This is a genomic window from Cupriavidus sp. 2TAF22 (assembly GCF_052115045.1).
GTDB lineage: Bacteria > Pseudomonadota > Gammaproteobacteria > Burkholderiales > Burkholderiaceae > Cupriavidus.
Map to the genome: position 1 here is coordinate 173015 of NZ_JBFRFX010000009.1, position 55545 is coordinate 228559.

The 55545-nt window shown below is 67.2% G+C and carries 55 protein-coding genes (2 of these 55 only partly in view); 26 read left to right on the top strand and 29 right to left on the bottom strand.

Annotated elements, in window-relative coordinates; genetic code table 11:
- The 3 genes from AB4Z48_RS13475 to AB4Z48_RS13485 all read left to right on the top strand — a co-directional run.
- On the top strand, nucleotides 1-72 hold the final stretch of the coding sequence (locus AB4Z48_RS13475) for a 4Fe-4S binding protein (protein WP_441614616.1). 297 nt of this gene lie to the left of the window's left edge; the window shows 72 of its 369 coding nt (coding positions 298-369); its start codon lies off the left edge, out of view; its stop codon occupies nucleotides 70-72.
- On the top strand, nucleotides 69-203 hold the full coding sequence (locus AB4Z48_RS13480; protein ID WP_441614618.1) for a hypothetical protein: 135 nt from the start codon (nucleotides 69-71) through the stop codon (nucleotides 201-203). The genes AB4Z48_RS13475 and AB4Z48_RS13480 overlap by 4 nt, the downstream gene beginning before the upstream one ends.
- Nucleotides 204-440: 237 nt before the next feature.
- The gene (locus tag AB4Z48_RS13485; protein WP_441614620.1) at nucleotides 441-758 is read left to right on the top strand and encodes a hypothetical protein; all 318 of its coding nucleotides are present in this window, start codon (nucleotides 441-443) and stop codon (nucleotides 756-758) included.
- Nucleotides 759-836: 78 nt separating this feature from the next.
- Here AB4Z48_RS13485 and AB4Z48_RS13490 read toward each other — a convergent pair whose 3' ends face one another.
- On the bottom strand, nucleotides 837-1787 hold the full coding sequence (locus AB4Z48_RS13490) for a LysR family transcriptional regulator (protein WP_441614622.1): 951 nt from the start codon (nucleotides 1785-1787) through the stop codon (nucleotides 837-839).
- 122 nt (nucleotides 1788-1909) lie between these two features.
- Between AB4Z48_RS13490 and AB4Z48_RS13495 the strand changes: the two genes are divergently transcribed.
- The 3 genes from AB4Z48_RS13495 (at nucleotide 1910) to AB4Z48_RS13505 (ending at nucleotide 5464) form a co-directional block, all read left to right on the top strand.
- The gene (locus AB4Z48_RS13495; protein ID WP_441614624.1) at nucleotides 1910-3739 is read left to right on the top strand and encodes a gamma-glutamyltransferase family protein; all 1830 of its coding nucleotides are present in this window, start codon (nucleotides 1910-1912) and stop codon (nucleotides 3737-3739) included.
- 212 nt (nucleotides 3740-3951) lie between these two features.
- Entirely contained in the window at nucleotides 3952-4932 is a 981-nt protein-coding gene (locus AB4Z48_RS13500; protein ID WP_441614626.1) for a Bug family tripartite tricarboxylate transporter substrate binding protein, read from the top strand.
- A gap of 4 nt (nucleotides 4933-4936) precedes the next feature.
- Nucleotides 4937-5464, top strand: coding sequence for a GAF domain-containing protein (locus AB4Z48_RS13505; protein ID WP_441614628.1), 528 nt, complete (start codon nucleotides 4937-4939; stop codon nucleotides 5462-5464).
- A gap of 208 nt (nucleotides 5465-5672) precedes the next feature.
- Here the strand turns inward: AB4Z48_RS13505 and AB4Z48_RS13510 are convergent, their stop codons facing one another.
- The gene (locus tag AB4Z48_RS13510) at nucleotides 5673-6626 is read right to left on the bottom strand and encodes a LysR family transcriptional regulator (RefSeq protein WP_441614630.1); all 954 of its coding nucleotides are present in this window, start codon (nucleotides 6624-6626) and stop codon (nucleotides 5673-5675) included.
- A 135-nt stretch (nucleotides 6627-6761) separates the two neighbouring features.
- On the opposite strand from AB4Z48_RS13510, the gene AB4Z48_RS13515 reads away from it, so the two are divergent.
- The 5 genes from AB4Z48_RS13515 to AB4Z48_RS13535 all read left to right on the top strand — a co-directional run bounded on the left by AB4Z48_RS13515 (nucleotide 6762) and on the right by AB4Z48_RS13535 (nucleotide 11066).
- Entirely contained in the window at nucleotides 6762-7655 is an 894-nt protein-coding gene (locus AB4Z48_RS13515) for a TauD/TfdA dioxygenase family protein (RefSeq protein WP_441614632.1), read from the top strand.
- 2 nt (nucleotides 7656-7657) lie between these two features.
- Nucleotides 7658-8779: a mandelate racemase/muconate lactonizing enzyme family protein gene (locus AB4Z48_RS13520; RefSeq protein ID WP_441614634.1), complete on the top strand. Its 1122-nt coding sequence runs from the start codon at nucleotides 7658-7660 to the stop codon at nucleotides 8777-8779.
- A gap of 131 nt (nucleotides 8780-8910) precedes the next feature.
- Nucleotides 8911-9888: a Bug family tripartite tricarboxylate transporter substrate binding protein gene (locus AB4Z48_RS13525; protein WP_441614636.1), complete on the top strand. Its 978-nt coding sequence runs from the start codon at nucleotides 8911-8913 to the stop codon at nucleotides 9886-9888.
- 3 nt (nucleotides 9889-9891) lie between these two features.
- Nucleotides 9892-10485, top strand: coding sequence for a chromate transporter (locus AB4Z48_RS13530; protein WP_441614638.1), 594 nt, complete (start codon nucleotides 9892-9894; stop codon nucleotides 10483-10485).
- Nucleotides 10482-11066: a chromate transporter gene (locus AB4Z48_RS13535; protein ID WP_441614640.1), complete on the top strand. Its 585-nt coding sequence runs from the start codon at nucleotides 10482-10484 to the stop codon at nucleotides 11064-11066. The genes AB4Z48_RS13530 and AB4Z48_RS13535 overlap by 4 nt, the downstream gene beginning before the upstream one ends.
- 135 nt (nucleotides 11067-11201) lie before the next feature.
- Here the strand turns inward: AB4Z48_RS13535 and AB4Z48_RS13540 are convergent, their stop codons facing one another.
- The 3 genes from AB4Z48_RS13540 to phnN form a co-directional block, all read right to left on the bottom strand.
- Nucleotides 11202-12347 (bottom strand): porin, encoded by a 1146-nt coding sequence (locus tag AB4Z48_RS13540; RefSeq protein ID WP_441614642.1) that lies wholly within the window; start codon nucleotides 12345-12347, stop codon nucleotides 11202-11204.
- A 195-nt stretch (nucleotides 12348-12542) separates the two neighbouring features.
- Nucleotides 12543-13535 carry a tripartite tricarboxylate transporter substrate binding protein gene (locus AB4Z48_RS13545; RefSeq protein WP_441614644.1) on the bottom strand — a complete coding sequence of 331 codons (993 nt, stop codon included), beginning with the start codon at nucleotides 13533-13535 and terminating at the stop codon, nucleotides 12543-12545.
- A 53-nt stretch (nucleotides 13536-13588) separates the two neighbouring features.
- On the bottom strand, nucleotides 13589-15697 hold the full coding sequence (gene phnN / locus AB4Z48_RS13550) for a phosphonate metabolism protein/1,5-bisphosphokinase (PRPP-forming) PhnN (protein ID WP_441614646.1): 2109 nt from the start codon (nucleotides 15695-15697) through the stop codon (nucleotides 13589-13591).
- 373 nt (nucleotides 15698-16070) lie between these two features.
- Here phnN and AB4Z48_RS13555 point away from each other — a divergent pair, with 373 nt between their 5' ends.
- Entirely contained in the window at nucleotides 16071-16616 is a 546-nt protein-coding gene (locus AB4Z48_RS13555; RefSeq protein WP_441614648.1) for a MarR family winged helix-turn-helix transcriptional regulator, read from the top strand.
- Between the two features lie 154 nt (nucleotides 16617-16770).
- Here AB4Z48_RS13555 and nadC read toward each other — a convergent pair whose 3' ends face one another.
- Nucleotides 16771-17607, bottom strand: coding sequence for a carboxylating nicotinate-nucleotide diphosphorylase (nadC, locus tag AB4Z48_RS13560; RefSeq protein WP_441614650.1), 837 nt, complete (start codon nucleotides 17605-17607; stop codon nucleotides 16771-16773).
- A 375-nt stretch (nucleotides 17608-17982) separates the two neighbouring features.
- On the opposite strand from nadC, the gene AB4Z48_RS13565 reads away from it, so the two are divergent.
- On the top strand, nucleotides 17983-18498 hold the full coding sequence (locus AB4Z48_RS13565; protein ID WP_441614652.1) for a (2Fe-2S)-binding protein: 516 nt from the start codon (nucleotides 17983-17985) through the stop codon (nucleotides 18496-18498).
- Entirely contained in the window at nucleotides 18495-20810 is a 2316-nt protein-coding gene (locus AB4Z48_RS13570) for a molybdopterin cofactor-binding domain-containing protein (RefSeq protein ID WP_441614654.1), read from the top strand. Before AB4Z48_RS13565 ends, AB4Z48_RS13570 begins: the two co-directional genes overlap by 4 nt.
- A gap of 55 nt (nucleotides 20811-20865) precedes the next feature.
- Here the strand turns inward: AB4Z48_RS13570 and AB4Z48_RS13575 are convergent, their stop codons facing one another.
- The gene (locus AB4Z48_RS13575) at nucleotides 20866-21774 is read right to left on the bottom strand and encodes a LysR family transcriptional regulator (protein ID WP_441614656.1); all 909 of its coding nucleotides are present in this window, start codon (nucleotides 21772-21774) and stop codon (nucleotides 20866-20868) included.
- A gap of 163 nt (nucleotides 21775-21937) precedes the next feature.
- Here AB4Z48_RS13575 and AB4Z48_RS13580 point away from each other — a divergent pair, with 163 nt between their 5' ends.
- Both AB4Z48_RS13580 and AB4Z48_RS13585 read left to right on the top strand, forming a co-directional pair.
- Nucleotides 21938-22627, top strand: a complete 690-nt coding sequence (locus AB4Z48_RS13580; RefSeq protein WP_441614753.1) for a 3-oxoacid CoA-transferase subunit A — start codon at nucleotides 21938-21940, stop codon at nucleotides 22625-22627.
- Nucleotides 22624-23259, top strand: a complete 636-nt coding sequence (locus AB4Z48_RS13585; RefSeq protein ID WP_441614658.1) for a 3-oxoacid CoA-transferase subunit B — start codon at nucleotides 22624-22626, stop codon at nucleotides 23257-23259. Before AB4Z48_RS13580 ends, AB4Z48_RS13585 begins: the two co-directional genes overlap by 4 nt.
- 38 nt (nucleotides 23260-23297) lie before the next feature.
- On the opposite strand, the gene AB4Z48_RS13590 is transcribed toward AB4Z48_RS13585, so the two are convergent.
- Entirely contained in the window at nucleotides 23298-24329 is a 1032-nt protein-coding gene (locus AB4Z48_RS13590; protein ID WP_441614660.1) for an isocitrate/isopropylmalate dehydrogenase family protein, read from the bottom strand.
- Nucleotides 24330-24731: 402 nt separating this feature from the next.
- Between AB4Z48_RS13590 and AB4Z48_RS13595 the strand changes: the two genes are divergently transcribed.
- The 3 genes from AB4Z48_RS13595 to AB4Z48_RS13605 all read left to right on the top strand — a co-directional run bounded on the left by AB4Z48_RS13595 (nucleotide 24732) and on the right by AB4Z48_RS13605 (nucleotide 28049).
- The gene (locus tag AB4Z48_RS13595) at nucleotides 24732-25112 is read left to right on the top strand and encodes a DUF1484 family protein (protein WP_441614662.1); all 381 of its coding nucleotides are present in this window, start codon (nucleotides 24732-24734) and stop codon (nucleotides 25110-25112) included.
- A 110-nt stretch (nucleotides 25113-25222) separates the two neighbouring features.
- Nucleotides 25223-26191, top strand: coding sequence for a LysR family transcriptional regulator (locus tag AB4Z48_RS13600; protein WP_441614755.1), 969 nt, complete (start codon nucleotides 25223-25225; stop codon nucleotides 26189-26191).
- A 184-nt stretch (nucleotides 26192-26375) separates the two neighbouring features.
- Nucleotides 26376-28049: an FAD-dependent oxidoreductase gene (locus AB4Z48_RS13605; protein WP_441614757.1), complete on the top strand. Its 1674-nt coding sequence runs from the start codon at nucleotides 26376-26378 to the stop codon at nucleotides 28047-28049.
- Nucleotides 28050-28141: 92 nt separating this feature from the next.
- Here AB4Z48_RS13605 and AB4Z48_RS13610 read toward each other — a convergent pair whose 3' ends face one another.
- Together AB4Z48_RS13610 and AB4Z48_RS13615 are read right to left on the bottom strand one after the other, a co-directional pair.
- Nucleotides 28142-28618, bottom strand: coding sequence for a hypothetical protein (locus AB4Z48_RS13610; RefSeq protein ID WP_441614664.1), 477 nt, complete (start codon nucleotides 28616-28618; stop codon nucleotides 28142-28144).
- A gap of 81 nt (nucleotides 28619-28699) precedes the next feature.
- Entirely contained in the window at nucleotides 28700-29143 is a 444-nt protein-coding gene (locus AB4Z48_RS13615) for a MarR family winged helix-turn-helix transcriptional regulator (protein ID WP_441614666.1), read from the bottom strand.
- 123 nt (nucleotides 29144-29266) lie between these two features.
- Here AB4Z48_RS13615 and AB4Z48_RS13620 point away from each other — a divergent pair, with 123 nt between their 5' ends.
- Nucleotides 29267-30805: a DHA2 family efflux MFS transporter permease subunit gene (locus AB4Z48_RS13620; protein WP_441614668.1), complete on the top strand. Its 1539-nt coding sequence runs from the start codon at nucleotides 29267-29269 to the stop codon at nucleotides 30803-30805.
- Nucleotides 30806-30823: 18 nt separating this feature from the next.
- Here AB4Z48_RS13620 and AB4Z48_RS13625 read toward each other — a convergent pair whose 3' ends face one another.
- Nucleotides 30824-31498, bottom strand: coding sequence for an alpha/beta hydrolase (locus AB4Z48_RS13625; protein ID WP_441614670.1), 675 nt, complete (start codon nucleotides 31496-31498; stop codon nucleotides 30824-30826).
- Nucleotides 31499-31659: 161 nt separating this feature from the next.
- Here AB4Z48_RS13625 and AB4Z48_RS13630 point away from each other — a divergent pair, with 161 nt between their 5' ends.
- Together AB4Z48_RS13630 and AB4Z48_RS13635 are read left to right on the top strand one after the other, a co-directional pair.
- A complete protein-coding gene (locus AB4Z48_RS13630) occupies nucleotides 31660-32019 on the top strand; it encodes a hypothetical protein (RefSeq protein WP_441614672.1) in 360 nt (119 codons plus the stop codon).
- Nucleotides 32020-32114: 95 nt separating this feature from the next.
- Nucleotides 32115-32555, top strand: coding sequence for a GFA family protein (locus AB4Z48_RS13635; protein ID WP_441614674.1), 441 nt, complete (start codon nucleotides 32115-32117; stop codon nucleotides 32553-32555).
- Nucleotides 32556-32596: 41 nt separating this feature from the next.
- Here AB4Z48_RS13635 and AB4Z48_RS13640 read toward each other — a convergent pair whose 3' ends face one another.
- The 12 genes from AB4Z48_RS13640 to AB4Z48_RS13695 form a co-directional block, all read right to left on the bottom strand.
- Nucleotides 32597-33553, bottom strand: a complete 957-nt coding sequence (locus AB4Z48_RS13640) for a DMT family transporter (protein ID WP_441614676.1) — start codon at nucleotides 33551-33553, stop codon at nucleotides 32597-32599.
- Between the two features lie 118 nt (nucleotides 33554-33671).
- A complete protein-coding gene (locus AB4Z48_RS13645) occupies nucleotides 33672-34199 on the bottom strand; it encodes a hypothetical protein (protein ID WP_441614678.1) in 528 nt (175 codons plus the stop codon).
- Between the two features lie 206 nt (nucleotides 34200-34405).
- The gene (locus tag AB4Z48_RS13650; RefSeq protein WP_441614680.1) at nucleotides 34406-35416 is read right to left on the bottom strand and encodes a branched-chain amino acid ABC transporter permease; all 1011 of its coding nucleotides are present in this window, start codon (nucleotides 35414-35416) and stop codon (nucleotides 34406-34408) included.
- Nucleotides 35416-36300 carry a branched-chain amino acid ABC transporter permease gene (locus tag AB4Z48_RS13655; protein WP_441614682.1) on the bottom strand — a complete coding sequence of 295 codons (885 nt, stop codon included), beginning with the start codon at nucleotides 36298-36300 and terminating at the stop codon, nucleotides 35416-35418. The genes AB4Z48_RS13650 and AB4Z48_RS13655 overlap by 1 nt, the downstream gene beginning before the upstream one ends.
- Before the next feature lie 10 nt (nucleotides 36301-36310).
- Entirely contained in the window at nucleotides 36311-37030 is a 720-nt protein-coding gene (locus AB4Z48_RS13660; protein ID WP_441614684.1) for an ABC transporter ATP-binding protein, read from the bottom strand.
- 8 nt (nucleotides 37031-37038) lie between these two features.
- Nucleotides 37039-37815: an ABC transporter ATP-binding protein gene (locus tag AB4Z48_RS13665; protein WP_441614686.1), complete on the bottom strand. Its 777-nt coding sequence runs from the start codon at nucleotides 37813-37815 to the stop codon at nucleotides 37039-37041.
- Nucleotides 37816-37865: 50 nt separating this feature from the next.
- Nucleotides 37866-38555, bottom strand: a complete 690-nt coding sequence (locus tag AB4Z48_RS13670) for a DUF2848 domain-containing protein (protein WP_441614688.1) — start codon at nucleotides 38553-38555, stop codon at nucleotides 37866-37868.
- Nucleotides 38556-38613: 58 nt separating this feature from the next.
- A complete protein-coding gene (locus AB4Z48_RS13675; protein WP_441614690.1) occupies nucleotides 38614-39840 on the bottom strand; it encodes an ABC transporter substrate-binding protein in 1227 nt (408 codons plus the stop codon).
- Between the two features lie 52 nt (nucleotides 39841-39892).
- A complete protein-coding gene (locus AB4Z48_RS13680; RefSeq protein WP_441614692.1) occupies nucleotides 39893-41239 on the bottom strand; it encodes an amidase in 1347 nt (448 codons plus the stop codon).
- 2 nt (nucleotides 41240-41241) lie between these two features.
- On the bottom strand, nucleotides 41242-41622 hold the full coding sequence (locus AB4Z48_RS13685; RefSeq protein WP_441614694.1) for a cupin domain-containing protein: 381 nt from the start codon (nucleotides 41620-41622) through the stop codon (nucleotides 41242-41244).
- A 58-nt stretch (nucleotides 41623-41680) separates the two neighbouring features.
- A complete protein-coding gene (locus tag AB4Z48_RS13690) occupies nucleotides 41681-43165 on the bottom strand; it encodes a 4-hydroxyphenylacetate 3-hydroxylase family protein (protein WP_441614696.1) in 1485 nt (494 codons plus the stop codon).
- A 33-nt stretch (nucleotides 43166-43198) separates the two neighbouring features.
- The gene (locus tag AB4Z48_RS13695) at nucleotides 43199-43723 is read right to left on the bottom strand and encodes a flavin reductase family protein (protein ID WP_441614698.1); all 525 of its coding nucleotides are present in this window, start codon (nucleotides 43721-43723) and stop codon (nucleotides 43199-43201) included.
- A gap of 362 nt (nucleotides 43724-44085) precedes the next feature.
- Between AB4Z48_RS13695 and AB4Z48_RS13700 the strand changes: the two genes are divergently transcribed.
- Nucleotides 44086-45309 carry an IscS subfamily cysteine desulfurase gene (locus AB4Z48_RS13700; RefSeq protein ID WP_441614759.1) on the top strand — a complete coding sequence of 408 codons (1224 nt, stop codon included), beginning with the start codon at nucleotides 44086-44088 and terminating at the stop codon, nucleotides 45307-45309.
- A 5-nt stretch (nucleotides 45310-45314) separates the two neighbouring features.
- Here the strand turns inward: AB4Z48_RS13700 and AB4Z48_RS13705 are convergent, their stop codons facing one another.
- Nucleotides 45315-45887, bottom strand: coding sequence for a MarR family winged helix-turn-helix transcriptional regulator (locus tag AB4Z48_RS13705; RefSeq protein ID WP_441614761.1), 573 nt, complete (start codon nucleotides 45885-45887; stop codon nucleotides 45315-45317).
- A 143-nt stretch (nucleotides 45888-46030) separates the two neighbouring features.
- Here AB4Z48_RS13705 and AB4Z48_RS13710 point away from each other — a divergent pair, with 143 nt between their 5' ends.
- Entirely contained in the window at nucleotides 46031-46606 is a 576-nt protein-coding gene (locus tag AB4Z48_RS13710) for a hypothetical protein (RefSeq protein WP_441614700.1), read from the top strand.
- Nucleotides 46607-46660: 54 nt separating this feature from the next.
- Here the strand turns inward: AB4Z48_RS13710 and AB4Z48_RS13715 are convergent, their stop codons facing one another.
- Nucleotides 46661-47500, bottom strand: a complete 840-nt coding sequence (locus AB4Z48_RS13715) for an enoyl-CoA hydratase/isomerase family protein (RefSeq protein WP_441614702.1) — start codon at nucleotides 47498-47500, stop codon at nucleotides 46661-46663.
- Nucleotides 47501-47988: 488 nt separating this feature from the next.
- Between AB4Z48_RS13715 and AB4Z48_RS13720 the strand changes: the two genes are divergently transcribed.
- Nucleotides 47989-48663 (top strand): type 1 glutamine amidotransferase domain-containing protein, encoded by a 675-nt coding sequence (locus AB4Z48_RS13720; RefSeq protein ID WP_441614763.1) that lies wholly within the window; start codon nucleotides 47989-47991, stop codon nucleotides 48661-48663.
- A 170-nt stretch (nucleotides 48664-48833) separates the two neighbouring features.
- Nucleotides 48834-49256: an organic hydroperoxide resistance protein gene (locus AB4Z48_RS13725; RefSeq protein ID WP_441614704.1), complete on the top strand. Its 423-nt coding sequence runs from the start codon at nucleotides 48834-48836 to the stop codon at nucleotides 49254-49256.
- Here the strand turns inward: AB4Z48_RS13725 and AB4Z48_RS13730 are convergent.
- The 4 genes from AB4Z48_RS13730 to AB4Z48_RS13745 all read right to left on the bottom strand — a co-directional run.
- Nucleotides 49253-50911: a methyl-accepting chemotaxis protein gene (locus tag AB4Z48_RS13730; protein ID WP_441614706.1), complete on the bottom strand. Its 1659-nt coding sequence runs from the start codon at nucleotides 50909-50911 to the stop codon at nucleotides 49253-49255. The two genes, AB4Z48_RS13725 and AB4Z48_RS13730, sit on opposite strands and share 4 nt — an antisense overlap.
- Before the next feature lie 368 nt (nucleotides 50912-51279).
- Nucleotides 51280-52872, bottom strand: coding sequence for a hypothetical protein (locus AB4Z48_RS13735; protein WP_441614708.1), 1593 nt, complete (start codon nucleotides 52870-52872; stop codon nucleotides 51280-51282).
- Entirely contained in the window at nucleotides 52826-54112 is a 1287-nt protein-coding gene (locus AB4Z48_RS13740; RefSeq protein ID WP_441614710.1) for an ATP-grasp domain-containing protein, read from the bottom strand. Before AB4Z48_RS13740 ends, AB4Z48_RS13735 begins: the two co-directional genes overlap by 47 nt.
- Nucleotides 54109-55545, bottom strand: the 3' portion of a protein-coding gene (locus tag AB4Z48_RS13745) for a pyridoxal phosphate-dependent decarboxylase family protein (protein WP_441614712.1). It continues 84 nt past the right edge of the window; 1437 of the gene's 1521 nt are visible here — the last part of the coding sequence; its start codon lies off the right edge, out of view — the gene reads right to left on this strand; the stop codon is at nucleotides 54109-54111. The genes AB4Z48_RS13740 and AB4Z48_RS13745 overlap by 4 nt, the downstream gene beginning before the upstream one ends.

Sequence of the window (55545 nt, forward strand, 5' to 3'; positions counted from 1 at the left end):
GGCAGCCACGCGCTGCTCGGCCTGGCCCGTCCAGCCCCGCGCGCAGCCGGCGCCCGCCGGGGAACGCCATGATGGACCTGATCGACTGGATCACCGCCATTGCCACCGCCGTGCTGGTCTACGCGGCGCTGCGGCACCCGCTCTATCCGCCGCGCCTTGGCAAGGAAAAGGACGCGGCGGGCCGTGACGATGCCGGCCGTTGATGCCAGTCGTTGATGCCAGTCGTTGATGCCGCTCGTTGATGCCGTATCCCCTGAAAACCCATATTCAAAAATTCTGAACAATAAATCCTGATAAGTGCGCTCTTAGGCCTGGATGACTCCCCTATAGTTCGTGACATGGACAGCACGCAAACAAGCAAAAACACTGCGGCAGCGTCCTGGCAGATGCAAACGAACAATCAACGAAATTCAACGAATTTTCAGATACTGGAGCCCATCATGACCAAGACCTTCGCCCTCAAGCTCGCTTCCACCCTCGTGCTGTCGTTCGCCGCCTTCGCCGCCACCGGCAACGCCCACGCCGCTTCCGCCCGCGATCTCCAAGCCGGCGACAAGTACGGCTACGATTTCCGCACGCACGACGCCTTCACCGATGGCGCCCGCAGCGGCAAGCTCGATCCGTTCACCGAAGGCGCCCGCATCGCCGGCCTGGACCGCAGCGGCGTCTCGGCCGCGCCGGCACGCAGCTTCGACCCGTACACCGAAGGCGCCCGCAGCGGCAAGGTCGATGTCTTCACCGAAGGCGCCAAGGCCTGAAGCGCGCCGCAGGCTTCTCCCGCTGCGCACGCGGCGCCGGTTGATCCCGGCGCCGTTTTTCCGTCCGCGGCCCGCGGCCTATCCCCTTGCCGGGACGGCCAGTTGGAGCGCACGCACCAGCGCCAGCAGCGGCTCGCTCTGCCCGCTGCGGCGCAGCCACATCGCGCCCACCGCGGGCAGGTCCCAGGTCAGGTTGTGCGGCAGCACCGCAGCGCTGCCGGTGGCCGCCAGTTCGGCCGCGACGGCACGCGGCACGATGGTGATGGCACGCGGCTGGGTGCGCAGCAGCGTGGCAATAGTCTTGATCGAATAGGTCTCCACCATCGGCGTGGGCGGCACCGCGCCGGCGGTCGCGAACAGCGTATTGATGGTTCGCCGGATCGGCGTGTGCCCGGGCGGCAGGATCCAGTCCAGCGCAGCCAGGCGCTGCCAGTCCAGCTTGCCGCGCGCCAGGCGCGCCGCGGCCGCCACCGGCACCACCAGCGCCGGCTCCTCCCGGTACAGCGGCGCCTGCACGATATCGTCGCCGGGCGCGTAGAAGGAGCGCGCGATCACGCAGTCCAGCTCGTGCGCGCGCAGCGCCGCCACCAGTTCGTCCGTGGTGCCTTCGCGTACCAGCACTGCCGCGCGCGGCTGCTGCTGCAGGCCATGCGAGCAGGCCGCGTCGAGCACCACCGGCGCCACATAGGGAATCACGCCAATGCGCAGCCGCCCGTGCAGGCCGGCGCCGATCACGGCCAGCTCGCGCCCCAGCGCCTCGGTGTCCGCCATCGCCAGCCGCGCGTGCGCCAGCACCGCCGCGCCGGTATCGGTGGGCTCCAGGCCGCGCCGCGAACGCACGAACAGCGGCACCATGAAGATCTCCTCGATCTCGCGCAGCGCCTTGGTCACGGCGGGCTGGGACAGATCCATCTCCGCCGCCACGCGCGAAACCGAGCGCTGCCGGTCCAGCGCCAGCAGCAGCGCGAGATGCTTGAGGCGCAGGCGCGAGATCAGGTTGTGCTGGAGCTGGTCGGCGGCGGTCGGCATGGCGGGTCCTCCATATATAACCAATCTTTCATACAACAATAATTAATCGGCTGCAATTGGTTATCCGGGACTTCTATACTTGCCGGGTATCACCCCCTTCGCCACCTCGTCTCGGAGCCCCCATGTTCACCACCCGCCCGGAAATCGTCGGTACCTTCGGCGTCGCCTCGTCCACCCACTGGCTGGCGTCGCAGACCGCCATGAGTGTGCTCGAGCGCGGCGGCAACGCCTTCGATGCGGCCGTGGCGGGCGGCTTCGTGCTGCAGGTGGTGGAGCCTCATCTCAACGGACCCGGCGGCGAGGTGCCCATCCTGCTGTGGAGCGAACGCGAACGCGCGGTGCGCTCGATCTGCGGGCAGGGCCCCGCCCCGGCACTGGCCGATCCCGCCGCGCTGCGCGCCATGGGACTGGACCTGGTGCCCGGCATCGGCCTGCTGCCCGCCACCGTGCCCGGCGCCTTCGGTGCCTGGCTCACCATGCTGCGCGACTACGGCACCTGGCCGCTGGCCGACGTACTGGCGCCGGCCATCGCCTATGCACGCGACGGCTTTCCGCTGGTGCCGCGCATCTCGCAAGCCATCCTCGCGGTGCGCGAGCTGTTCCAGCAGGAATGGCACAGCTCGGCCGAGGTATGGCTGCCGGACGGCCGCGTGCCGCGCCCGGGCAGCCTGCATGCCACGCCCGGCGTGGCGCGCACCTATACGCGCATCCTGGAGACGGCGGCGGCCGCCGGCGGCACGCGCGAGCAGCAGATCGACGCCGCCATGGCATGCTGGTACCGGGGCTTCGTGGCCAGGGAAATCGACGCGTTCTGCCGCACGCAGGCCGTGCGCGACACCACCGGCGAGCGTCACAAGGGCCTGCTGCGCCTTGACGACATGGCGGACTGGACGCCGGAGGTGGAAGCGCCGGCCACGCTGGATTTCGGCCGCTACACGGTGGCCAAGTGCGGCATCTGGAGCCAGGGCCCGGCCTTCCTGCAGCAACTTGGCATGCTGCGCCACGCGGACCTGGCGGCGCATGCCCCCACCTCGCCGGAATTCGTGCACCGCATTGCCGAGGCCGCCAAGCTGGCCATGGCCGACCGCCTGGCGTGGTATGGCGATCCGCGCTTCGGCGCTGCGCCCCTGCCCGGCCTGCTGGACGCCGGCTATCTCGCGGCGCGCGCGCGGCTGATCGGCCAGCAGGCCTCGCCCGACATCCGCCCCGGCACGGTCGACGGCACCGCGCCGCGCCTGCCCGATCTCGGCGCGGCCGAGCGCACGCTGCGCGACGCCGACGTGCGCTTTGGCGTTGGCGAGCCCACCTTCGCGGCAATGCCACCCGTGACGGAATGGGCCGAGCGCGAGATCTTCGTCGGCGATACCTGCCATATCGACGTGATCGACCGCCACGGCAATATGGTCGCGGCCACGCCGTCGGGCGGCTGGCTGTCGTCGAGCCCGGTGATTCCGGCGCTCGGCTTCGCGCTCAACACGCGCCTGCAGATGACCTGGCTCGAGCCGGGCCTGCCCAACACGCTGGCGCCCGGCAAGCGCCCCTGCACCACGCTGTCGCCCTCGCTGGCGCTGCGCGACGGCGAGCCCTACATGGTGTTCGGCACGCCGGGCGGCGACCAGCAGGACCAGTGGTCGGTCGCCTTCTTCCTGCGCCACGCCGTGCACGGCATGAACCTGCAGGAAGCCATCGACTCGCCGGCCTGGCATATCGATCATTTCCCCGGGTCCTTCTGGCCGCGCTCGGTGGTGCTCAACCGCCTGAGCGTGGAGTCGCGCCTGCCCGACGACACCATTGCCGAGCTGCGCGCGCGCGGCCACGAAGTGAAGGTGGGCGAGCCCTGGTCGGAAGGCCGCATGTCGGCCTGCACGCGCGAGCGCGATGCGCAGGGACGGCTGGTCCTGCGCGCCGGCGCCAATGCGCGCGGGATGCAGGGGTATGCGGTGGGACGGTGAGCGGGGTTGTTCCCGGTCGCACGGCATCACCGGAACACAGCCACAACTACTGCACCAGCGACACCAGATGCATCGGCTGCATCAACTGCATCAGCTGCATCAGTTGCATCCGTTGCACCAGCCACACCAGCCACATCGAATCAGTTCGAACCAGATCGAATCAAAGGCGGACCGCCCCGCGCGGCCCGCATCGCCATCGGAGAGAGAAAGACATGAAAGCCGTCCTCAAGCGCTGCCTGCTGGGCCTTGCCACCTTCTCGCTGTTCTGCGCCGCAACCGGCGCCGCGGCGGCGGATGCCTATCCCGCCAAGCCCATCACGCTGATCGTGCCGTGGGCCGCGGGCGGCTCCACCGATATCCTGGCGCGCGTGCTGTCCGAGCACCTGACGCGCTCGCTGGGCCAGCCGGTGATCGTGGACAACAAGCCGGGCGCCTCGGGCAATATCGGCTCGGCCATGGTGGCGCGCGCCAAACCCGACGGCTACACGCTGCTGGTCGGCTCCATGAGCACGCATGCGATGAACCCCGCGCTGATGCCCAATATGCCCTTCCGCGGCGTGGAGGACTTCACGCCGCTGGGCCTGCTGGCCTACGTCACCAACACCATGGTGATCCATCCCTCGGTGCCGGCGCACAACGTCAAGGAACTGATCGCGTATGCGCGCGCCAATCCCGGCAAGCTGGCCTATGCCAGCGCCGGCCCCGGCTCCACCAACCACCTGAGCGCGGTGCTGTTCGAGAAGATGGCCGGTGTGCAGATGCTGCATGTCCCGTACAAGGGCGGCGCGCCGGCGGTGGTCGACACGGTGGCCGGGCAGACCCAGCTGCTGTTCTCCGCCGGCACGCAGACGCTGCCGCACGTGAAGGCCGGCAAGCTGCGCCTGATCGCCGTCACCGAGAGCAAGCGCTCGCCGCTGCTGCCCAATGTGCCGACCGTGGCGGAAACCGTGCCCGGCTATGAGCTGTCGGTCTGGTACGGCGCCTTCGGTCCCGCCGGCATGCCGCCTGCGCTGGTGGCGCGCCTGAACCAGGAAATCAACCGGATCATGTCGATGCCCGAGGTGAAGGAGAAGATGAACGCCATCGGCGTGGAAACCGCCACCTCCACGCCGCAGCAGTTCGGCACCATCCTGCATCGCGATGCGGACCGCTACGGCAAACTGATCCGCGAACTGGGCATCAAGGGAGAGTGATACCGTGAACGGATACAACCCCGATGCAGCAGCCTGCGTGACGCTGCCTGCCGACCTGCTCGCTACGCTATGCGATGCGCTGGCTCGCGCCCCCGCGCCCGCGGCCGCCTTCGACGCGCTCGGCAGCGCCACCGCCGCGCTGCTCGGCCCCGGCCTGCTCACCATCAACGCCTGGCGGCGCGCGAGCGCGGAGATCGAGCGGCTCTGGTCTTCTGACACCGGCGCCTATCCGGTCGGCGGCCGCAAATACAAGGCCGATACGCCATGGACCATCCGGGTGCTGCACCAGGGCCAGGTCTTCGTGGGCGAAGGCGACACCGCGCTGGCCGCCGTGTTCGACGACATCGCGGTCATCCGCGGGCTGGGCCTCTCCGCCGTGGTGAATGTCCCGGTCTGCGAGCACGGGCAGTGTGTCGGCACCTTCAATTTCCTCGCCGCGCGCAATGCATGGACCGGCAGCGAGATCGCCACCTTGCGCATGCTGGCGCAGATGGCGGTGCCGGCGGTGCTGGCGGCGAGCCGCACGGCATAGCTGATGGCCGGGGCGCCGCCTGGCGCCCCGGCAAGTCCGCGGAGACGGTTTTCTCCACCGCCACGCCGCCACGGCGGCCGACTTGACCGCGCACGCCGGCGCGATCCTGCGCAAGCCGGCGCCCGACCGCCCCCCGCGCGAACCGGTGATCCTGCGTGTCGGCGCCCCTTCGGTTGGTGACGTCTCGCCGGGCCGCAGCCAGCCGGCATCATTCGCGCGAGCGCGCGGTCTGGTGAATCATCTGGCGAAAGCCGCTGAGCAAGGGATCGTCGTTGGCCATGCGGTTGAAGGCGAGCATCACCGGGTTCGCCGGAAGGGGCCGCCGCAGCTTGACGATGCGCAGCAGCCCGAACGCCACATGGCTGCGCGCAACGGATTCCGGCGCGATCGAAACCAGGCTGGTGCCTGCGACCAGGGCCAGGTTTGACTCGAAGGAACGCGTTTCGATGACCGGCCTGATCTTGGCCAGGCCGTGCTCGTTCCAGAACGCATCGAAGGTCGCCCGCGAGCTGGTCTCGGCTTCGGGCAAAGCCCAGCCCTGGCCAGCCAGGCGAGACAGGGCAATCGGGCCCGCCGGAATGGTGGGATGGCCGGCCGCGCAGATGATCACCGTGCGCTCCTGGTACAGGCGCTCCACCACCAGGTCATCGCCCTCCTCGCCGTCGCGCGCGATGCTGCGCAGGATGGCGAAATCCAGGCTGCCCGCCGCTATCTGGTCGAACAACATCTTCGAGCTGCCCTCGACCACGCGGAATTGGTAAGGCGTGCCGGCGGCCTGCGCCGACGCATCGGCCGGCACCGCCGGATAGAGCCGGGCGAGCAGTCCGGGCATCAGGGTATGCATTGCGCGCGGAATGCAGCCGAGCTGAATCGGCCGCCGCAGCGACTCGGCGGTGGCGTCGTTCAGGCGCTCGATCGCGCGCAGCACGAATCTCGCCTGGGACAGCACCGCCTTGCCCTGCTCGGTCGGCAGGCTGCCATGACTGGAGCGCTCGAACAGGCGGGCGCCCAGCAGGCTTTCCGCTTCGGCAAGCAGGCGCGACAGCACGGGCTGCGGCATGCCGAGCTCACGCGCGGCGCGATGCACGGAATGGCTGTCGCCGACAGCGACGAGGGCTTCGATATGGCGGCGCTGCAACGGCTTGCTGGCTGGTGAAGTCATGGCGCGGGCAGGAATCGGCATCGGCGTGGGGGATACTAGATCCGTATAACTTGATGCGCAATCTATATCATTTACGCTATCGGGTACCAGGTCTATATTGGGGGCACTCCAATTCACCACGGAAGGGCAGCCACCATGACACGCATCTCCGTTACGCCGCTCGGGCCAAGCCTCGGCGCTGATGTCAGCGGCATCGACCTCGGCCGGCCGGTCGGCGACGATATCCTGGCCGAGCTTCGCCAGGCCTGGGCCACGCACCTCGTGCTGCGCTTTCGCGGCCAGGCGCTGTCGGATCCGGAGTTGCTGGGCTTCAGCCGGCTGTTCGGCGAACTCGATCCGCCGGGCCCCAATCCCTACGGCAAGCCTTTCCTCAGCGAATTCCCCGAGATCAATGTGATCTCCAATGTGAAGGTCGATGGCATGCCCATCGGCAACCTGGGCGACGGCGAAGCGGTGTGGCATTGCGACATGACCTATGTCGAGCGGCCGCCGCGCGCCGCGCTGCTGCATGCGCTCGAGATTCCGCCCGGCGGTGGCGACACCTACTGGTCCAATATGTACCTCGCCTACGAGACCCTGCCTGGCGACATGAAGGCGCTGGTCAAGGGCCGCCGCGCCATTCACGATGCCACGTACAATAGCGCCGGCATGATGCGCAAGGGCATGAAGGAGGTGACCGATCCGCGCGAAGCGCCCGGGGCGCACCATCCCCTTGTGATCGTGCATCCCGACACCGGGCGCCCGGCGCTTTTCCTCGGCCGCCGCCGCAATAGCTATGTGACGGGCATGGACCTCGCCGAAAGCAATGCCCTGCTCGATGCGCTATGGGAGCACGCCACCCGGCCCGAATTCACCTTCCGCCAGGAATGGCAACTGCACGACCTGATCCTCTGGGACAACCGCTGCACGCTGCATCGCCGCGACGCATTTGACCCGAATGCCTCCCGCATCATGCACCGCACCCAGATCAAGGGCCCTGCCATCGAAGCCTTCGAGCCGGCCGCGGCCGGCATGGCGCTGGAGTCGTGAACATGGATGGCTTGCACCTTCCCATTCGCCGCGTCGAGGTGTTCGGCGTGGCCGTGCCGCTGGTCGGCCCGGGCTTTCGCAATGCCTATGTGACCAAGACCGTGCAGAAAAGCGCACTGGTACGCCTCACCGCGGAAGACGGCTCGATCGGACTGGGCAATATCGATCCCTCGCCCGGCTATTCGGTGGAGACCATCGAACAGTCGCTGCTGGCGATCCGCGACCAGCTCGCGCCGCTGGTACAGGGCGCCGACGCCGGCAATCCGCACCAGGTAATGCAGCGCATGAACGCCGGACGCGCCGGCTACCTCGACGCCAAGGCGGCGATCGAGATGGCCTGCGTCGACATGCTGGCGCGCCGGCTCGATATCCCGGTGCACCAGTATCTGGGCGGCGCCGTGGTGGACACGGTGCGCTTCAATGCGTGGATTGGCATTGTCCCGCCCGACGAGGCGGCCGCGGAGGCCCGCAAATGGTTCGACCGCGGGTTCCGCTCGGCCAAGATCAAGGTCGGCGGAGGCATCGAGGCCGACCGCGACCGCCTGACGGCGGTGCGCGAAGCGGTTGGACCCTCCATGGCCTTGCGTGCCGATGCGAATGCCGGATACAGCGTCGAGGAGGCGATTGCGCTGGGGCGCCTGCTGGAGCCGATCGGCCTGCAACTGCTGGAACAGCCGGTGGCAGAAGACGATCTCGCCGGCATGGCAAAGGTGAGGCAGGCCATCGGCATCCCCGTGATGGCCGACGAATCGATCACCGACCACGCCAGCCTGATCGCGGTGATCCGCGCCAATTGCGCCGATATCGTCAAGCTCAAGGTGATGAAGCAAGGCGGCTTCCTTACCTGCAGGCGCATGCTGGAAACCGCCAGCGCGGCCGGCATGAAGGTGGTCATCGGGCACGGCTTCGGGCTGGGCGTCAACACCGCGGCGGAAATCATGCTGGCATGCACCAGCGCCGACGTGCTCGAGGGGCTGGAATGCGTCGGCCCGCTCAAGACTTCCGACGATATCGTGACCCACAAGCTCGACATCAGCAGTGGCGCGGCCGCCGTTCCGGCCGGCCGCGGGCTCGGCGTCGAACTCGACGAGGAGAAGGTGGCACGCTATCGATTCGCCTTCTAGGTTCGAGGTTCGAGGTTCGCGGTTCGCGGTTCGCGTCCCGGTGCGGTCGACAGGCTCCGGGACCGGGCGCGCGCGTAGTTGCGGCACAGAGCAGAAAAAAACCACGGCAAACGTGGTACCAGGAGACAAGCATGTCGATTCGGAAGTTTTCTGTTCTTTGCGCGGGCATGTCGCTGGTTGCCGCCACCGCGGCCGTGCCGGCCCGCGCGGCCGACTGGCCGGCCAAGCCGGTCACCATCCTGGCGCCCTTCGCCGCGGGCGGTACCGTCGACCTGGTGGCGCGCGTGCTGGCGGTGAAACTGGGCCGCGAACTCGGCCAGCCCTTTGTCGTCGACAACCGCGGAGGCGCGGGCGGCACCATCGCCACGGCGATGCTGGCGCGCGCGGCACCCGACGGCTATACCGTGATGATCCACCACATGGGACTGGTATTCAGCGATTCGCTCTATAGCCATCTCCCCTATGACACCAGGCGCGACATCCTGCCGGTGGCCTATATCGGCGCCACGCCGAACGTCCTGGTGGTGACCAAGACCCTGCCGGTCAAGACCATGGACGATTTCCTGGCGCTGGCCAAAGCCAGGCCGGGCTCGATCAACTATGGCTCCGGCGGCATCGGCAGCGCCGGCCACCTGCCCATGGCGGTGCTCGGCATGATGACCGGCGTGAAGCTCCAGCACGTACCCTACAAGGGTTCCGGCCCCGCGCTGACCGAACTCGTCTCGGGCCAGATCCAGTCCATGCTGCTGACGATTCCGGCCGTGATGCCCTTCATCGCGTCCGACATGGTCCGCCCGATCGCCACCTCGGGCAAGAAGCGTTCGCCGGCATTGCCCAACCTGCCGACCATGGAGGAAGCGGGCATCAAGGGTTTCGAGTACGCGCCCTGGTATGGCTTCTTCGCGCCCGCCGGCACGCCGCCGGCGGTGGTGCAGAAGCTGCACGAGGCGGTCGGCAAGGTCCTGCGCGACCCTGAGGTGGTGGCGAAACTCAGCCGCGAAGGGATCGAGGTGGAAGCCATGTCGCGCGAGCGGTTCGCCGGCATCGTCGAGGCCGACACGCAGCGCTGGGGCAAGACCATCAGGCAGCTTGGCATCAAGGCCCAATAAGGTATGCCGGCGATGCGTGCGAATCATCCGGAAAGCGGCAACGACCGCCGCGAGCCCCGCTCTCCCACCGACCTGTTCGTGACGTTCACGCTGCTGGGCCTGCAAGGGTTCGGCGGCGTGCTGGCGGTGGTGCAGCAGGAACTGGTGGAGCGCAAGCGCTGGCTCACGCGCGAGGAGTTCGTCGAAGACTGGGCGGTGGCGCAGATCATGCCCGGCCCCAACGTGGTCAATATGGCGCTGATGATCGGCGGCCGCTCGTTCGGCCTGGCCGGCGCGCTGGCCGCATCCACAGGCCTGCTGGCGCTGCCGCTGGTGCTGGTGGTCCTGCTCGAGTTGCTGCATGCCCGCTTTGCCGACCACGCCGGCGTGGCCGGCGCATTGCGCGGAACCGGGGCCGTGGCCGCAGGGCTGTTCGCGGCCACCGGGCTCAGGCTGCTGAGCGCATTGCGCGCCAATCCGCTGGGCCGCCCGCTCGCCATCGCGCTGGGCGCCGCCTGCTTCGGCGCCGTGGCGCTGCTACGCTGGCCGCTCTTCTACGTGCTTGCCGGCCTGGGCACCGCCGCCTGCCTGCTCTGCTACCGGAAGCTCAAGCCGTGAGCGGCGTACCGGTGCTGGCGCTGGGATGGGGCGACTGGCTCAACCTGTTTTACCACTACCTCTCGCTATCCTTGCTGTCGATCGGCGGCGCCATCACCACGGCGCCCGACATGCACCGTTACCTGGTAGATCAGCAGCACTGGCTCAGCGAATCCCAGTTCAATGCATCGGTGACGATCGCCCAGGCGGCACCGGGACCCAATGTGCTGTTCATCGCCCTGCTCGGATGGAATATCGGCATGAACGCTGGCGGCGTCCCCACCGCCCTGCTGGGCGTGGCACTGACCATGTCCGGCATCCTGCTGCCCAGTTCTGCCCTGGCCTACCTCGCCGCCCAATGGGGTCACCGCAACCGCGGCTTGCGCTGCGTGCAGGCGTTCCGGCAGGGCATGGCGCCGATCGTGGTGGCGCTGCTGATCGCGACGGCGTGGACACTGGCCAGCGTCCACGCCGACGCGCCCGGCGACTGGCGCCTGTGGCTCGTGACAGTGCTCACCGCCCTGATCATCTGGCGCTTCCGGCTGCACCTGCTGTGGCTGCTCGCCGCCGGCGCCGCGCTTGGCTGGTTCGGGCTGGTTTGACTCATCGCCGCACCTGGGCGGGAACGCCACCCGGCCATCGCGGGAGCCAGAAGCCGCGCGAATTGCTCGACGGCCCGGATGAATCGCTACCGGGCATCCGTGGCGTGGCAACCCGCGAGGGGGGAGAGTTCGCGGCTAGAACTTGTGGCGAATGCCCGCTACCGCGCCGAACTGGCTCATGCCTGGCCCGATGCTGGTCTGCGGCCCGTTGAGCCCCACCCGCGAGCCGTCCTTGTTTTTCACGTAACCCACCGTCAGGTAGGCATCGGTGCGCCGGGAGAACGCGTAGTCGAGGTTGCCCACCAGGCTCCAGGGGTCCTGGCCGGAGCGACGGTCGTCCGTCACATAGGCGGAGGTGCTCAGCGTGAGCGCCGGCGTGAGGGCATAGCTTGCGCCAAGCCAGAACAGGTTGTTGCGCCGCGCGGGCACCGTCGCGGTCGCGCCGATGTCGCCGCTCAACCAGCGGTAGCCGGCGAACAGCTTCGCCTTGGCCAGCGTGAGGTTCGCGGCGAGAGCGATGCGCCGGTCCCGCTGGGCGGGGCTCTGGCCGGCGATCCCGGCCGTGCCCTGCTGCTGGTCGTAGATCAGCGCGGCCGCCGCGTTGCCGGCGTCGTATTCCAGCGCGCCGCTGAAAGCGCGGTCGCTCCTGGCATCGCCCGGGGTCTCGCCGGCGATGGTGCCCGTCGCGCCGCTTCCCACCGTTGTGCCGCGCGCGAAGGAATACATCGCGCTGGCGCTGAGTCCGCCGAACTTCGCCACATACTTGGCCGCATTGTCGTAGCGGCCGGCAAGCGAGGTATCCATCAGGAACGCGGAGTAGCGCGGCGCGATGGCCATGGCGTCGTAGTTGATCAGGATGTCGTAAAGCAGGTTGTTCTGGTGGCCCGCGGTGAGTCGTCCGTACGGCGTGGCAAGGCCGGTGAATGCCTGCCGCCCGAACAGCCGGCCAGCCTGGCCCAAGGTGCCTGCGTCGATGTCGAAGCCACTCTCGAGCACGAACAACGCACTGACTCCGCTGCCCAGATCCTCCGTTCCGCGCATGCCCCAGCGCGACCCGGATAGGTTGCCCGAAGCCATGCGCGTCAATGCGTGCCCGCTGGCGTCGGCATGGCTGAGGTACTCCACGCCGACATCGGCCACGCCATAGAGCACAAGGCTCGATTGCGCCCAGGCAGGCGCACAGGCGGCCGCAAGCAGGCCGATGGCAGCACGTGCTAGCCGGGCATGCATGGCGCGCTCCGTGGCGGATTCGAAGCGGGTCGTTGCCGTTTTCGCTGACATTGCTCTCATGGATTGTTCTGTTCGTGTTGCTTGCCTCCCTCATGCCGCGCCTGCCCCCGGCCCGGCGCGTGCGAACACGTGCCAGGCCTGGGCGCAAGCGGGCACACGGGGCCGGCGGCGTCCGTGACTGGAGGGGAATGACTACGGAATGGAACTGGGGCTGGCTCCCGGCGCGGACCGGTTGCCTGCGCCGGGTCAGTCGACCCGGAGGCCGATCTGCGCGGCGAGCTTCTTCCAGCGTTCGATGTCGCTGGCGACGACCTTCTGGAACTCGGCGGGGGTGCTGTTTGCGGTGGCAAAGCCGAGTTGGGCGAGATTGGCCTTGATCTCCGGCTTGGCGACGGCGCGGGCGATGGCCTGGTTCAGCTTCTGCACGATCTCCGGCGGCGTATTCGCCGGGGCGAGGATGCCGAACCACTGATCGACATCGTAGCCGGCGACGCCCAGTTCGCTGACCGATGGCACTTCGGGCAAGAGCGGCGAGCGGCTGCGGGAAGTCACGGCCAGCGCGCGCAGCTTATGGCTCTTCAGGTACGGCACGGTATTGGCCAGCGTATTGATACTGATGTCGGCCTGCCCTCCCAGCACATCGGCAAGCGCCGGCGCGCAACCCTTGTACGGGATGTGCAGCATATCGACCTTGGCGGAGATCTTCAGCAACTCACCCGCCAGGTGCTGCGGCGTGCCGTTGCCGCAGGACGCATAGCTGGGAGGCCGGGCCGAGCGCGCGGCGCTCAGCAGGTCGCCGAACGTCTGGATCTTCGAGCCGACCGGCACGGCGATCACGGACGGCACCGAGGCCATGGAAATCACCGCGCTGAAGTCCTTGCCCGGATCGAACGGAAGATTGCGAAAAACGGCGGGATTGATCGCGAAACTACTGTTGACCGCGAGCAAGGTATAGCCATCGGACGCGCTCTTGGCAACGAACTCCGCGCCGATATTGCCGCTCGCGCCGGGTCGGTTGTCCACCACCACCGGCTGGCCGAGGCTGTGCGCGACCTCGGCCCCGATCACGCGGGCCAGGATGTCGGTTCCCCCGCCAGCCGGGAAGGTCACAACCAGCCGGATCGGCTTCTGGGGAAAATCCTTGGCGATGCTGGCGCTGGCCAGCGCGGGCATGCCGAGCAACGCCGCGCCCAGCAGGGATAGAGAGACGATACTGCGAACCACAGATACAGGGGTCATTGTGAAGCCTCGACAGTTGAAGGAAATGATAGTGCAATGCGCCGGCGCGCCGGCTAACCGGGAACGACGCTGATGGCAGGCGGCATGGCGCGGGCACCGCCTGCGCGAAGCAGCGCACATGCCTCGCGCGCCGCTTCCAGGTCTGCGGCATTGCCGGCGTGGATGCGCAACAGCGCCTGCCCCGGCACAACGCGCTCGCCCACCGCGCACAGCAGGTCCACGCCGGCGCCGGGGCAGCGCGGCGCGCCGGCGCTGCGGGCAATGCCGGAAATGGCGAATCCGTCGATCTGCGTGACCACGCCGGCGCTCTGCGCGACCACCTCGTGCACGTGCGCGGCTGGTTTGTCCGCCACCGGCTTCGCGCCCTGGGCCGCCACGATGGCATCGAGCGCGGCGCGGGCGGCACCCGAGGCCAGCAGTTGTGCGGCACGCTGGCGGCCCGCCGCGGCTGTGCCGATGGCGGGGTCGAAGGCCAGGATCTCGCCAGCGAAGAAAAGTGCCTTGTCGCGCAGGTCGGCGGGCGCACGCGCATCGCCGTCCAGGACGAGGCGCACGTCGCGCACCTCGAGCGCCGGCCCCACGCCACGGCCAATGGGCTTGCTGCCGTCTGTGGCAAAGGCACGCACATGCATGCCCAGGCCTTGGCCCACCACCTCGAACAGGGCCGCCAGCTCGCGCGCCTCGGCCTCGCTCGCCAGCTTGGCCTGCGGGCCGTAGGGCAGGTCGACGATCACGTGCGTCGAGCCGGCCGTGTACTTCTTGGAAAGGATCGAGGCGACGGACCACCGGTTGGTATCGAGGCCGAGCGGGCGCGTGATGGCATTCATCACATCGTCGACCGGTGAGTGGTTGAGCCGGCCATTCCAGGCGATGCAGGCACGCGCCTGCGCCACGCAGCGGCGTACGCCCTCGAAGTCCAGGTCCACCTGCGCCAGCGTCTCCATCGCATCGGCCGTGCCGGACGCCGAAGTGATGGCCCGCGAGGATGTCTTTGGCATCGCCAGCCCGTGCGCGGCCACGATCGGCACGACGATCAGCGTGATGCGGCTGCCGGGCACGCCCCCCATCGAATGCTTGTCCACCACAATGGGCTCGCTCCAGTCGATGCGGCGCGAAAAGCGCGTGCGCGCCCGCGCCACCGCCACCACTTCCGCATCGGAGAGCTGGCGCGAGGCGGCCACCAGGAACGCCGTCAGTTCCAGCTCGGTATAGCGCCCTTCCACCGCGTCGCGCAGCACCGCCTCGAAGCCCGCTTCGTCGAGCGGCTCGCCCCGCAGCTTGGCACGCAGCGATGCGCGGCTGGCCGGCTCCGGCAGGCGACGCACGCGCACGGTGGCGCCCGCCACCGCGCCCAGCCGCTCGCGCAGCGGGCCTGACAGTCCCACTTCGTGGTCGCCCAGCAGCGCCGCGCTGTCCAGTACATGCAAGGCGGCGGGCAACTCCAGGCCGCCGGCGCGCACGGCCACGCGCGCGTGGCGAACGGCGTCGGCAACAGCGGGGGAAACGTAGGCGATATGCGCGCCTTCGGCCGAGACCGGCACCGGCCGCAGGGCCAGCGCAATGGCCGTCGAGCGCAATGCGTGCACGAAATGCATGACGCCGGCTTCGAGCGTGCCGTCATTGCACACCGAAACGCATGGCACGCCGGCCGGCATGGGATCGGGCGCGCGCTCCAGCCGGCGCCGCACCGCGTCGCCGGATTCGCGGCCCCGCGCAGCGATGCGTTGCGCCAGCACGGCAGCCGGCGCCGTCACGTGGATCACCATGAAATTCCGCATGCGCTGCGCCAGCGCCGCCACCACGCTGCGCGAACCGTTGGCTACCACGTGGCGTCCGCACTCCAGCTCGCGCAAGGTCGCTGCCGGCAAGCCGTATCGCAGGCCATGCGCCTGCCAGGTCATCAGGAACTCGCCGGCTGCCTCGCGGGCGGCGAACTCGCACTCATCGACGCCCTCGTGGTCCTCGCCTGGCGCACCTGCAGCGCGCGTGATCACCCGGCGCGCGAAGACATAGCGCGCATCGCCCGCCAGTGCCGCACGCGCGCCGTCCATCAAGGAGTCCTTGCCCGCCCCGCTGGGTCCCACCACGAGAAAGAACGTGCCGGCGGCCACGGGCTTGCCTAGCGGCGCCGTCGAGATGGTGCTGAAGTCCTCGCTTCTCATTTGTCGTCCTTTGCGGCATCGCGCAATTTTGCTTAGATATCGAAGTACTAGCTATGCTAGCAGCTGTCATCGCGTTGTCAAGATAAGTTCGACATCTAAGAATATGCAAGAGCCGGGCCAATGCCGGAAAGCCTTTGTGCACAAGGAACCGGAGGAATTTCCGTCTCCGGCGCCAGGCGAAATCCCTGTGCGGGTGCATGCCGGCGCCGGCCCTGCGCACGCCGCACTGATGTAGTGAGCACTACATTAGTGAAAGCGGACGGTCCGCAGCGCCACGCCCGCGTCGCGGCACTTCGGGGGCCGACGCGATATCATTCGGAGATACAGGCGCGGCGCTTCGCAGGCGCCGCAATCGGAATCGAAGACCGTCAACATGGCAACCACGAAAGCGAAAGCACCCCAGGCAGCCCCGAAGGAAGAGGAGCTTGCCAGCGAGCGCCTGGCTCACCTTGTCAAGGATGGGGCGCGCGCATTCATCCGTGCCCTGCAAATGCGGCTGGCCGAACACCAGGTGTCGTATGGGCACTGGGTGATCTTGCGCATCCTGTGGACCAACGACGGGCTGTCGCAACGCGAGCTGAGCGATCTCGCCGGCGTCACCGAGCCGACCACGTTCACCGCCGTCAAGGCACTCGAGGCCCTGGGCTATGTCGAACGCACGCACCTCCCCGGCAACAAGAAAAACATCCACGTTTTCCTGACGCGGTCGGGCAAGGCGCTCGAGCGCAAGCTGGTGCCGCTGGCGGAGGAAGTCAACGACATCGCCATCCAGGGCGTGTCGGCCGCGGAAGTGGCCGCGGCGCGCAAGGTGCTGATGGCCGTCATCCGCAACCTGGCGCAGGACGAGACCGAAGCGGAAGGCACTGGCCGCCGCGTGCCATCCACGCAAGAACTGGGCCGCCTGCTGGCAAGCCTCTGAGGCCCGCCGGAGACAAGCGCCCGCCGTCTGCGCGGGGTACGCGCCGGGAGCGCGCGAAAAAAAGCGCGAGGACTTGCCTCGCGCAACCAACATGACCGGTCGGCAGACTTCTGGCCGGCGATGCAGGAGTGACCTGACGTGTTGCCCTGCCCGCTTACACCGCGTCGTCCAGACCGATGTCCACCGCAGGTGCCGATTGGGTGATCTTGCTGGTGGAGATGTAGTCGACGCCGGTCTCGGCGATCGGGCGGATCGTTTCGAGGCGAATGCCACCTGACGCTTCGACCTTGATCCGCCCGTCGACGAAGGCCACCGCCTCGCGCATGTCGGGCACCGACATATTGTCGAGCATGATCACATCCACGCCCGCGTCGAGCGCCTCGCGCACCTGATCGAGCCGGTCGCATTCGACCTCGAGCCTGGTCAGCACCGGCAACTGCCGCCGCGCGCGCGCCACGGCCGCGGCAATGCTGCCGCAAACGGCAATATGGTTGTCCTTGATCATCACGCCATTGTCCAGGCTAAGCCGGTGATTCAGCCCGCCTCCGCAGGTGACCGCGTGCTTTTCCAGCGCCCGCAGCCCCGGGGTTGTCTTGCGGCTGTCGATCAGGCGCGCCTTGGTGCCGGCGATCGCTTCCACGTAGCGAGCCGTCTGGTTGGCGATGCCGCAGAGCCGCTGCATGATGTTCAGCGCCGTGCGCTCCGCGGTCAGCACGCTGCGCGCGGAGCCGCTCACCGCGATCAGGATGGCGCCCTTGCCGACCTTGTCGCCGTCGGCGACGCGTACGTCGACATGCAGTTCGGGGTCATAGCGCTTGAACACGCGCGCGGCCACGTCCACGCCGGCAATCAGCATCGGTTCACGTGCGTTCATATAGAACGAACCTGTCTCGTCCTTCTCGATCATGGTCTGGACGGTCAGGTCGCAGATGCCGATGTCTTCGGTCAGCCACAGGTCAATCAGCTTGTCGGTTGCAAAAGTGTCGTACATGCTTGGCTCCAGGTTCCGGTTGATCCGGCAGGTTCGCGTGGTATCCCACAAAAAATACTTAGATATCGAACTACATGAAGCAATCGTAGCACCTTGGCAGCCCTTGTCAATAAAAAGTTTGATCTCTAACTAAAATAGCGCGACGACCGGCGCAGGCCGGCGCGCGCCGATGCTGGCCAGTGCTCCTGCTTTCGCCCCCCCTTGCGATGGCCTGGCGCCTTTATTCCGTTTTCCGGAATTGACAAATCCCGACGGCGTCATTCCCGCCCCATCCCCGCCGGCGTCACAATGCGCATTGCGCCACGTTGCCGCAGCGGCCCGCATGCCGATGCGCGCTGGCCGTCCTTCCTCCGCTGGACCACTCCCCACAAGACGATGAGAACAATCACGATCAACGGCAAGCCGCATTCGATCGACCTGCCGGACGACGCCCCCCTGCTATGGGCGGTGCGCGACCACCTCGGCATGACCGGCACCAAGTTCGGCTGCGGCATGGCGCTGTGCGGCGCCTGCACCATGCACCTGGACGGGCAGCCCATCCGCTCGTGCGTGACGCCGATCTCGGCGGTCGCAGGCAAGAAGATCACCACCATCGAGGGCCTGTCGGCGGACAAGACCGGCCAGGCGCTGCAGGCGGCCTGGGAGGAATTCGGCGTGCCACAGTGCGGCTACTGCCAGGCGGGCCAGCTGATGTCCGCCACGGCACTGCTCCACGCCAACCCCCACCCGACCGAAGCCGATATCGACGGCGCCATGAGCGGCAATATCTGTCGCTGCGGCACCTATACCCGCATTCGCGCGGCCATCCAGCACGTGGCCAAGTCCAATGTGGCGGGCGCCAAGGCCGGTGGCAAGGCCACCGGCACCGCCGGCAAGCGGAGCGCCAAATGAACGCCCGCGACGCACTCACGACGGCCGCGGACGGCAGCCCGCAATCGGCAGCGCGCCGCCGCTGGCTCAAGGGCATGGGCGCCATCGCCGGGCTGACGCTCACGGTGGGCCTGGACGGCGTCGTGCTGGCCGCCGACGAACCCAAGAAATACGGTCGCGACGGCATGCCCGGCGGCGCGGTGGACAGCCCGCTGGTGTTCCTGTCCATCGGCGAGGACGGCCAGGTCTCCATCGTCTGCCACCGCTCCGAGATGGGCCAGGGCGTGCGCACCAGCCTGCCGATGGTGGTGGCCGACGAACTCGAGGCCGACTGGGCCCGGGTGCGCGTGGTGCAGGCGCCCGGCGACGAAGCGCGCTACGGCAGCCAGAACACCGACGGCTCGCGCAGCGTGCGGCATTTCTTCGAGCCGATGCGGCACGTGGGCGCAAGTGCCCGCGCCATGCTGGAAACCGCCGCGGCGGCGCGCTGGGGCGTGCCGGTGAGCGAGGTGCAGGCGCGCAACCATGCGGTGGTGCACGCCGCGAGCGGCAGGAGCCTGGGCTACGGCGCGCTGGCGAAGGACGCCGCGCGCCTGCCGGTGCCGGCACCCGCCAGCCTCAAGCTCAAGGACCCCGCGCAGTTCCGCTATATCGGCAAGGACAGCACGCGCAGCATCGACGGGCATGACATCGCCACTGGCCGCGCGCAATATGGCATCGACGTGCGCCTGGACGGCATGCTCTACGCCGTGGTGGCGCGCCCGCCGGTGTTCGGTGGCAAGGTCGCCAGCTTCGATGCCGCGCAGGCGATGAAGGTGCCCGGCGTGGTCAAGGTGCTGGAAATCGCCGGCAGCCCCGCGCCCGCGCTGTTCCACCCGCTCGGCGGCGTGGCGGTGATCGCCACCAATACCTGGTCGGCCATCAAGGGCCGCGAGGCGCTCAAGATCCAGTGGAACGACGGCCCCAACGCCAGCTATGAGTCCGCTGCTTTCCGCGCCACCATGGAAAAAGCCGCCAGCCAGCCCGGCAAGGTCGTGCGCAACCAGGGCGACGCCATGGCCGCGCTGGCCGGCCCCGGCAAACACGTCACGGCGCAGTACTACCTGCCGCATCTGGCCCATGCCACCATGGAGCCGCCGGTGGCCACCGCGCGCATCGCAGGCGGCAAGTGCGAGGTATGGACCTCCGTGCAGGCACCGCAGGCCACGCGCGAGACCGTGGCCGGGCATCTCGGCCTCAAACCCGAGGACGTCACCGTGCACGTGACGCTGCTGGGCGGCGGCTTCGGCCGCAAGTCCAAGCCGGACTTCGCCGCTGAAGCCGCGCTGCTGTCGAAGGCCATGGACGGCAAGCCGGTCAAGGTCACGTGGACGCGCGACGACGACCTGCACCACGATTACTTCCACACCGTCTCCGTCGAGCACATGGAAGCCATGCTGTCCGCCGACGGCCGCGCGCAGGCCTGGCTGCACCGCACCGCGGCTTCCACCATCGCCTCGATCTTCGCTGCCGGCGCCAGGAACGAAGCGGCGTTCGAGCTCGGCATGTCGGCCGTCAACATGCCCTTCGACATCCCCAACGTGCGCGTGGAGAACCCTGAGGTGGAGGCGCACACGCGCATCGGCTGGTTCCGTTCGGTATCCAACGTGCCGCACGCGTTCGCCGTGCAGTCGTTCGCGGCCGAACTGGCCGCCGCGGCCGGGCGCGATCACCGCGACTACCTGCTCGCGCTGCTGGGACCGGACCGCAAGGTCGACCCGACGCAACTGTCCGATACGTGGAACTACGGCGAGTCGCCGCAGCAGTATCCGCTCGATACTGCCCGGCTGCGCAACGTGATCGAACTGGCCACGCGCGAAGCCGGCTGGGGCAGGAAGCTGCCCAAGGGCCGCGGCCTCGGCCTGGCGGTTTGCTACAGCTTCGTGACCTATGTTGCGGCGGTGATCGAGGTGGCGGTGAGCGATGATGGCGGCATCAGCGTGCCGCGCATCGATATGGCGGTGGATTGCGGCGCGCAGATCAACCCGGACCGCATCCGCTCGCAGGTCGAAGGCGCCTGCATCATGGGCATCAGCCTCGCCACCACGGGCGAGATCACCTTCAAGGATGGACGTGCCCAGCAGGACAACTTCCACCAGTACGAAGTGATGCGCGCCCCGGCCGCACCGCGCGCCATCCACGTGCACCTGGTGCCGGGCAGCTTCGACGCGCCGCTCGGCGGCGTCGGCGAGCCCGCGGTGCCGGTCATCGCGCCGGCGCTGTGCAACGCCATCTTCGCGGCCACCGGCAAGCGCATCCGCGCGCTGCCGATCCGCGAGCAGCTCAAGGCGTAAGCCCCGCTGCGCGTGGCGGCGGGCCGGGCGGGAGATCACCCCGCCCGGCCCGTTTTCATTTCTGGCGCCGGCCTTTGAGCTGCCGGCACCGCTCCAGCAGCCGCAGCACCGCGGGGGAGCGCTCGTTGCGGCGATGGATCACCGCCAGGTGGGACAGCACATCGTTGCGCGCGAGCGGCTTGAATACCACGTCCGGCGGCGCGAACGCGCGCATGGAGGCCGGGATGAACGCCACGCCGAAGCCCGCCGCCACCATGCTGATGATGGTCGCCATCTGCCGCGACAGCGCCTCCACGCGCGGCTGGAAGCCGGCCTGGCCGCAGATGGCCAGCGTAATGGCGTAGAAGCCGGTGCCGTGTTCCGTGTGCGTGCAAATGAAGGTCTCGTCGCGCAGCAGCGCCACGTCGATGCGCGCGCGCCGCGCCAGCGGGTGGGTGGCGTGCATGGCCAGCACCACCGGTTCGGCCGCGATGTCGAGCAGCGCCACGCCTTCCGGCAGGGAGCGCAGCGGCGGCCGCACGAAGCCGATATCGAGCTCGCCGCGCGCCACGGCTTCGAGCTGCGCCGGCACGTCGGTCTCGCGCATCGACATGCCGACGCCGGGATACTCCTGGCGGAAACGATGGACCAGGCCCGGCAGCAGGCCAGACAACGCGGCCGATGCCACGTAGCCGATCGACACGCTGCCGACATCGCCCCGGCTGGCGCTGGCGGTGGCCAGCTCGGCCTGGCGTACCTGCCGCAGGATGCCGGCGGCCTCCTCGTAGAACACCGTGCCGACCTCGGTCAGCGCCAGGCGTCGCTTGTTGCGCGAGAGCAGGGGCGCGCCCGCCTCCTGCTCGATCCAGCGGAACTGCTGGCTCAGCGCCGGCTGCGAAATGCCGAGCCGCTCCGCCGCCCGCCCGAAGTGCAGTTCTTCGGCCAGCGCGACGAAATAGCGGTAATGGCGGAGTTCCAGGTTCATTGGCGCCGTCTTTTCCGGATCACCGGAGTTCGTCATGATCATAAGTCTAGCTTATCAAAAATTAAGCAAGCGATACTTGAACCTATGCTGCTCCCCGACGCATGATGCTGCCTTGGCGGCATGGAGTGCCGCGGCACGGATGGGGAGCAAGCCTCGCATGGGACTGGTGAACAAACAGGTGGGCAGCTGCGGCGAGGCCCTGCACGGGCTGCACGACGGCGCCACGGTGATGGTGGGCGGCTTCGGCAGCGCCGGACTGCCGGGTGGCCTGATCGGCGCGGTGCTGGCGCACGGCGCGCGCGACCTCACGGTGATATCCAACAATGCCGGCTACGACGGCGAGGGCGTGGCCAGCCTGATCGAGGCGGGCCGCGTGCGCAAGCTGGTCTGCTCCTACCCGCTGACCGCGGGCGCCACCGCCTTCCGCGACGCCTACCGGCGCGGCGAGATCGAACTCGAACTGGTGGCCCAGGGCACGCTGGTGGAGCGCATCCGCTGCGCGGGCGCCGGTCTGGGCGGCTTCTACTGCCCCATCACCGCCGGCACCATCCTGGCAGAAGGCAAGGACACGCGCGAGATCAAGGGCGTGCAGCATGTGCTGGAGCTGCCCTTGCATGCCGACTTCGCGCTGATCCGCGGCCGGCACGCCGACCGCCTCGGCAACCTGGACTATCAACTGGCCGGGCGCAACTTCAATCCCGTGATGGCCACGGCCGCGCGCGTGGTGGTGGCCGAGGTCGACGGCATGGTCGAGGCCGGCGCCCTGGACCCGGAACGGATCGTGACACCCGGCATCTTCGTGCACCGGGTGGTCGTCACGGCAGCGGCAACGCAAAATGGGAGCGCGCAATGATGCGGTGGACCCGTGAACAGGTCGCGCAGCGCGCGGCACAGGACATTCCCGCCGGGGCCTACGTGAACCTCGGCATCGGCCTGCCGGTGCAGGTGGGCGACATGATCCCGCCCGGCCGCGAGGTTTTCCTGCACAGCGAGAACGGCATCCTCCACCTGGGCCCGAGGCCGCCGGCCGGGCAGGAGAATCCGGAACTCGTCAATGCCAGCAAGCAGCCGGTGACGCTGCGCCCGGGCGCGGCGATCTTCGATTCCGCGCTGAGCTTCGCCATGATGCGCGGCGGCCATCTGGACCTGGCCATCCTCGGCGCGTATGAGGTCGCCGAGAACGGCGATCTCGCCAACTGGACCCGCGCCGACCCGAACACCCCGCCCGCGGTGGGCGGCGCCATGGAGCTTGCCTACGGCGCGCGCGAGGTGTGGGTGCTGATGGAACACACCACGCGCGAAGGCCGCCCGCGCCTGAGGCACCGCTGCAGCCTGCCGCTGACCGCGCACGGCGTGGTGAAGCGCATCTACACGGACCTGGCGGTGATGCGTGTCACGCCGGATGGCCTGCAGGTCGAAGCGATGGCCGAAGGCATGAGCCTCGACACGCTGCAACAGCTGACCGAGGCAAGGCTGCTGGCCTGACGCACGTATCGGCGCGCTGGCGGGTCCGGCGCGTGGACTCAGCCCAGGCGCTTCACCACCGCTTCGGTGAACTGCAGGGTCGAGGCCGATCCCTTCAGGTCGCCGGTCCTGACCTGGTCCTGGTTGAGCGCCTGGTCGATCGCGCCGCGCAGCCGGACCGCCAGGTCCTGCCGGCCCACATGCTCGAGCATCAGTCCGGCGGCCAGCATCAGCGAGATCGGGTTGGCGATGCCTTTGCCGGCGATATCCGGCGCCGAGCCGTGCACCGCTTCGAAGATGGCGGCGGCGTCGCCGATGTTCGCGCCCGGCGCCATGCCCAGGCCGCCTACCAGCCCGGCGATCTGGTCGGACAGGATATCGCCGAACAGGTTGGTACACAGCAGCATGTCGAACTGCCAGGGATCGAGCACGAGCTGCATCGCGCAGGCATCCACGATGCGGTCGTCCATCTCGACGCGGCCGGCATAGTCCTGCGCCACCTCGCGCGCGGCCTCCAGGAAAATCCCGGTCAGCGCCTTGAGGATATTGGCCTTGTGCACCACGGTGATCCTCTTGCGCTGGTTCTTCACCGCGTACTCAAAGGCGAAGCGGGCAATGCGCCGGCAGGCATCGCGCGTGTTGGTGCCGGTGGAGACCGCCACGGCATGCGGATCGTCTCCCACGCCGATGTAGTAGTCGTGCGCCACGTAGAAACCGCCCACGTTCTCGCGTACCAGCACCAGGTCGATATCCTCGAAGCGCCCCGGCACCAGCGTGCGCGCGGGCCGCACATTGGCGTAGAGGTTGAACGCCTCGCGCAGCCGCACGTTGACCGAGCGGAAGCCGCCGCCCACCGGCGTGGTCAGCGGCCCCTTGAGCGCCAGGCCGGTGCGGCGGATGCTCTCCAGCGTCGCCTCCGGCAGCGGGTCGCCACCCTGCGCGATGCCCGCCATGCCGGCCTGCTGCACGTCCCAGGAAAACGGCGCGCCCAGGGCATCGAGCAGCTTGACGGTGGCCTCCACGACTTCGGGGCCGATGCCGTCGCCGGGGATGAGGGTGGCGGGGATTTGTTGGGGTGTCGGGGTGACCATTTGGGTGTCCTGTCGTTGGCGTGCGATCTACAAGAATAGGTGATGGATCGACCGTCGGCGCTGCCGGCATCGACGCTGCGCGTCCCCCCGCAACCACCGCGCGACCCGCAACAGAAACGTCACAAAACCGACATGGCATCAGCTTGACACCCCCACCCCGATCGTCAAGAATCGCAGGATCGGGTTGCCTGCAAATCGCACGAAGCAGTGCCGGGGAGTGCGGGACGGCGCAAGAATGGCGCAAGAACGGCGCAGGAACGGCGCAAGAACGGCGCGGCAACAACACAGAAGCTGCGCCAAAGCAGCGGGGAAACGGCGTAGCATCGCCAGGCAGTTTTTCCGGGCCCGCTTCCCTTGCATGGGAACAAGCGCAAGCGGCCCTCCCTATCCCAGGAGGCACCATTGCGCCACAACGCCCGCAACAGCTCCAAGCCCGCCACCGCTGCCGCCGCCAGTGCGCCGCTGCTGTCCGGGCCCGTCATCAGCCAGCACAGCGAGCTGATCGCGGAACTGATCGATGCAGCCATCGCCGCCGGCACCAAGCCCAATCCCCGCGTCCCCGAAGTGGCTGCCCTGATCGAGGTATTGGGCGCGGATATCCGCCAGCGCGTGACCAACGGTTGCGCCGAACTCGATAGCGTCCGCGCGGGGCTGGACAGCGTGATGACGCTGGCGGAGATGCAAAGCGAGAAATCCGAAGAAGCCTACGGCATGTATTGCCTGCTGAGATTGCTGAGACATCAGCTGGAAGCAGCAGCGGGACAACTCCGGCAATTGATCTGACACCGCGCGCCACGCCGGCGCGCGCGATGCTTCCGGCTGCCATCGGTTTGGCGCGTCCATTGCGCCAGGCGTACCATCATTGCTTCATTCCCAACCGCTGGTTGCAAATCATGGACAAGGCCCGGGCACTCACTCTCTTTCTTGGCGTCGTGCGGGCGAAGAGCTTCAACCAGGCGGCAGTGGAGGCCGGCGTCACACCGCAAGCCGTCAGCAAGGCGATTCGCACCCTGGAGGAAGAACTGGGCGTGCGGCTTTTTCACCGGACCACGCGCAAGATGAGCCTGTCCACCGAGGGTGCCCGGCTATTCGAGCTCGCGGAGCCCGGCATGCGTCAGCTCGACGAGGCGCTCGGACAGGTGCGCAGCAGCAAGAGCGAAGACGACGGAATGATCCGTCTCACGGCGCCGCCTTCCATTGGCGCCCGCGTGCTGGTGCCGCTGATCAGGGCATTCCGCGAACAGTACCCCGGGATCACCTTCGATATCGTCTTGAGCGACCTGTTCACTGACCTGGTCGAGTCACGGATCGATATCGGATTTCGCGCCGGCACGAGCCCCGGCCAGAATCTCGTGGCCCGGCGGCTGTGCGACCTGCCGCTGCTGATCTGTGCCGCCCCGRCCTACCTGGAAAAGCATGGCGAGCCGGGTAGCCTGGAAGACCTCGCCAACCACCAGTGCACAGGGTTCAGGCGCCCCGTCACGGGCCGCATGGTGCCATGGGAGCTGCAGGTGGACGGCAATCTCGTGTACCAGGAATTCCCCGCCGTGGCCACCTTCAACGACGTCGAGACGGAGGTCGAGGCGGTGCGGGCCGGCATCGGGATCGGTCAGCTCTCGGCCTACATGGTGCACGAGGACCTCGGGACCGGCAGGCTCGTCCCGGTGCTGTCGCGCTTCAGCAGCAATAATGTGGGCCTCTACATGTACTACCCGCATCGCAGCCACATCCCCGTACGGGTCAGGCGCTTCATTGACTTCGTGGCCGATGCCAGCCGCGGTGCCGAGCATTCGCTGTCGCAGCTGGCGGGCGTTGCGGGCGCCGCCAGCCCCACAAGGCGCACGCGGCGCCAGGCCGGCTAGCGCCATGCGCCACGGCGGATCGCGCGGCGAGATCCGAGGGCACCCTCAGGCACTTTCGCCATGCGAGAACGCTGCTAATATTGTCTGAGCCATGCATGCGCTGGCCGGAGTCGCTCCCGCGGCTTTCGGGGCTGCGCGATTCGCGGCCGCACGGCTGCGCGCCGGGACGGATGAGGGGGACGTGATGAATAAGGCCGATCCGAAAGACTTGCCACCGTCGCCACTCGCCAGCCGCCAGCACCAGCTCTATCCGCTACTGAGCCAGGCGCAGCTGCAACTGATGAGCCGCTATGGAGAGCGGCGCCACATTCCCGCCGGCGAGGTGCTGTTCCGGCAGGGCGACCGCCATGTCAGGACCTTCGTCGTGCTCTCCGGCGGCGTCCAGGTCGAACGCAGTACCGCCCTCGGCTCGCACGTCGTCGGCAAGCACGGCCCCGGCATGTTCTCGGGCGATATCGGTTCGCTGGTCGGGCGAGGCGCGGTCGCTACCGTCAAGGCCGACCGCGACAGCGAGATGCTCGTCATCGAGGCCGAGGCAATGCGTACGCTGGTCATTTCCGAAGCCGACCTCAGCGAGATTGTCATGCGCGCGTTCATCCTGCGGCGCGTCGCCTTCATCGACGATGAAGCAGGTGGCGGCGTGATCGTGATTGGCTCGCGGCAGTGTCCCAACGTGCTTCGCCTGCGCGAGTTCCTTGCGAGAAACGGCCAGCCGGCGGCTTACTTCGACATCGAAGTGCATGAGGAAGCAAAGGACCTGATGCGCCGGTTCAGTGTCCGCGCCGAGGATATTCCCGCCGTCATCACGCCGCGCGGCGAGGTCTTGCGAAATCCGAGCAACCGCGAGCTGGCCGACGCGATCGGCTCAAGCCCGGACGCACTGCACGGAAGGCACTTCGACCTTGCGGTGGTCGGCGCGGGCCCCGCCGGCCTGGCCGCCGCGGTGTATGGCGCGTCCGAAGGCCTGCGGGTCATCGTGCTGGACGCCAAGGCGCCCGGCGGCCAGGCGGGCACGAGTTCCAAGATCGAGAACTACTTCGGTTTTCCGACAGGCATCTCGGGGCGGGCGCTGGCGGGGCGCGGCTTGTCGCAGGCGCGGAAATTCGGCGTCGAGGTGGCCGTGCCGGTGCAGGTGGAAGCGCTGCGCTGCGATGGTGAAGCCGCGTTCGACATGCGGCTCGACAACGGGGAGGATATTCACGCGCGCGCGGTGGTGATCGCCACGGGCGCGAGGTATCGCAAGCCGCCCCTGAAGAACCTGGCGCAATTCGAAGGAAGGGGGATCTATTACAACGCCTCGTTCATGGAGGCGACCTACTGCTCCGACGACGCGGTGATCGTCGTCGGTGGCGGGAATTCGGCGGGGCAGGCGGCGGTATTCCTCTCGGGACACTCGCGCCACGTCCACGTCATGGTCCGCGCCAAGGGCCTCGCGGCGAGCATGTCGCGTTACCTGATCCAGCGGATCGAAGCCGCCGGCAACATCACGCTGCATACGGAGACCGAGATCGTCGACCTGATCGGCGACTCCAGGCTGCGGCAGGTGCGGTGCGTGACGCGGGGCAAGGACCCCGTGCTGCTGGACATCGAGCACGTGTTCCTGTTCCTTGGCGCGGATCCTTGTACGGCGTGGCTGGGCGATTGCGTGGCGCTGGACGAGAAGGCCTTCGTCCTCACGGGCTCGCAGGTGCCGCCCTCCCTCTGGCGGCTCGAGCGGCCTCCGCAGCCCATGGAGACAAGCCATCCGGGCATCTTCGCCGTTGGCGACGTGCGCGCCGGCTCCGTGAAGCGCGTTGCCGCCGCGGTTGGCGAGGGAGCGGTGGCGGTGCAGTCCTTGCACGAGTACTTCGCGGGCTGAGCCGCGGCCGGAACTGGCACAAGCTTGGCGCAGGCCTGGCGCGGACCCGGCGCGGCCCGCGGCCGGACGCCAGGCACTGGCAGGCGCGGGTATTACGCCGTGGTATTCAGCATCGAGCCCGAGGTGTTGCCGTTCTCGGCCAGCAGGGTCCGGGTCAGTGCGTTCATGGCCGTCTGCAGCGACGCCGAGGTCTGGGCGACCTGGGCCTGGAGGTTGCCCACGGCGGCGGTCTTGGCCTCGCGGTCCATCTTGCTGGCCTCGACTGCCTTGAGCTGGCGCAGTTCTTCGGCCAGTTGCTTCTGCAACTGGGCGATCTGCTTCTTCAGTTCCTTGACGGTGTCGGACTCGCCGCTGCTGCTGTCGCTGCTGGCGCCGCTGGCACTGGCGCCCCCCAGCCCGGCCGGGCCGGAGATGTGGCCGCCCGCGGCGGAAGCCGATGCGCCCGTGGCCTGGGTGTCCTGGCCTTCGGCCGCTGCGGCCTTGACGGGGGTAGTCGATCCGGAAGGCGTTACCTGAGGGGCAAACGCGGTGATGCTCGACATGATCAGGTTGTCCGAAGAGTTTGGCATAACCGGATCATCGGCACCCGGGCGGAGAACTTGAGCGGCTTGCGGTGGCTGCGCGCGCGGCCGCCCCCCCGGGCGCCCCCTTTACCGGTCGACAATCGTCCCCAGGTTGATGCGCACGCGCTGCAGCAGGCTGATCAGCTGGTCCCGGTCCTGCGCGCTCAGGCCGGCCAGCGCCTCGGCGGCGACCTCGTCGCCGACGCGGCGCGCCTTGTCCAGCGCCATCTCTGCCTTGGCCGTCATGCGCACCACGCGTTCGCGGCGGTCTTCGGGATTGGGCTTGCGCTCGATCCAGCCCCCCTCTTCCATGCGGTCCAGCAGGCGGCCGGCGGAGATCGGCGCCACTTCCAGCAGGTCCGCCAGCCGCGCCTGGTTCACTTCGCCGTAGTGGCTCAGGTAGGCAAGCGCATGGCACTGCGCGCGGGTCAGGTCGAGCGAGGACTTCGCCAGGTCGTCGAAACGCTTGCCGCACAGGCGGCCAACGTCCGAGACCAGGAAGCCAAAGCGCTTTTCGAGTTTCGTTTCCATGGCGCGATTGTACAAACATCTGCGCGGCGCCCCTTCAGTGCGCGGGGAGGACGTAAGCGCTTGCCACATCGGGGCGCCGCCGTATAATAAGCATGCTTATCATCCTGCCAGGCCGCCCCCACCATGTCTTCCCTAGCGGTGCCCGCGCGCGTCGAGACGCCGCTCAACCGGCCCATGATCACTATCGCAATCATGGCCGCGACCCTGATCCAGACGCTCGACAGCACCATTGCCAACGTGGCGCTGCCGCACATGCAGGGCAGCCTGTCCGCCTCGCAGGACGAGATCACCTGGGTCCTCACTTCCTATATCGTCGCCGCCGCGATCGCCACGCCGCTCACCGGCTGGCTTTCCGACCGGCTCAGCGTCAAGCGACTGCTGGCCATCTCGATCGCCGGTTTCACCGTGGCCTCGGCCTTGTGCGGGCTCTCCGAGACGCTGGCGCAGATCGTCGCATCGCGCCTGCTGCAGGGGATCTTCGGTGCCTCGCTGGTGCCGCTGTCGCAGTCGATCCTGCTCGATATCAACCCGCGCGAGAAGCAGGGACAGGCCATGGCGGTGTGGGGCATGGGCGTCATGGTGGGACCCATCCTGGGCCCGACCCTGGGGGGCTGGCTGACCGACAGCTACAACTGGCGCTGGGTATTCTTCATCAACGTGCCGATCGGAGCCTTCGCGCTGTTCGGCGTGCTGTCGTTCCTGCCGAACCGGGAGCCGGCGCGCAGCGTCAGGTTCGATGCCTTCGGCTTCATCACGCTGGGGCTGGCCATCGGCGCGTTCCAGGCCATGCTGGACCGCGGCGAACAGCTCGACTGGTTCGGCTCGATGGAGATCCGCGTGGAGGCCATCGTGGCGGCGCTGGCCTTCCTGTACTTTGTCGCGCACACCGCCACGGCAGGCAAGCTCTCTTTTTTCCGCTACGAACTGCTCAAGGACCGCAACTTCGCCACCGGCGCCTGCTTTATCTTCGTGATCGGCGCGGTGATGTACGCCACGCGCGCGCTGCTGCCGCCCATGCTGCAGAACCTGATGGGCTACCCCGTCGCCACCACCGGGCTGGTGACCGCGCCGAGCGGCGCCGGCACCATGCTGGCCATGCTGCTGGCCGGGCGCCTGCTCAAGCGCATCGACGCGCGCATGCTGCTGCTGTGCGGCTTCCTGATCTCGGCCTTCGCGCTGTGGCAGATGATGCAGTACACCATCGTGCTGTCGGTTTCGGACATCGTGTGGCCAGGCGTCATCCAGGGCTTCGGGCTGGGGCTGGTGTTCGTGCCGCTGAGCGCGCTGACCTTCTCCACCCTGGCGCCGGCGTTGCGCGCCGACGGCACCGCCACCTACAGCCTGATGCGCAATATCGGCAGCAGCATCGGCATCTCCGTGATCCAGACCCTGATGACGCGCAATACGCAGGTCGCGCACGCAGACCTGGCCGCCAACGTGAGCATCTACAACCCGGCCATGCAGTCGCTGCTGGCCAGCGGCTCGCGCCATGACCTGGCCTTGCTCAACCAGTCGATCAACCAGCAGGCCACGATGATCGCATACCTCAACGACTTCAAGGTCATGTTCGTGGCAACGCTGCTGGTGGTGCCGCTGATCCTCCTGATCAAGCCCGCCCGCCACGCCGACGATGCCACCGTGGCCCACGCCGCCATGGATTGACGCGGCGCGGCGGCCCGGTCAGCCGGCGGCGGCCGTGCGCGCCTGCCGGTCGAGGTATTCCGCCACCGCCCGCTGGAATACCGGCAGCTTGCCGGTGAAGAAATGGTTGGCGCCCGGCACCACCACCACGGGCAACTCCTGCGGCCGCGCCCAGTCGAACACCGCCTGCAGCGGCACGTTGGCGTCCTGCTCGCCGTGGATGACCAAGGCATCGGCCGGCACCGCCGGCGTGTCGTAGCTGCGCCCGCCCGGTGCCGGTCCCGCCGGCATGCCGGCCAGGACCAGGCTCGCCACGCGGCCACCGGATGCCAGCACCCGTCCCGCCACGCGCGTCTGCACATAAGCCCCGAACGAGAATCCCGCCAGCGCCAGCGGCAAGCCGGGATGCGCCTGCATGAGCTGCCGCACCACGCCCAGGGTGTCGTCCGTCTCGCCCTCGCCGGTATCGTGCCCGCCCTGCGTGCCGCCCACGCCACGGAAGTTAGGGCGCACTGCCAGGTAGCCGCGTGCCTCGAACAGCCTGGCCAGCGCCACCGGTATCTTGTGCGTGGCGCTGCCGCCGAGCAGCGGATGCGGGTGCGCGATCACCGCGATGCCCTTGGGGGCGCCCTGCGGCGCGTTGGCCAGGGCCTCGATGCGGCCGGCGGCGCCATCGAACCAGAGCGGATTGTCAGGGGAAGAAAGCGAAGACATGGGGAAGCGAAACTYGATGGATGTGGCGGCCCGGGCAGCGGATGCCGCGCCGCGAACCGGCATTGTAATGCCGGCGGCCCGCGGACGCGCCGGGGCCGCTCCTGCCTATACTCACTCCAGCACGGATACCGCTTCTCTGCCGCCGATCAGGAGGACTCCCCATGAGCGCCCCCCAAGCCCCAGCCGCACCAGTGCCCAAGCCACTGCCGCCACAGGTGGTGCCGGCCGGCTACCGGCAAGGCATCATCACCGCCATCACGGTATTGCTGGGCTTCTCGCTGGCATTCTGGCGCTTCTGGGGCTTCGAAAGCCCCGGACACTGGAGCGCGCAGGCGCTGTGCGCGGCGGTGTCGCTGGTGGCTGCCGTGTGCCTGCAGATCGTCGCGCTGTTCCGCTCGCTGCGCATCGAGGACGACCAGGTCCCGGAATACCGCAAGACCGTGCGCTGGTTCATCGCCTCCGCGCTGGCGTTGCTGATCGGCCTGTCCGGCGCCATGCTGGATGCCGCCCTGCAAGGCTGAGCGGCCGTTCACGGGCGCCGCGCGAGGGCCGCCAAGCAGGCTCGCGCGACCGCAAGTAGAATGCACATCGCCTTACCAAGACAGGAGACAAGCCCATGCCGATTCCCGCCACGCTGGCGTGCCTTTGCGGCCAGGTCGAGCTGCGCATCGCCGGGGAACCCGTCGCGAAAGCCAACTGCCATTGCCAGGCCTGCCGTGACTTCTATGCAACGCCGATGTTCGCGGCGACAGCCTGGGAACCCTCGCAAGTGACGGTGCAACGCGGTGCCGAGCACGTCGCCACGTATCACCATGCCACGCGCGCGCTGCAGCGCCAGTTCTGCCGGCATTGCGGCGAGACCCTGTTCGGCATCAACCGGCTGGGCATGTCGGTGGTGCCCAACAGCTTGTTCGCGCGGGCGGCCGGCGGCCAGTTGCCGGAAGCCCTGCAGCCGGCCATGCACCTGTTCTACCGTCACCGCGTGGTGGATGTGGCGGACGATCTGCCCAAGTACCTGGACGGCTGGGACGGCCCCCTTCACAAGGCCGGCTTCTGAGCCGCCCGCCGCCGGGGATCCCGGGCGGCGCGGCATCATTGCTAGCGCCGCCCGGGCAAGGTCATGGCGGCCACGCCCGTCACCACGCAGGCCAGCCCGATCCATGCGGCGGGCGCCAGCGACTCGCCGAGGAACACCATGCCGATGGCCACGCCGACCGGCACGCGCAGGTAGGCCTGCGCGGTGGTTCCTACCGGGCCGAGCGTGCGCACCAGGCGGAAATAGATCACGAAGGCCAGCGCCGTGGAGAACACCGACAACGCCAGCAGGGCCGCCACCGATGCCATCGACGGATGCAGCGTCCAGGGCCGGTCCACCACGACGCTGACCGGCACCAGCAGCGCCGCGCCGACCATCAGCGAACCGGCGGCCGGCGCGGCCGGCGGCAGGTCCTTGAAGCCGCGGCCATAGATCGCCGCGCCGGCATAGCAGACCGTGGCGGCCACGATGGCCAGCTGCGGCAGCAATTGCTGGCCGAGCCCGCCAAGCGCGCTCGCGCCCACGATCATGCAGATGCCGGCCAGCCCGGCCGCCACGCCAAGCAGCTTGCGTGCGGTGATGCGCTCGTGCCGCGTGACGAGCCATGTGCCCAGCACGGCGATGACCGGCGAAGACGAGTTCAGGATGGTGGCCAGCCCGGCCGGCACCGACTGCTCGGCCCAGGCGATCAGCGTGAACGGCACCACGCTGTTGAGCAGGGCCTGTACCGCGAAGCGCCGCCAGACCATGGCATCGACCGGCATCGGCACGCCCGTGGCCGCCATCCACGCGACGAGAAGCCCGCCGGCGATCAGCGTTCTTGCCGCGATCAGGGTCAGCGGTGGAATCGTGGCGACGCCGATGCGGATGAAGGTGTAGGACGCGCCCCACAGCGTGGACAGCGCCAGCAGGAGCAGCAGGTCCGCGGCGCGCCCGCGCGTGCGCGGCGGGTCGTGCGGACCACGGGCATGGCCGCTGGCAGGGTTGGCGGCCGCATCGGCCGCCGGCGTGACTTGCATGGCTGTCTCCGCAGCTGGACTTGCCTCCATTGTGGAAGCCAGGCGCGGGAAACGTTTCAACGCGTGCCGAAGGATGGATTGCACGCCGTCCGGCATGCCGGACGGCAGAGACTTCAGCTTAGTTGGAGCGGCTGCTGTCGCCGCCGAGCGGATCCACCGTGATCTGCACCTGGCGCAACACGCCCTGGCTGTCGAAGTAGCAACTGAACAGCGAGGCGAGCATGCCGTCCTGGCGGAAGCGGTAGGACCAGACCTCGCGCTTCATCAGCGGAAAATACTGGAGTGGCATGCGCGGCTTGCCGAAATGCTCCTCCACGTCGCGCTTGGTCCAGGTATCGACCTTGGCCTTGTAGATTTCCGTGTTGGTCAGCATCTGCCGGAAGTCCGTCAGCTTGCCGCCGGCATCGAAATCCGCCGCGTAGGCCTGGTAGCCGAGCGGCTGCCTGGAGTAGATCCAGCGGGTGGTGCCATCGGCCAGGCGATACACGTCGGTGGGCGTGCCGAAGGTGCCGCGCACGGCATCTTCGGGAGCGCCGATCATCTTCTGGGCCGTTTCCACCGGCTGCAGCACGCTGCAGCCCGGCAGCGCGGCCGCCGCGGCGGCGCACAACAGCCAGCCACCAAGGTATTGCGAAGGAGTCTTCATGGTTTCGATCCTGGTCCGGGTCGGCACGCCTGGAGCAGCGTCCGGCTGCGGGGCGATGGTGCCCTGGCGCGCTGGCGCCGGCGGCCGCTCCTGCCTGCAATATAGAGCATCGGCCGGCACACCGCCCGAAGCCGCGCGCGGGAAGCCATCCCGGGGGTAACCGATACCACGAAGCACTGGGCTGGCGGCTGCCCGCCAGCCACCGCCTATCGTTCGCCCAGCCGGCCGACAATACCCTTGCGGAACGTCAGGACGCACACAATGAATATCACGCCCATCACCATGGAAACCGATTCGCCAAGGGCGTTGAAGCCGTCGATACCGGTCAGCGCGCCAAGGTAGCTGCCTATCTCGCCCAGCTTGTTCTCGAGCGCCACCACCACGAAGGCGCCGATGATCGGTCCCGACAATGTGCCAAGCCCGCCCACCAAGGTCATGAGGATCACCAGGCCCGACATCGACCAGTGCACGTCGGAGAGCGTCTCGAAACCCAGCACCAGCGCCTTGATCGAACCCGCCAGCCCCGACAAGGCCGCGGACAGCACAAACGCCATCAGCTTGAAGCGGTCCACGTCATAGCCGAGCGAGATGGCGCGCGGCTCGTTCTCCCGGATCGCCTTGAGGATCTGGCCGAACGGCGAATGCACGGTGCGAACGATCAGCGCGAAGGCCGCGACGATCATCGCCAGGGCCACGTAGTACAGCGTCGTATCGTCGGACAGCGACAGCAGGCCAAGCAGCTTGCCGCGCGGAATGCCCTGCAAGCCGTCTTCCCCGCCCGTGAAGGGTGTCTGCAGGCAGATGAAGTACAGCATCTGCGCCAGCGCCAGCGTGATCATCGAGAAGTAGATGCCCTGCCGGCGGATGGCCAGCGAGCCGACCGCATAGCCGATCAGCGCCGCGCTGCCCGCGCCCAGGAGCAAGCCGGTCTCCGGGCTTACGCCCCACACCTTCATGGCGTGGCCGGCCGCGTAGCCGGCACCGCCGAAGAAAGCGGCATGCCCGAAGGACAGCAGCCCGGTGTAGCCGATCAGCAGGTTGAACGCACAGGCGAACAGCGCGAAGCACAGTACCTTGAGCACGAACACGGGGTAGGCGCCGGCCAGCGGCGCCACCAGCAAGCCCAGCAGCAGCAGGCCATACAAGGCGCCCTTCGGAAAGCGGCGGGCCGCCGCGTCTTGCCGCGGTGTGATCGCCGCGATGGATTGTCCGTTCATCATTTCTCCTTCCCGAACAGCCCTGCCGGGCGCAGTAGCAGCACGATCACCATGATGACGAACACCACGGTCGACGATGCCTCTGGATAGAACACCTTGGTGAAACCCTCGATCACGCCGAGCCCGAGCCCGGTGAAGATCGAGCCCGTGATCGAGCCCATGCCGCCGATCACCACGACGGCGAACACGATGATGATCAGGTTCTGCCCCATCAGCGGCGATACCTGCATGACCGGCGCGGCCAGCACGCCGGCAAACGCCGCCAGCGCCACGCCGAAGCCATAGGTCAGCATCACCATCAGCGGCACGTTGACGCCGAAGGCCTCCACCATCCTGGGGTTCTCGGTACCGGCGCGCAGGTAGGCGCCGAGCCTGGTCTTCTCGATGATGAACCACGTCGCCAGGCACACCACGAGCGATGCGGCCACCACCCATACGCGATAGTCTGGCAAGCGCATGAAGCCCAGGTCCGTGGCGCCTTGCAGCGCTTCCGGCGGCGAGTACGGCAGGCCCGACACGCCATAGACGGCGCGGAACACGCCCTCGATCACGAGCGTGATGCCCAGCGTCAGCAGCAGGCCATAGATGTGGTCGAGCTCGTAGATCCGGCGCAGCATGGTCTTCTCGATGACGACACCCAGCACCGCCACCACCAGCGGCGACAGCCCCAGCATCACCCAGTAGCTCAGCCCGGCGTATTCCATGCCGGCCCATGCCAGCAGCGCGCCGAGCATGAAAAGCGCGCCGTGCGCGAAGTTGATCACGTTGAGCAGGCCGAAGATCACGGCCAGTCCCAGGCTCAGCATCGCATAGAAGGCGCCGTTGACGAGCCCCAGCATCAACTGCGACAGCAGGGCCGGGAGCGGGATAGCGAATATGGTCATGCGACGTTCCTTATACGCCCAGCAGTGCATGCAGCACGGGCATCTTCGTTTCCAGCTCATTGGCCGCGAAGCGCTCAACGATGCTGCCGTGCTCCATCACATAGAAGCGGTCCGCCAGCGGCGCGGCAAAGCGGAAGTTCTGCTCCACCATCACCACCGTGTACCCCCTCGTCTTCAGCATCAGGATCATGCGGGCCAGCGCCTGCACGATCACCGGCGCGAGTCCTTCCGAGATTTCATCGAGCAGCAGCAGGTTGGCGCCGGTGCGCAAGATGCGCCCGACCGCCAGCATCTGCTGCTCGCCGCCCGACATGCGCGTGCCCTGGCTCTCGCGGCGCTCCTTCAGGTTCGGGAACATCTCGTAGATCTCGGCCTCGCTCATGCCGGCGCGCCGCCCCTTCAGTTGCGGCGGCAGCAGCAGGTTCTCCCCGCACGACAGGCTGGAGAAGATGGCGCGCTCCTCGGGGCAGTAGCCAATGCCGTAGTGCGCAATGCGGTGTGTGGGCAACCCGATGGTTTCATTGCCGTCGACGCGGATCGAGCCCTTGCGCGTGCCGGTGAGGCCCATGATCGCGCGCAGTGTCGTGGTGCGCCCCGCACCGTTGCGACCCAGCAGCGTGACCACCTCGCCGCGATTCACGCTCAGGTCCACCCCGTGCAGGATGTGGGATTCGCCGTACCAGGCGTGCAGGTCCCTGATCTCGAGGGCCGGTGTGTTCGATGTTGTCATGTCTTCCCTCAGTGCGCGCCCCGCAGTTCGGCATCAGCGGTGCCCATGTACGCCTCCATCACGCGCGGGTCCGTCGACACCGCTGCGTACGGGCCCTCGGCCAGGATGGCGCCACGCTGCAACACCGTGATCTTGTCGGCGATCGATGCGACCACGTTCATGTTGTGCTCCACCATCAGGATGGTGCGGCCCGCCGACACTTTCCTGATGAGCTGCGTCACGCGGTCCACGTCTTCATGGCCCATGCCCTGCGTGGGCTCGTCAAGCAGCATCAGCTCCGGATCCATCGCCAGCGTGGTGGCGATCTCCAGCGCGCGCTTGCGGCCATACGGCAGGTTGACAGTCACGGTTTGCGCAAACTCGGCCAAGCCGACCTGTTCGAGCAGCTCCATCGCGCGGTCGTCGAGCACCCTGAGCGAACGTTCGCTGCGCCAGAACCGGTACGCGGTGCCAAGCTGGCGCAGCAGCCCGATGCGCACGTTGTCCCGCACGGTCAGGTGCGGGAATACCGCCGAAATCTGGAACGAGCGAATCACCCCGCGCCGCGCGATCTGCGCCGGACGCTCACGGGTGATATCGATACCGTTGAAGAGAATGGTGCCGGTGGTCGGCTCCAGGAACTTGGTGAGCAGATTGAAGCAGGTGGTCTTGCCCGCGCCGTTGGGGCCGATCAGGGCATGGATCGAGCCGCGGCGTACGCGCAGGCCAACGCCGCTGACCGCGGTGAATCCCCGGAATGTTTTTCCCAGGTTGCGGGTTTCTAGTATCAAGTCGTCTAGGTGCATGGCCGTGACACAATGGGTATGCCTTGGAGATATGGCCGCCGAAGCGGTGCTCAGCCCGCGATGGGCAGCGTCGTGATGGCGTACGCATGCCGCAGGGTGCGGCGGAGCACCGGGTCGTCGAGCTCGATCTCGAAGCGCTCTGCCGCCCGGATCCCGCCTATCGCGGGCAAGGTCCCGCACAGCATCGCCGAACCGTCGGAGAAGTCGCCGCCATGCCCGGCGAACTTCGCCAGCAGATCGGCCGGAGAGCGCATGGCCGTCACCGCGCCCTCCTGATACAGCACGCGCTCGCCGTCGATGGTGGCGTAGGAACGCAAGATCAGCCGGTCCCAGTGGCCCTCGACCTCGGCGAGGCGCCACAGGGCCGCGGAGCAAGGTTTCTCGCACATCTGCTTCGAAACCGTGATGCCATAGGTTTCCACCTCGCGGTCGGTGTGATCCGATGCAATGCCGATCAGGATCTCGCCTGCGTCCTTTACCAGCAGGAACTCCGCCTCGCCGCTGCTCGCCTCGCCGCTCACCTGGATCTCCCGCGGCGAAGCCAGGCGTTGCGCCGCCACACGATAGAAGACCGGCGTGTAGGGCGGGCGCCTGACGCCGAGCGCTTCCAGTTCCCGGATGTGGGCCTCCATGGCTTCGGCATCCCGTCCGGTCCAGCCCGCCACGACGAGCTGGCGGATCGTGACGCTGCGCTGCGAATTTCCCTGGCGGCTCTCGATATCAAAAGTGAGCGTTTTCATGCTGAATGGTCTCCTGGATGGTGGGTCTGGCCGGCGCTCGCGCCGGCCGGGGGCACGCCTATTTGCCGACGAGCGGGCAGGTGCTGGCGCTGAGCGGACGGAAGGCTTCGCTTGCGGGAATCACGCTCTTGATCTTGTAGTAGTCCCACGGCCGCCTGGACTCTTGCGGCCGTTTCACCTCGACCAGGTACATGTCGTGGACCATCAGGCCATCGGCGCGTATCTTGCCGTCCCTGGCGAAGAAGTCGTTGACGGGCGTCTCCCGCATCCTGGCCAGCACCGCATCGCTGTCGTCGCTGCGCGCGGCCTGGACGGCCTTGAGATAGTGCATCGTCGAGGAATAGACCCCGGCCTGGACGAGGGTTGGCATCCGCTTCGTCTTCTCGAAGAAGCGCTGGGACCAGGCCCGCGTGGCGTCGTCGCGATCCCAGTAGAACGCGGTCGTCAGCGTCATGCCTTGCGCGGCGGGAAGCCCCAGGCTGTGGATGTCGCTGATGAACATGTGCAGCCCGGCCAGCTTCTGCTTGCCTGTGGCGTTGATGCCAAAATCCCTTGCCGTCTTGATGGCGTTGACGGTGTCGGCTCCCGCGTTGGCAAGGCCGATCACCTTCGCGCCGGACGCCTGGGCCTGGAGCAGGTAGGACGACAGGTCGGCGGAATTGATCGGGTGCCTGGCCTTGCCCGCCATCTTGCCGCCGACGCTGCCCAGCGCGTCGGTCGCATCCTTCTCGAGCGATGCGCCGAGGGCATAGTCGACGGTCAGGAAGTACCAGCTGTTGTCCCCGCCCTTTGTCAGCGCCTTGACGGTGTTGGCGGCGAATGCATAGGTGTCGTACGAATACTGGATCGTATAGGCAGAGCAGTCTTCGTTGCTCAGCCGGGTCGTGCCGGCGCCGCTCGCGATGACGATCTTGTGCTTGACCTTGCCCAGGTTGGACACCGCCAGCGCCACCGACGACGGCAGCGCGTCCTGGATGATGTCGACCTTCTGGTTGTCGAACCAGCCGCGGGCGATGGTCGCGGCGACGTCCGTCTTGTTCTGGTGATCGGCGTGGACCACCTGGACCGGCGCGCCCAGCACCGTGCCCCCGAAATCCTCCACGGCCATTTGCGCCGCCACGACCGACCCTTTGCCGCCGATATCGGAGAATATCGATGACATGTCGGTCAGGACGCCGATCTTGACCACGCCGTCGCTGATCCGGGCTGGCTCCGCCGCTCCCACGGGGGCGGCACAAACAGTGGCGCTGGCCAGGATGGCCGCACCGAAACGCATTGCAGGCATGATGTCTCCTCTGTGTTTTTTCGTTGCGTCTGGAATCGTCGCCGGTGCTTGCCTAGCGCCGGTCCTGCTGCAGCACCTTCTCCACACCCATGCCGATGGCCAGCAGCCTGCGGTCGGCCAGGTGGCGGCCGAACAGCATCAGGCCGACAGGCGCGTCTCCCGGCCGATGGCAAGGAACGGACAGCGAACACAGGTCGAGCATGTTGGCGATGGCGGGGTTGCGCAGTAGCAGCCGATTGGTCTTGAAGAACGCCTCGTCATCGTCGAGATCGGCGATGCGGGGAGCCACGATCGGCACGGTGGGCAGGACCACGGCGTCAAAGCCGGTCAGTTCCGCGTCCGCCTGCCGGCACAGCGCGGCCCGGCGCTTGAGCATGCGCAGGTAGTCGGCGGCACGCTGGCCGTCAGCCAGGCGGATGCGCGACAATACGCGGGGATCGTAGCGCCCGGCATGCGCTGCCATCAGGTCGCCATGCCAGGCGCTGGCTTCCGCTGCGACAAGCCCGCCGTCGGCGCCGATTTCGGCAAGACTGTTCCAGCTGTCGAACCAAACGTCCCGCAGCAATGCGCCCGCCGCCGAAAGCCGGCACAGGGCGCGTTTATACGTCTGCGCCACTTCGTCCGTCATGCCTTCGAGTACCAGCCCGGCCGGTACCGCCAGGCGCAGGCCTGCCACCGGCACCGGCTTCAGCGCAGCCAGGTCCTCGCCGGCCATCACGGCGTCGATGGCGGCGCAACACGCCACCGTGCTGGCCAGGCAGCCGACCGAGTCGTAGCTGGACGACAGGGGCACGGTGCCACGCAACGGCACGCGGCTCGCCGTGGGCTTGAAACCGGTGATGCCGCACAGGGCTGCCGGAATGCGGCAGGACCCGCCGGTATCCGAGCCTATCGCGGCAAGAGCCATGCCGTCGGTGACCGAGACCGCGGCCCCGGCGGACGATCCGCCCGGGATGCGTGCCGCGGAGCGGTCGAAGGGATTCCGCGGCGTGCCATAGTGCGGATTGATGCCGACGCCCGAGTAAGCGAATTCGCTCATGTTGGTGCGACCGACGAAGACGGCACCCGCCGCCCGCAGGCGCCCGATGGCGAGCGCATCGTGGCTGGCAGGCACTTCCGGCAACACGCGGGCGCCGGCCCGCGTGACATCGCCTTGCACGTCGAACAGATCCTTGACCGAGAGCGGCACGCCGGCGAGCGGGCCGGCAACGCCCTGCTCGCGCAGCATGTCGCAGGCCGCGGCCTGCTTTCGCGCCGCCATGCTGACGCCGTGCGGAAAGACCCGCCCGCCTTCGCCGGCGGGATTGCAGATCCGCTCGACGCACGATGCCAGCAAGGACTTTGCATTTGCGCCACCGCTCGCCAGCAGGTGCAGCGTCGCTTCCAGGGTCGGGGCCACGATCAGGCGGGGTCGAAGTAGTGGATTTCCAGCAGCATGCAGCCGCCGTCCGACTTGAACGGACCGTGGAATGCGCCGGGCGGACGGCAAGCGTAGGTGTTGGGCGCGAAGGCTTCGCCGCCCTCTCCGTTGACGTCGTTGCCGACGGTCAGGTCGCCGCTCACGAGATAGACTTCCTCCCAGTACTCGTGAACGAACGGCGAGGTAGTAAACACGCCGGGCTGGAAGCGCAGCAGGCGGGTACGGCTGCCGCTGCGGCCGCGCTCGTCGAGCGAGCCGGACAGGATCTTCTGCTGGATGCCCGAGGGATAGCCGTGCGGGACCTCCCAGCCGGATGCAAGGTCCAGGGAGTGGAACTCGTCGTGGAGTTTGTTGATCGCCATGTTGATCTCCGTAGGTGTGGTGATGGATAGCGCGAAGGGGACTGCGTTGAAGGTCAGCTCAGGCGGCCTGGGCCAGGCGGGCCAACTCGCCGTCGAGGGAATAGCTGCCCAGCATGTTGTCGACCAGATTCGCGGCACCCTTCCAGTCGTAGGTCCGGTAGGCATGCCCCTTGGTGACAAAGGAGGCGCCGGCGTAGAACATCTCGTACTGGTTGTGGCGCGACGCGAACTCTGAGCCGACCGCGTCCCATGCCAGCTTGAAGAACTTGACCCGCTCCTCGGGGCTGCAGGCGGGCGACTTCTGCGTCTTCGCAATGATTTCCGCCAGCGCGGGATTCGCGAAGTCATTGATGCTCGACGGCAGCATGATCATGCCGCCACCGGCCAGCTCGCGCAGCGTGCCGAGCACCTTTGCATAGAGCTGCTGGGTCAGGACCTGCGAGCCATACAGCATGCTGCGATCGGGAATGTAGTAGCCATTGTTGTTGACCTGCCCCTTGGCCTCCATGGCGTAGACCCACGCTTCGACCATCCCGGCCTCGGCGGCAAGCTGGCCGAGCATCTCCCTGACCTGCGGGAAGCTGTTCGTGCCGTTGACTTCGGTGATCTTGAGCGCGATCCCGACCAGGAAGCGCAGCTTCACCATCAGGCGAACCTGGCATTGATAGTTCTGGTAGCTGTGCGCCGGCGTGGCATGGAACTGCTTCGCGCACATCGCGACGTCGCCCGCGACGAAGATCCGCTCCCAGGGCACCTTCACATCGTCGAAGTAGAGAACGGCGTCGTTCTCGTCATAGCGGCTTGCCAGCGGGTTGTCGAAGACCGAGGTAGCGTTCTCCTCGTACGACTTGCGGGACATCACCTTCAGCCCCTTCGTGTTCATCGGCACGGCGAAGGACAGCGCGTACATGTCGTCGCCCTCGCGCAGCGGCTGGATGCAGCTGCAGAAGACCTCGTTGGCCATGATCCCGCTGGTGGCCAGCATCTTCGCGCCCCTGACCGTGATGCCCTCGGCGTCCTGGTCCACGATCCCGACGGCGAGATACTTGTCTTCCTGCTCATGTGCCGACTTGGACTGGTTCGCCTGCGGATTCACGATGACGTAGGTCAGGAACAGGTCGTTGTCGCGGGCGTACCTGTAGTAGTCGCGCAAGGCGCCGGCGCGTGCGGGGTCGGCCTGCTCGAACACGTCGATCCCCATATACATGCCCGATATGCAGGAGGCGACGTGGTCGGGAGAGCGGCCCATGAAGCCGTAGTGCAGCTCGGTCCAGGCCTCCAGCATCTGGCGGCGCTCGACCAGTTCGTTGTAGCTGGTCGGCAATTCCCAGATCCGGCTCACGCGCTTGTGCGTGCCCTCGGGCTGGAACGTCATCTTCCCGATGTTCTCCGGGCGCGCCTGGAAATCGTAGAGATTGGCGTAGCTGCGAATCGAGTTGCGGAACGCCGGGTGGCTCGTGACGTCGGTCACGCGCTTGCCGTCCAGATAGACCTCTCGGCCATCGCGCAGCATCTCGATGTGCTGGTTTCCGGTCTTAACCATGTCTTTTCTCCTGATTGCCTGCTTGCTGTGGATTCAGGCGGCTGCCGGGCTGCTCTCGAGTGCCCGGTACCTGCCGCCAAAGAAGATCAGGGGCCGGCCGTCATGCCGGGCCTGATAGCGGATCACCCGCCCGATGAAGATCACGTGATCGCCACCGTCATGCTGCGCATACGGCTCGCATTCGAAGGCGGCCAGGGCGTCGGGCAGGAGCACGTGGCCGCGGCTGTCGCGCGCCGAATAGTCGATGCCTTCCCACTTCCCGGAGTTCGCCTTCGCAAACCGGTTCGACATATCCTGCTGGGCCTCGGCGAGCACGTTGACCGCGTAGCGCGGCGCCGTGTATAGGTCCGCCAGGCTCAGGCAGCGGCGATCCACCGAGAACAGGACCAGAGGCGGATCGAGGGAAACCGAGTTGAACGACGCGACCGTGATGCCGACCGGCATCTCCTCCCTGGGCGCGGTGATCACCGCCACGCCCGTCGCGAACATTGCCAGCGCATTCCTGAAGCGGCGCTGCGCTTCGGCGTCGAAGCCGGTACCGACAGATGACTCAGACATCGCTACTCCTACACATGTTGTCGTTGCCTTGTTGCTTTGTTTATTACCTTTGTAAATTAGGTGTTATTGAATGCTATGCAACACTGCTATTCAAGTTGGTAAAAACCCTAGGAGGAGCGGGAGCGCGCTACGCTGGCGGACCGGATTTGCGCCGCAAAGCCTTGCTGCACAAGGGCTGGACGATCGTCTCCGGATTTCGGGTGACTGCAGGCGGACCACGCCAGGGCCATCCAACAACCCTACCGCCGGTGTGGCGCCAGCGCAGATGGAGCGCGCGCGGTGCTAGACTCCGCTCCACTTTCCCGCGCAGGGATCGCTCTTCCCTGCGACGCCAACCCATCAGCCGTCAGCGTAGAAGCAGCATGCACACAGCACCCAGGACCTATCCGATCTATATGGATTACAGTGCGACGACGCCTGTCGACAGACGGGTCGTCGATGAAATGGTGCCCTTCCTGCACCAGCATTTCGGCAATCCTGCTTCGCGCAGCCATGCCTACGGATGGCATGCCGAGGAAGCGGTGGAGACGGCACGCTCCCATGTGGCGGCACTGCTGAATGCCGATCCGCGGGAGATCGTCTGGACATCCGGCGCGACGGAAGGCAACAACCTCGCCATCAAGGGTGCGGCGCATTTCTATCGCGGCAAGGGAAGGCACATTGTCACCGTCAGGACCGAGCACAAGGCCGTGCTCGATACCTGCCGCGAACTCGAGAGGCAAGGATTCGAGGTAAGTTATCTCGAGGTGCAGGAAGACGGCCTGATCGATCTCGGCGCGCTGCGCGCTGCCTTGCGGCCGGATACGATCCTGGTGTCGGTGATGATGGTCAACAATGAGATCGGCGTCATCCAGCCGGTTGCGCAGATCGGCGAGATCTGCCGCGCGGCGGGCATCGTGTTCCATTGCGACGCGGTGCAGGCGGCGGGCAAGATCCCCATTGACCTCGCTGCGCTCAAGATCGATCTGCTCACCGTGACCGCGCACAAGGTCTATGGCCCCAAGGGGATCGGCGCGCTCTATGTGCGGCGCAAGCCCAGGATCCGCCTCGAGGCGCAGATCCACGGCGGCGGACATGAGCGCGGCATGCGCTCAGGCACCCTGCCGACGCACCAGATCGTGGGCATGGGCGAAGCGTTCAGGCTTGCGAGGGTGGAGCTTGCAGAAGAGGCAGGCCGCGTCGGGGCCTTGAGGGACAGGTTGCTGGCGGGGCTGACGCAACTCGACGAAGTCTATGTGAACGGGAGCCTGCGGCAGCGAATCCCGCACAACCTGAATATCAGCTTCAACTTCGTCGAAGGCGAATCCCTGATCATGGGCATCAAGGGTGTCGCCGTCTCTTCCGGATCCGCTTGCACCTCGGCCTCGCTCGAGCCATCGTTCGTGCTGCGTGCGCTCGGCCGCAGCGATGAGCTGGCGCACAGCTCGATTCGCTTCACGCTGGGCCGCTACACCACCGAGGCGGAAGTCGATGAAGTGATCCGGCTTGTCACCGCCACCGTTTCCAGGCTGCGCGAACTCAGCCCGCTCTGGGACATGCACCAGGAGGGTATCGATCTGCGCACCATCCAGTGGGCCGCGCACTGAAGCTGTCAGCGCTCCCTGGCGCCACCTCGCGCGGGCTGGACCGTTTGCCGGCGCGCCTGGAGGTGCTCGAGGTCAAGCGCGGCCCGGTCTCCGTTGGCGACGAGCCTGTCGACAACGGAGCACAAGACCTTGAATTCGGTGCGACTCACGCCGTCGAACAACACGTCGTTGATCTGCTGCTGCAGGGGCAACAGTTCATTGAGCAAGCGCGTGCCCGCGGCCGTGATGGTCAGGCGCATCTTGCGCTTGTCGTCGGGGTGGGCCTTCTTGTCGATCAGGCCCAGCTTCTTCAGCTTGCCGGTCTCGAGGGTGACGAAGGCGCCGCTGAGGTGAAGATGATCGGCCAGCTGGTTCACGGTCACCTCACCTTGCTGGGAGAGATGCGCAATGGACCGGATCAGCGAGTACTGGACCCCGGTCAGGCCAATCACGCTGCCGAAGCCGTCCCGCACCGAAAGCAGCCTTGCGGCGAATGGCAGCAGTCCGTTCACGAGATGACGGAACTCGACGTCAGAACCATCGACGAGGCACGCCGGATTGGTGATCGTCAGGGTTTTGTTTCCGGTAGTTGTCGCCACAGGCAATTGCTCCACATAGCTTTTCAAGCAAGCTTTGTGCCAAATTCTAGCAAACAACCCGGCTACGCGGCGGGAAGCTGCAGCGACAAGCCGGATTTCCGCCCTTCCGGGCGCCTCCATCCCTTCGCTGCTCAAGACATGCCATGAACCCGATCCCCTTGCATACCGCCAAGTCACTCCTGGAGACCTATGTCCGGGCCAAGGACAACAACCGCCCGGAACTGATCCATGAGGCCTTTGCGCAAGACGCTACGCTGACGATCTCGATCAACACCGATACGATCGCCTTTCCTGCGAAGACCGAGGGTGCACAGGGCATCGCCGCCACGCTCGTCACGGAGTTTGCCAAGACCTTCGATGCCTGCCGTACCTACTACGTCGCCGACGAACTCGCCCTGGTGGGAGACAGCATTGTTGTCCCCTGGCTGGTGGCAATGCGCGAAACCGCCGCCAACGTTCTCCGGCTTGGCAAGGGCTACTACCGCTGGGGCTTTGCGCAGGCCGATGGCCCGGCGCGCATCGCCAGCCTGCACATACATATCGAGCGGATGGACTCGGTGGCCGATCCGATGGCGGCCACGCTGGCGGCCCTGCAGGCAGGATTGACCTACCCCTGGCTTCCCGCGGATGAACTGAAAACAGAAATCAACCGGCTCGTGGCGGCAAAGCCGTCGCTCGCTTTCCTGCAGGCCTTTGCCGAGCCAGTGCCGCTGCCCTGACACGACACTGGCGCGGGCTCTATCGCGGATGGCCACAGGTTCGGCGCCAGGCCTTCAATTTCCCAGGGTACTGGTGTAATAGCCAAGTCGCGCTTCGACGTCGGCATTCTCCTGCAGGCCGAGCTTCAGCAACTCGCCTACCTTTCTCTGGGCCTGCGGACGACCCACCGATGTAATGAAAGCATCCCATTCGAGGCGAATCTCGGCGTCGGGCGGCAAGCTGGCGATGTCGACCAGGCGCTTGGTGTCGGCAATGGCTTGCTTGTCGAACGAGGCGATCCGCAAGGCGAGCGCTTCCACAAAGGCGTCCAGTTCGGAATCCGGCAACGAGCGATTCACGTAGCCATATCTCTCCGCGAGGTCGCCGTCGATATCGTCGGCCCCCAGCAGCACCTCAAGGGCGCGCCCTCGTCCCATCAGGCGAGGCAACCGTGCCATCGGGCCGCCACCGGGAACAAGCGCGGCGCCGACCTCCCACTGCGAAAGGATGGCCTTTTCCCGACTCGCGAAGCGCATGTCGCTGGCGAGCGACAACTCGCTGCCCACGCCAGTCGCCCGTCCGCGAATAGACGCGATCGACACGACCGGGGCGCGACTCAGGCGCACCAGCATATCCGGCAGCGGGTGCATGCCCGTTGGCCCGGGCGCCATGCTTGTCGACTCTTCAAGATCGCGGGTGAAGTCATAGTGCGTCAGGAAAAAACCCGGCACGGCACTTTCGAAAACGACGACCTTGACGTCCTTGTCCGATTCCAGCGCAGTGATGACTTCATTCAATTGCGGGATGCTATCCGGCCCGAAAATATTGAAAGGAGGATGATTGAGCGTGACTCTCCAGTATTCTGGCGTACGGCATTCCATAAAGATCTGCCGGTCTTTATTTGTCTTAGACATTTGGGATCCTTGGTTGCGGCAAGTGACGCTATACCACCATCATCGCCTCCATAAACCAATCGCGAGAGCCGACGGCACCGCCGGAAACGCACGCGGGCCGGCCTTTTCGAGGACGCTCCTTGAACAGGCTCGCCGCTATCTGGCTCCTTAGTATAGGCAAGGAGAGCAAGATCCAGCGTCGCGCGACGCGGGCGGCATTGTCCGGGCAAACCCCGTCCACGCAACAATAAATAGAATATTAATTGTCAATTCATAAATATTGATTTATTGAACGTAACCGAATCATAAAGATACCGCTTCGTCATAATTTCCAATTCCATCACCATCCGTTTTTTGATTGCGCCGTACCCTGCTGCTAAGATGAAGAGCGCATCGGCCGCCCGGCAAGGAGGGGGCGATGGACGAAAAGGGGGCGCCGTGGCTTCAGGCCGGAGGCGGCGCCCGCCGTCCCGGCGGGGTAACGCAGTCCCGGCCCAAGGAGCACGATGATGAAGATTCTGATGGTACTGACCTCCCACGATCAGTTGGGAAATACGGGGAAGAAGACTGGATTCTGGCTCGAAGAGTTTGTCGCCCCTTACTACACATTCCTCGACGCGGGAGTAACGATCACGGTTGCTTCTCCCAAGGGTGGCCAGCCGCCGCTCGATCCGAAGAGCGACGAGCCCGAGGGCCAGACCGAACTGACAAAGCGATTCAAGGAAGACACGGCTGCGCAGGCGGTCCTCGCCAGCACGGTCAAGCTCGCCGGCGTGAAGGCCGATGACTATGACGCGGTCTTCTATCCGGGCGGCCACGGTCCGATGTGGGACCTGACCGAAGACAAGAACTCGATCGCATTGATCGAGGCGTTCTACAACGCCGGAAAGCCGGTGGCGACAGTCTGCCATGCCCCCGCCGTCCTGCACCGCGTCGTTATCGACGGCCAGCCGATCGTGAAGGGCCGGCGCGTAACGGGTTTCACCAATACGGAGGAAGAGGCAGTCCAGCTGACCAAGGTCGTCCCGTTTCTTGTCGAGGATGAACTCAAGCGGCTCGGCGGCCTGTTCGAGAAGGTGGACGATTGGCAGAGCTTTGCGATCGTCGACGGCCTCTTGATTACCGGTCAGAATCCCGCCTCATCCACGGCCACTGCGCAGAAGCTGCTGACGCTTCTCGGCTGAGTGAAGCCGGTTTGCACAAGGCCTCGCGCAAGGCGGCCTGGCCGTGCGCGACGCGATGCACGATCGACGAGATCCGCCGCGGGCTCCCAGGGAGGCCGCCCGCGGCAGCTGTTGAACCGACTTCACCAACCCGCCAACACTTGGCCGCGGGCCCTTCTCAAGGAGTCATCATGAAGCTGGAAAAAGCTATCTACACCGCCCATGCCACCGCCACCGGAGGGCGCGATGGCCGCGCTGCATCGTCGGACGGCCTGCTCGACGTGAAGCTCGCGCTGCCCAAGGAAATGGGTGGCGCCGGCAATGGCGTCAATCCCGAACAACTGTTTGCTGCCGGCTACTCTGCCTGCTTTATCGGGGCCATGCGTTTCGTAGCCGGACAGCAGAAGATCACGCTGCCGGCCGATACCTCGATCGAAGGCGCGGTCGGCATCGGCCCGATCCCGCAAGGCTTCGCCATCCAGGTCGAACTGAAGATTTCGATTCCGGGATTCGATCGCGCCGAGGCCGAGAAGCTGGTCGAGCAAGCCCATCAGGTCTGCCCCTATTCGAATGCCACTCGCGGCAATATCGACGTGACCCTGACGCTGGTCTAGGGGGCCGGCACGCCGCGCGCGCCAAGCGATCGCATGCCGGTGGCAACCGGCCCGGTCGTGGCCGCCCGGTCCGGTGCCTGGCGGCGGCCACTGCCGGTGCCAGGCAGGCGGAAGAACGCCACCGCTTCATCCAGGTCCCGGCCCTGATCCTGCAACGCGCGCGATGCGCTGGCGGCCTGCTCGACCATGGCTGCGTTCTGCTGCGTGACCTGGTCCATCTGCGAGATCGCGGTGTTGACCTGCTCGATGCCGCGGCTTTGCTCCTGCGCCGCGCCGGCAATTTCCTCCACGATGCCGCTGACGCGCGCCACGGCCTGGGTCACCGATGCCATGGTCCGCCCTGCTTCGCCGGCGAGCGTCGAGCCGTCCTCGATCTGCCGCATCGAACCTGAAATCAGTTCCTTGATCTCCTTGGCTGCGCCGGACGAGCGCTGGGCCAGGCTGCGCACTTCGCTGGCCACCACCGCGAACCCGCGGCCCTGCTCGCCTGCGCGCGCGGCTTCCACCGCCGCGTTGAGCGCCAGGATATTGGTCTGGAAGGCGATCCCCTCGATCATGCCGGTAATGTCGGCGATCTTGCTGGAACTGGCGCTGATGCCTTGCATGGTATCGACTACCCGGCCCACCGCCACGCTGCCGCTCTGGGCAATATCGGCGGCTTCGCGGGCGAGGTCGTTGGCCTGCCTGGCGTTCTCGCTGCTCAGGCGTACCGTGGTGGTCAGCTCTTCCATGCTGGCGGCGGTTTCTTCGAGCGAGGCCGCCTGCTCTTCAGTGCGGCGGCTCAGGTCCGCGTTGCCCGCGGCGATCTCCGCCGAGGCCCCGGCAATGCTGCCGCAGCCTTGGCGCACGCGCGAGACGATCTCGATCAGGCGTTCGTTCATGTCGCCCAGCGACGACAACAGGCGGCCGGCCTCGTCCTGCGAGGTGGCCACGATCTTGCTTCCGAGGTCGCCGCGGGCTACCGTCTGCGCCACCCCGACGGCCAGTTGCAGCGGGCCGGTGATCGCACGGGCGAGCAACAGCCCGCCCGCGGCGGCCAGGACCACGGCGCCAATCGACATGGCGATCAACAGGTTGCGCTGCGCCAGATAGTCCTCTCCCAGCCGCTGCACGGTTTCGGCCTGGCGTGCGGCGGTGAATTGTGTATAGGCATCGGTGGCCTGGACCAGCGCCGCGAGCAGGGGCCGGCATTCTGCATTCATCTTGAGGATGGCTTCGTCACGCTTGCCGGCAAGCGCCAGGCCGACGATGTCCGTGGCCACCGGCCCGTAGCGCGTTTCGATGCTGTCGATATCGCGCACCAGTTTGCGCGCGCCTTCGCTGGCGTCGCTGGCCTGGACCATCTCCTTGAGCCGCGCCAGGTGCGCCTTCACGTCATCGTGCGCGCGCAGCGCCTCGGTCTTCTCGATGGCGATATCCTCGGGCCTGGTCACCAGCACGAGGTTGCGCGCGGCAATGGCGCGGCGGTCGACGGCGGTGCGCACCTGCGCGGCCATCTCCGCGCGCGCATTCATGCCGTGCAGATAGCGGGTGAAGCCTTCGGTGGTCTGGCTCAGCGCGCGCAGCGAGAGCGCGGCGACGGCCAGTGTGATGATGGCGAGCAGGCTGAAGCCGAGCAGGAGCTTGCGCTTGATGGACAGGCTGTTGAACTTCACGGTGATCCCCTCTTGTCCCGTCAGGACATTGGCGCTGCGGATTGGTCCAAGGTTTCTGCTTTGAATCGCCAAGGCGAACCGCTGCCATCCCGTTCCCGCTTGCCCGTCTTTTGTGGTGTGGGCGATCATCGTCTACGCGTCGCTCTTCGGCTCATGCGTGTGCAGCCCGGCGCCGCATGCATGCGGCGCCGGGCTGCAAAGCGGCTAACGGCAGAAGTCGGGAATACTCACCCCCTACCAAAGTGGGGATAGATTTTCGTGAGCGCGCGACCAGGCGGCGCAATCGCCACAGCTCCCGCGCGCTGAAGCATGCCGGCATCGGCGCCGGGGCAAGAGCTGGAATCGGGCAGGCATGCCCGCGCCGGGGATCAGGAAAATGCCGTTTCCGCTAGCGCCGCCGGGTTGAGAGAAGGCGCGCAGCCGTGGGCCAGCGCCGCAACGGCATCGAGGCAAGACATGGCCTGGCGGATGATGCGCGTCTCATGACCGATGCCGCGCGCGGCATCGACTGCCAGCCTGGCGCTCATGCACAGCCGCAGGGCGCTGACCGGAACGCCCGCCTGGTGGCCACAATCCACCGGCTGGCCAAGCTGGCAGGCGCCGCTACCAGACGCCGGCATCTGCAACTGGCGATAGACGGCGGCGGTCTCGTCCCGGCTGAGCGGAGCCCTGCCGCCATGCGAGACGGGCCGGTACAGCAGGAAAGGGTGGATGGTCTGGATACCGTCCCAGCTCGACGGACTGTCCAGCGCGGCGCGGTCCAGCGCCGGTACATCGAGGGCGGCAAAGGCCGGATCGTGGTGCAGCCGTTGCCCGACGGCGTCGGCAAAGCGCCGCAGGATGCCTTCGACCTGCGAGGCGCTTACCGCCCGGAACGCGCGCAACTCATGGACCGCCGCCTGCCAGCGCAGCAGCAGGCCGAAATTGGCGAAGGATCCCAGGGCCTGCGCGCAGGCCCAGTCCTGCGGCCATTCCTCGCGCGCGGAGTAGATACGAAGCTGGGCAGGCACGCCGCGCTGGCGCAGCTTGCCGCCAATCTCCGCTGGCAGCAGCAAGGCGCCGGAGAACGAGGGTCCCGTGAGGAACTTGGAGCCGGTCAGCGCCACCATGAAGCCACTGCGCAGGTAGGCCTGGATGGTGCGTGGTTCAAGGCGGAACTGGCAGGCATCGACCAGCACCTGCACCACCGACGGCCAGCGGCGCCGCAGCCGCATGACGCACGAGATGCCCGGCGCGATGCAGCCGGTCTTGGAGACATCGATCAGCACCAGCAGCACATGGCGCCCGTTACGCGCGGCCTGGCCGACCAGCGCCTCGATTTCCGCGTCGACCATGGCCGCATCCCGCAGGGTTCCGTCGGCATTGCGGATCGGCACATCGAGGATATCGCTGGCGCAGGACTGGCCGAGGGACTCGCCCGGGATGGTGGTACGGCCCAGGGCGTTATACGTGCTGAAGTGCTGCCCGGCGAGCGCCGCGGGCACACCGCTGCCACTTTCGGCCGCGCCCGCCATGATCACCAGCGGCCTGGCGGGCGCGCCATCGCCAGCGCGGTCGCCGTCCCCCGTCACGCGCGCGGCTACCCGCGCGGCAAGCAGGTGCACATCGGTGCCCGACGCCGAGAAAACGAGCCCGGGGTCCTGCGCCTGGTCGATGCCGCACAGTGCCAGCACCTCGCTGCGCAGCCGGTCCATCTCGCGGCGATAAAGCTCGGCCGGCGTCTGGTGCGCCAGCGCGGCGGCGAGCCGGCCGCGCAGTTCGTCGACCACGGCGAACGCCGCCGGCGAGATTCCCGAAGACGTGGACGAGCCGAACGCAGCGAGGTCCGCGCAGGCGAGCGGCTCGCAACCGTACTTGTTGCGGCCTGTGGCGGGGTCCAGCGCGATGCGGTGATCGCCGCCGCTGACCAGCAGCTCAGCCGTCGATGGCAGCGGCATCGGCAGCGTGCGTTCGACCGGCATGCTCGGTCTGGCTGGCATTGATCAGCATGGCCCGGAATGCAGCGAAGATCTTGTGCATTTGCGGCTGCTTGTAGGGAAAGAGGTCGACCGGGTCGATGTCGTGCACGACCATGGCCGTGTCCGCCTCGAACACCAGCAACTCGCCGTCCTGCGTCTCGGCGCAATCCAGGCCGACATAGTCGAGATCCAGGCGCGCCTGGATCAGTGCCAGGGCATCCTTGTGGCGCAGCGCGAAGGTGTGGTCGAAGTCGCGCATGATCGCCGCTTCCTCCTCCCGCTTGACGGCGCTCTCGGCCATGCCGGCATTCAGGTAGTGGATCATCCAGTGCTCGGAAATGCCCACGTGGCACACATAGGGACGCCCCTCGATCAGCACGAGCCGGTATTTGCGGAACAGTCCGTCCGCGTTCCGGTAGTCGATGAAGCGCGACACATAGAAGGCCGGCTCGCCGGACTGCGCCAGGTAAGCGGCCAGCTCGGCCGCGTCGCCGAGCTTTTCCAGCCCCTTGCCGGCATGGGAGCCGAGCGGCCGGACGATGATCGGGAATCCACCTTCGCCCAGCACCGATACGATCGTGGCTTGCTCCCCGGCCACGGCCGCCAGCACCTCGCGGTCCACGCGCAGCGTGGGCGGCATGCAGATGCCCGGTGCCGACGCCAGCGCCGATGCGGCCCGGTCGCGCGACAGCCGCTGCAGGCGATCCGGCAGGTTCAGCACGGGGCGCGGCCAGATCGCGGCGAGCGCGCGGAGTTGCTCCAGCACGGGCTGGGTGCGGTCCGATTCGCCAACGGCAATGAAAAGCACATCGTGCTCCGGCACGGCCTGCGGCAGCGGTTCTTCCGGGGTGACGTACAGCACGTCGAGCGCCACGTCGGAGTTGCCCAGCAGGCATTCCAGCGGCGTGTTCGCCATCAGGTCGCCTGACACCATGATGGCCAGCACGCGCAGGCCAACGGCGCCATCGCGCAGCGTCGGCAGGTGATAGAGCTGCCGCGTCTGCAGCGCCTCGGCCTGGATGGTCATGGCAAGCGCATGATCGCCGAGCAGCTGCAGGACCAGCGAGAGATCCATCAGCGCATTGGCGTCATCCGGCTGCGACTGCAGATGGTTGATCAGCTTCGCGCCGAGGGGGCGCAGGTCTTCATTCTGATGGGCGGCGCGCAGCAGGTGGCGCAGGCCGATCAGCGTGTCCCGGGCCGGCGTGGCGGTTGCGGAATCGTGGATGGCGTTCACGTTCATTGTGTTAGATCGCTGACTTCAGGCACGGATGTCGAAGCGCTCAGCGCCTTGCCGAGTGCGAGGGTCGCGCCAAGCAGGGCATCGATATCCTGCGAGGTGCTGCGATGGTTGAACAAGGCAACCCGGATCGCGAAGCGCCCGTCGAGCATCGTCGACGAAGGCGCGGCGAGGCCGGATTCCTGCAAGGCGACGACCAGATCGCGATTGACCTGGTCGATGGCGCCGCTCGCCGCGGGCCCGGTGCCGGTGAAGCGGAAGCAGACGATATTGAGCGATACCGGCGCCAGCAGCTCCAGCTCCGGCTCGGCACGGATGCGGCGCGCGAGTTCCTGCGCCAGTGCGCACGTATGCGCGATCATGCCGCCCAGCCGCTCGGTGCCGTAGACCTTGATCGTGAACCAGGTCTTCAGGGCGCGAAAGCCGCGCGAGAGATCCGGGCCGAAGTCGCACGGCCAGGGCGAGCCGGCCGCCATGCCGCGCTCGCCGCGGCTGAGATAGGTGCCTTCGTGCGTGGCAAAGGTGCGCAGGTGCAATTGCCGGTCCCGGACCACGAAAAAGCCGGCGTCATAGGGGACTTGCAGCCACTTGTGGAAATCGAAGGCGATCGAGTCCGCCTGCTCGATGCCACGCAGGCGCGGGGCAAGCTGGGGACACAGCATGGCAAGTGCGCCAAAGGCGCCGTCGACATGGAAGTGCAGTTGCTCCCGGCGTGCCATGCGAGCGATGCCGGCCAGGTCGTCGATGGCACCGGTATCGACCGTGCCGGCGGTGCCGACGACGAGGAATGGCGAGAAGCCGGCAGCACGGTCCACCGCGATGGCGGCGGCGAGGCGGGCCAGATCCATGCGCCCTTGATCGTCGACGGGAATCGAGCGCAGATTGTCTTTCCCCAGGCCGGCCAGGTCCATGCCTTGCGCGATGCAGCCGTGCGCCCGCGCGGAGGTATAGGCGGTAAGGCGGCACGCTGCCTGCGCCACGCCGCTCGCGCGCACCTCGCCACCGAGTGCCCGGGTCCTGGCGGCCAGCACGCCGCACAGGTTGGCCATGGAGGAGCCGGTCAGGAACAGGCCGCTGGCATCCTGGGGAAAGCCGAACAGCTCGATCACCCAGCGCAGCACCTGCCACTCCACCTCGACCGGGATGTGGTCGCGGCCACCGAGGTTGGCATTGAGCCCGGCCGCGAGCATTTCCGCCAGCATGCCGACCGGGGTGCCGCCGCCATGCACCCAGCCCATGAAGCCGGGATGCGCATTGCCCACGGCATAAGGCAGGATGCTGTCCATGAAGGTCTGGTGCACCCGCTCCAGCCCGCTTCCCTCGCGCGGCAAGGGCTCGCGGAAGCGCTCGCGCACCGCGTCGGGGATCGGCTGCCAGACCGGCCGCTCGCGAATGCCCTGGAGGTAGTCCAGCATATCGTCGAGCATGCTGTGGCC

Coding starts and splice junctions, on each gene's coding strand:
- AB4Z48_RS13635 (WP_441614674.1), top strand. CDS start 32,115: ATGCCGATTCCCGCCACGCTGGCGTGCCTTTGCGGCCAGGTCGAGCTG.
- AB4Z48_RS13545 (WP_441614644.1), bottom strand. CDS start 13,535: ATGACCCCTGTATCTGTGGTTCGCAGTATCGTCTCTCTATCCCTGCTG.
- AB4Z48_RS13605 (WP_441614757.1), top strand. CDS start 26,376: ATGAATAAGGCCGATCCGAAAGACTTGCCACCGTCGCCACTCGCCAGC.
- AB4Z48_RS13720 (WP_441614763.1), top strand. CDS start 47,989: ATGAAGATTCTGATGGTACTGACCTCCCACGATCAGTTGGGAAATACG.
- AB4Z48_RS13620 (WP_441614668.1), top strand. CDS start 29,267: ATGTCTTCCCTAGCGGTGCCCGCGCGCGTCGAGACGCCGCTCAACCGG.
- phnN (WP_441614646.1), bottom strand. CDS start 15,697: ATGAGAAGCGAGGACTTCAGCACCATCTCGACGGCGCCGCTAGGCAAG.
- AB4Z48_RS13670 (WP_441614688.1), bottom strand. CDS start 38,555: ATGAAAACGCTCACTTTTGATATCGAGAGCCGCCAGGGAAATTCGCAG.
- AB4Z48_RS13675 (WP_441614690.1), bottom strand. CDS start 39,840: ATGCCTGCAATGCGTTTCGGTGCGGCCATCCTGGCCAGCGCCACTGTT.
- AB4Z48_RS13570 (WP_441614654.1), top strand. CDS start 18,495: ATGAACGCCCGCGACGCACTCACGACGGCCGCGGACGGCAGCCCGCAA.
- AB4Z48_RS13740 (WP_441614710.1), bottom strand. CDS start 54,112: ATGAACGTGAACGCCATCCACGATTCCGCAACCGCCACGCCGGCCCGG.
- AB4Z48_RS13610 (WP_441614664.1), bottom strand. CDS start 28,618: ATGCCAAACTCTTCGGACAACCTGATCATGTCGAGCATCACCGCGTTT.
- nadC (WP_441614650.1), bottom strand. CDS start 17,607: ATGTACGACACTTTTGCAACCGACAAGCTGATTGACCTGTGGCTGACC.
- AB4Z48_RS13665 (WP_441614686.1), bottom strand. CDS start 37,815: ATGCACCTAGACGACTTGATACTAGAAACCCGCAACCTGGGAAAAACA.
- AB4Z48_RS13480 (WP_441614618.1), top strand. CDS start 69: ATGATGGACCTGATCGACTGGATCACCGCCATTGCCACCGCCGTGCTG.
- AB4Z48_RS13500 (WP_441614626.1), top strand. CDS start 3,952: ATGAAAGCCGTCCTCAAGCGCTGCCTGCTGGGCCTTGCCACCTTCTCG.
- AB4Z48_RS13630 (WP_441614672.1), top strand. CDS start 31,660: ATGAGCGCCCCCCAAGCCCCAGCCGCACCAGTGCCCAAGCCACTGCCG.
- AB4Z48_RS13485 (WP_441614620.1), top strand. CDS start 441: ATGACCAAGACCTTCGCCCTCAAGCTCGCTTCCACCCTCGTGCTGTCG.
- AB4Z48_RS13695 (WP_441614698.1), bottom strand. CDS start 43,723: ATGTCTGAGTCATCTGTCGGTACCGGCTTCGACGCCGAAGCGCAGCGC.
- AB4Z48_RS13725 (WP_441614704.1), top strand. CDS start 48,834: ATGAAGCTGGAAAAAGCTATCTACACCGCCCATGCCACCGCCACCGGA.
- AB4Z48_RS13640 (WP_441614676.1), bottom strand. CDS start 33,553: ATGCAAGTCACGCCGGCGGCCGATGCGGCCGCCAACCCTGCCAGCGGC.
- AB4Z48_RS13515 (WP_441614632.1), top strand. CDS start 6,762: ATGACACGCATCTCCGTTACGCCGCTCGGGCCAAGCCTCGGCGCTGAT.
- AB4Z48_RS13700 (WP_441614759.1), top strand. CDS start 44,086: ATGCACACAGCACCCAGGACCTATCCGATCTATATGGATTACAGTGCG.
- AB4Z48_RS13585 (WP_441614658.1), top strand. CDS start 22,624: ATGATGCGGTGGACCCGTGAACAGGTCGCGCAGCGCGCGGCACAGGAC.
- AB4Z48_RS13520 (WP_441614634.1), top strand. CDS start 7,658: ATGGATGGCTTGCACCTTCCCATTCGCCGCGTCGAGGTGTTCGGCGTG.
- AB4Z48_RS13565 (WP_441614652.1), top strand. CDS start 17,983: ATGAGAACAATCACGATCAACGGCAAGCCGCATTCGATCGACCTGCCG.
- AB4Z48_RS13685 (WP_441614694.1), bottom strand. CDS start 41,622: ATGGCGATCAACAAACTCCACGACGAGTTCCACTCCCTGGACCTTGCA.
- AB4Z48_RS13490 (WP_441614622.1), bottom strand. CDS start 1,787: ATGCCGACCGCCGCCGACCAGCTCCAGCACAACCTGATCTCGCGCCTG.
- AB4Z48_RS13690 (WP_441614696.1), bottom strand. CDS start 43,165: ATGGTTAAGACCGGAAACCAGCACATCGAGATGCTGCGCGATGGCCGA.
- AB4Z48_RS13575 (WP_441614656.1), bottom strand. CDS start 21,774: ATGAACCTGGAACTCCGCCATTACCGCTATTTCGTCGCGCTGGCCGAA.
- AB4Z48_RS13735 (WP_441614708.1), bottom strand. CDS start 52,872: ATGCCGGTCGAACGCACGCTGCCGATGCCGCTGCCATCGACGGCTGAG.
- AB4Z48_RS13555 (WP_441614648.1), top strand. CDS start 16,071: ATGGCAACCACGAAAGCGAAAGCACCCCAGGCAGCCCCGAAGGAAGAG.
- AB4Z48_RS13540 (WP_441614642.1), bottom strand. CDS start 12,347: ATGTCAGCGAAAACGGCAACGACCCGCTTCGAATCCGCCACGGAGCGC.
- AB4Z48_RS13590 (WP_441614660.1), bottom strand. CDS start 24,329: ATGGTCACCCCGACACCCCAACAAATCCCCGCCACCCTCATCCCCGGC.
- AB4Z48_RS13510 (WP_441614630.1), bottom strand. CDS start 6,626: ATGACTTCACCAGCCAGCAAGCCGTTGCAGCGCCGCCATATCGAAGCC.
- AB4Z48_RS13625 (WP_441614670.1), bottom strand. CDS start 31,498: ATGTCTTCGCTTTCTTCCCCTGACAATCCGCTCTGGTTCGATGGCGCC.
- AB4Z48_RS13710 (WP_441614700.1), top strand. CDS start 46,031: ATGAACCCGATCCCCTTGCATACCGCCAAGTCACTCCTGGAGACCTAT.
- AB4Z48_RS13530 (WP_441614638.1), top strand. CDS start 9,892: ATGCCGGCGATGCGTGCGAATCATCCGGAAAGCGGCAACGACCGCCGC.
- AB4Z48_RS13715 (WP_441614702.1), bottom strand. CDS start 47,500: ATGTCTAAGACAAATAAAGACCGGCAGATCTTTATGGAATGCCGTACG.
- AB4Z48_RS13615 (WP_441614666.1), bottom strand. CDS start 29,143: ATGGAAACGAAACTCGAAAAGCGCTTTGGCTTCCTGGTCTCGGACGTT.
- AB4Z48_RS13525 (WP_441614636.1), top strand. CDS start 8,911: ATGTCGATTCGGAAGTTTTCTGTTCTTTGCGCGGGCATGTCGCTGGTT.
- AB4Z48_RS13495 (WP_441614624.1), top strand. CDS start 1,910: ATGTTCACCACCCGCCCGGAAATCGTCGGTACCTTCGGCGTCGCCTCG.
- AB4Z48_RS13660 (WP_441614684.1), bottom strand. CDS start 37,030: ATGACAACATCGAACACACCGGCCCTCGAGATCAGGGACCTGCACGCC.
- AB4Z48_RS13650 (WP_441614680.1), bottom strand. CDS start 35,416: ATGAACGGACAATCCATCGCGGCGATCACACCGCGGCAAGACGCGGCG.
- AB4Z48_RS13655 (WP_441614682.1), bottom strand. CDS start 36,300: ATGACCATATTCGCTATCCCGCTCCCGGCCCTGCTGTCGCAGTTGATG.
- AB4Z48_RS13645 (WP_441614678.1), bottom strand. CDS start 34,199: ATGAAGACTCCTTCGCAATACCTTGGTGGCTGGCTGTTGTGCGCCGCC.